Origin of the sequence: Dyadobacter sp. CY326, assembly GCF_021390515.1 — a bacterium.
Classification (GTDB): domain Bacteria; phylum Bacteroidota; class Bacteroidia; order Cytophagales; family Spirosomataceae; genus Dyadobacter.
This window is the reverse complement of sequence record NZ_JAJUXI010000002.1, coordinates 403700-461370: the sequence shown is the minus strand read 5'-3', so window position 1 is coordinate 461370 and position 57671 is coordinate 403700. Positions and strand designations below refer to the sequence as shown.

Annotated in this window: 50 protein-coding genes (2 of these 50 running past the window's edge); 22 read left to right on the top strand and 28 right to left on the bottom strand. The window is 45.1% G+C overall.

The window, feature by feature from the left end; all coding sequences use genetic code 11:
- The 7 genes from LZG73_RS02530 to LZG73_RS02500 form a co-directional block, all read left to right on the top strand.
- Positions 1 to 558, top strand: the 3' portion of a protein-coding gene (locus tag LZG73_RS02530) for a beta-ketoacyl-ACP synthase III (RefSeq protein WP_233845924.1). 585 nt of this gene lie to the left of the window's left edge; the window shows 558 of its 1143 coding nt (coding positions 586-1143); its start codon lies off the left edge, out of view; the stop codon is at positions 556 to 558.
- A gap of 18 nt (positions 559 to 576) precedes the next feature.
- Positions 577 to 975 (top strand): hypothetical protein, encoded by a 399-nt coding sequence (locus LZG73_RS02525; RefSeq protein ID WP_233845923.1) that lies wholly within the window; start codon positions 577 to 579, stop codon positions 973 to 975.
- A 4-nt stretch (positions 976 to 979) separates the two neighbouring features.
- Positions 980 to 2011, top strand: coding sequence for a BtrH N-terminal domain-containing protein (locus tag LZG73_RS25570; RefSeq protein WP_233845922.1), 1032 nt, complete (start codon positions 980 to 982; stop codon positions 2009 to 2011).
- A 10-nt stretch (positions 2012 to 2021) separates the two neighbouring features.
- Complete coding sequence (locus tag LZG73_RS02515; RefSeq protein WP_233845921.1) at positions 2022 to 2771, top strand: ABC transporter ATP-binding protein; 750 nt, start codon at positions 2022 to 2024, stop codon at positions 2769 to 2771.
- 1 nt (position 2772) lies between these two features.
- Positions 2773 to 4050, top strand: coding sequence for an ABC transporter permease (locus tag LZG73_RS02510; RefSeq protein ID WP_233845920.1), 1278 nt, complete (start codon positions 2773 to 2775; stop codon positions 4048 to 4050).
- Positions 4051 to 4145: 95 nt separating this feature from the next.
- The gene (locus LZG73_RS02505; protein WP_233845919.1) at positions 4146 to 4412 is read left to right on the top strand and encodes a phosphopantetheine-binding protein; all 267 of its coding nucleotides are present in this window, start codon (positions 4146 to 4148) and stop codon (positions 4410 to 4412) included.
- Positions 4413 to 4414: 2 nt separating this feature from the next.
- The gene (locus LZG73_RS02500) at positions 4415 to 5611 is read left to right on the top strand and encodes a beta-ketoacyl-[acyl-carrier-protein] synthase family protein (RefSeq protein WP_233845918.1); all 1197 of its coding nucleotides are present in this window, start codon (positions 4415 to 4417) and stop codon (positions 5609 to 5611) included.
- 12 nt (positions 5612 to 5623) lie between these two features.
- On the opposite strand, the gene scpA is transcribed toward LZG73_RS02500, so the two are convergent.
- Both scpA and LZG73_RS02490 read right to left on the bottom strand, forming a co-directional pair.
- On the bottom strand, positions 5624 to 7765 hold the full coding sequence (scpA, locus tag LZG73_RS02495) for a methylmalonyl-CoA mutase (protein ID WP_233845917.1): 2142 nt from the start codon (positions 7763 to 7765) through the stop codon (positions 5624 to 5626).
- Positions 7762 to 9156 (bottom strand): methylmalonyl-CoA mutase family protein, encoded by a 1395-nt coding sequence (locus LZG73_RS02490; protein WP_233845916.1) that lies wholly within the window; start codon positions 9154 to 9156, stop codon positions 7762 to 7764. The genes scpA and LZG73_RS02490 overlap by 4 nt, the downstream gene beginning before the upstream one ends.
- 267 nt (positions 9157 to 9423) lie before the next feature.
- On the opposite strand from LZG73_RS02490, the gene dnaA reads away from it, so the two are divergent.
- Together dnaA and LZG73_RS02480 are read left to right on the top strand one after the other, a co-directional pair.
- Positions 9424 to 10842 carry a chromosomal replication initiator protein DnaA gene (gene dnaA, locus LZG73_RS02485; protein WP_233845915.1) on the top strand — a complete coding sequence of 473 codons (1419 nt, stop codon included), beginning with the start codon at positions 9424 to 9426 and terminating at the stop codon, positions 10840 to 10842.
- A gap of 38 nt (positions 10843 to 10880) precedes the next feature.
- On the top strand, positions 10881 to 11867 hold the full coding sequence (locus LZG73_RS02480; protein ID WP_233845914.1) for a GNAT family N-acetyltransferase: 987 nt from the start codon (positions 10881 to 10883) through the stop codon (positions 11865 to 11867).
- Here LZG73_RS02480 and LZG73_RS02475 read toward each other — a convergent pair.
- Both LZG73_RS02475 and LZG73_RS02470 read right to left on the bottom strand, forming a co-directional pair.
- Positions 11842 to 12645 (bottom strand): DUF3108 domain-containing protein, encoded by an 804-nt coding sequence (locus tag LZG73_RS02475; protein WP_233845913.1) that lies wholly within the window; start codon positions 12643 to 12645, stop codon positions 11842 to 11844. The genes LZG73_RS02480 and LZG73_RS02475 overlap by 26 nt on opposite strands.
- A 14-nt stretch (positions 12646 to 12659) precedes the next feature.
- Positions 12660 to 13712: an aminopeptidase gene (locus tag LZG73_RS02470; RefSeq protein ID WP_233845912.1), complete on the bottom strand. Its 1053-nt coding sequence runs from the start codon at positions 13710 to 13712 to the stop codon at positions 12660 to 12662.
- A gap of 339 nt (positions 13713 to 14051) precedes the next feature.
- Here LZG73_RS02470 and recA point away from each other — a divergent pair, with 339 nt between their 5' ends.
- A complete protein-coding gene (recA, locus tag LZG73_RS02465) occupies positions 14052 to 15119 on the top strand; it encodes a recombinase RecA (RefSeq protein WP_233845911.1) in 1068 nt (355 codons plus the stop codon).
- Between the two features lie 59 nt (positions 15120 to 15178).
- Here recA and LZG73_RS02460 read toward each other — a convergent pair whose 3' ends face one another.
- The 6 genes from LZG73_RS02460 to LZG73_RS02435 all read right to left on the bottom strand — a co-directional run bounded on the left by LZG73_RS02460 (position 15179) and on the right by LZG73_RS02435 (position 22338).
- Positions 15179 to 16711, bottom strand: coding sequence for a sigma 54-interacting transcriptional regulator (locus LZG73_RS02460; RefSeq protein WP_233845910.1), 1533 nt, complete (start codon positions 16709 to 16711; stop codon positions 15179 to 15181).
- 14 nt (positions 16712 to 16725) lie between these two features.
- Positions 16726 to 18297 (bottom strand): ribonuclease Y, encoded by a 1572-nt coding sequence (rny, locus tag LZG73_RS02455; protein ID WP_233845909.1) that lies wholly within the window; start codon positions 18295 to 18297, stop codon positions 16726 to 16728.
- A 122-nt stretch (positions 18298 to 18419) separates the two neighbouring features.
- Complete coding sequence (locus tag LZG73_RS02450) at positions 18420 to 18731, bottom strand: cell division protein ZapA (protein WP_233845908.1); 312 nt, start codon at positions 18729 to 18731, stop codon at positions 18420 to 18422.
- Entirely contained in the window at positions 18728 to 19072 is a 345-nt protein-coding gene (locus LZG73_RS02445; protein WP_233845907.1) for a hypothetical protein, read from the bottom strand. Before LZG73_RS02445 ends, LZG73_RS02450 begins: the two co-directional genes overlap by 4 nt.
- 43 nt (positions 19073 to 19115) lie before the next feature.
- Positions 19116 to 21545: a phenylalanine--tRNA ligase subunit beta gene (pheT, locus tag LZG73_RS02440; RefSeq protein ID WP_233845906.1), complete on the bottom strand. Its 2430-nt coding sequence runs from the start codon at positions 21543 to 21545 to the stop codon at positions 19116 to 19118.
- A 136-nt stretch (positions 21546 to 21681) separates the two neighbouring features.
- On the bottom strand, positions 21682 to 22338 hold the full coding sequence (locus tag LZG73_RS02435) for a DUF1684 domain-containing protein (protein WP_233845905.1): 657 nt from the start codon (positions 22336 to 22338) through the stop codon (positions 21682 to 21684).
- A 183-nt stretch (positions 22339 to 22521) separates the two neighbouring features.
- Here LZG73_RS02435 and LZG73_RS02430 point away from each other — a divergent pair, with 183 nt between their 5' ends.
- Complete coding sequence (locus tag LZG73_RS02430; RefSeq protein WP_233845904.1) at positions 22522 to 22899, top strand: response regulator; 378 nt, start codon at positions 22522 to 22524, stop codon at positions 22897 to 22899.
- 5 nt (positions 22900 to 22904) lie between these two features.
- Positions 22905 to 23666, top strand: a complete 762-nt coding sequence (locus tag LZG73_RS02425) for an MBL fold metallo-hydrolase (RefSeq protein WP_233845903.1) — start codon at positions 22905 to 22907, stop codon at positions 23664 to 23666.
- A gap of 68 nt (positions 23667 to 23734) precedes the next feature.
- Here the strand turns inward: LZG73_RS02425 and LZG73_RS02420 are convergent, their stop codons facing one another.
- Positions 23735 to 24427, bottom strand: a complete 693-nt coding sequence (locus LZG73_RS02420; RefSeq protein WP_233845902.1) for a molybdopterin-dependent oxidoreductase — start codon at positions 24425 to 24427, stop codon at positions 23735 to 23737.
- Between the two features lie 43 nt (positions 24428 to 24470).
- Positions 24471 to 25706 (bottom strand): DUF819 domain-containing protein, encoded by a 1236-nt coding sequence (locus LZG73_RS02415; RefSeq protein ID WP_233845901.1) that lies wholly within the window; start codon positions 25704 to 25706, stop codon positions 24471 to 24473.
- A gap of 174 nt (positions 25707 to 25880) precedes the next feature.
- On the opposite strand from LZG73_RS02415, the gene LZG73_RS02410 reads away from it, so the two are divergent.
- Together LZG73_RS02410 and LZG73_RS02405 are read left to right on the top strand one after the other, a co-directional pair.
- The gene (locus LZG73_RS02410) at positions 25881 to 26372 is read left to right on the top strand and encodes a (2Fe-2S)-binding protein (protein WP_233846473.1); all 492 of its coding nucleotides are present in this window, start codon (positions 25881 to 25883) and stop codon (positions 26370 to 26372) included.
- Positions 26373 to 26407: 35 nt separating this feature from the next.
- Positions 26408 to 28570: a molybdopterin cofactor-binding domain-containing protein gene (locus tag LZG73_RS02405; RefSeq protein WP_233845900.1), complete on the top strand. Its 2163-nt coding sequence runs from the start codon at positions 26408 to 26410 to the stop codon at positions 28568 to 28570.
- A gap of 82 nt (positions 28571 to 28652) precedes the next feature.
- On the opposite strand, the gene LZG73_RS02400 is transcribed toward LZG73_RS02405, so the two are convergent.
- The 3 genes from LZG73_RS02400 to LZG73_RS02390 form a co-directional block, all read right to left on the bottom strand.
- Positions 28653 to 30209: a phosphatase PAP2 family protein gene (locus tag LZG73_RS02400; protein ID WP_233845899.1), complete on the bottom strand. Its 1557-nt coding sequence runs from the start codon at positions 30207 to 30209 to the stop codon at positions 28653 to 28655.
- 2 nt (positions 30210 to 30211) lie between these two features.
- Entirely contained in the window at positions 30212 to 31153 is a 942-nt protein-coding gene (locus tag LZG73_RS02395; protein WP_409014301.1) for a hypothetical protein, read from the bottom strand.
- A gap of 117 nt (positions 31154 to 31270) precedes the next feature.
- Positions 31271 to 31822, bottom strand: a complete 552-nt coding sequence (locus LZG73_RS02390) for a hypothetical protein (protein ID WP_233845898.1) — start codon at positions 31820 to 31822, stop codon at positions 31271 to 31273.
- Positions 31823 to 32008: 186 nt separating this feature from the next.
- On the opposite strand from LZG73_RS02390, the gene LZG73_RS02385 reads away from it, so the two are divergent.
- Positions 32009 to 32527: a DinB family protein gene (locus LZG73_RS02385; protein ID WP_233845897.1), complete on the top strand. Its 519-nt coding sequence runs from the start codon at positions 32009 to 32011 to the stop codon at positions 32525 to 32527.
- Here LZG73_RS02385 and LZG73_RS02380 read toward each other — a convergent pair.
- Together LZG73_RS02380 and LZG73_RS02375 are read right to left on the bottom strand one after the other, a co-directional pair.
- Positions 32524 to 34542 (bottom strand): thioredoxin domain-containing protein, encoded by a 2019-nt coding sequence (locus LZG73_RS02380; protein WP_233845896.1) that lies wholly within the window; start codon positions 34540 to 34542, stop codon positions 32524 to 32526. The genes LZG73_RS02385 and LZG73_RS02380 overlap by 4 nt on opposite strands.
- 17 nt (positions 34543 to 34559) lie before the next feature.
- Entirely contained in the window at positions 34560 to 36191 is a 1632-nt protein-coding gene (locus LZG73_RS02375; protein WP_233845895.1) for a T9SS type A sorting domain-containing protein, read from the bottom strand.
- Between the two features lie 146 nt (positions 36192 to 36337).
- Here LZG73_RS02375 and LZG73_RS02370 point away from each other — a divergent pair, with 146 nt between their 5' ends.
- Both LZG73_RS02370 and LZG73_RS02365 read left to right on the top strand, forming a co-directional pair.
- A complete protein-coding gene (locus tag LZG73_RS02370) occupies positions 36338 to 36796 on the top strand; it encodes a hypothetical protein (protein ID WP_233845894.1) in 459 nt (152 codons plus the stop codon).
- A gap of 75 nt (positions 36797 to 36871) precedes the next feature.
- Complete coding sequence (locus LZG73_RS02365; protein ID WP_233845893.1) at positions 36872 to 38185, top strand: MFS transporter; 1314 nt, start codon at positions 36872 to 36874, stop codon at positions 38183 to 38185.
- 109 nt (positions 38186 to 38294) lie between these two features.
- On the opposite strand, the gene infB is transcribed toward LZG73_RS02365, so the two are convergent.
- From infB to rimP, 3 genes are all read right to left on the bottom strand, one after another.
- Positions 38295 to 41474, bottom strand: a complete 3180-nt coding sequence (gene infB, locus LZG73_RS02360; protein ID WP_233845892.1) for a translation initiation factor IF-2 — start codon at positions 41472 to 41474, stop codon at positions 38295 to 38297.
- A gap of 73 nt (positions 41475 to 41547) precedes the next feature.
- Positions 41548 to 42789 carry a transcription termination factor NusA gene (gene nusA / locus LZG73_RS02355; protein WP_233845891.1) on the bottom strand — a complete coding sequence of 414 codons (1242 nt, stop codon included), beginning with the start codon at positions 42787 to 42789 and terminating at the stop codon, positions 41548 to 41550.
- Between the two features lie 86 nt (positions 42790 to 42875).
- Positions 42876 to 43358 carry a ribosome maturation factor RimP gene (gene rimP / locus LZG73_RS02350; RefSeq protein ID WP_233845890.1) on the bottom strand — a complete coding sequence of 161 codons (483 nt, stop codon included), beginning with the start codon at positions 43356 to 43358 and terminating at the stop codon, positions 42876 to 42878.
- Between the two features lie 284 nt (positions 43359 to 43642).
- Between rimP and LZG73_RS02345 the strand changes: the two genes are divergently transcribed.
- Complete coding sequence (locus LZG73_RS02345; protein WP_233845889.1) at positions 43643 to 44632, top strand: endonuclease/exonuclease/phosphatase family protein; 990 nt, start codon at positions 43643 to 43645, stop codon at positions 44630 to 44632.
- 11 nt (positions 44633 to 44643) lie between these two features.
- On the opposite strand, the gene LZG73_RS02340 is transcribed toward LZG73_RS02345, so the two are convergent.
- The gene (locus tag LZG73_RS02340) at positions 44644 to 44991 is read right to left on the bottom strand and encodes a DUF4907 domain-containing protein (RefSeq protein ID WP_233845888.1); all 348 of its coding nucleotides are present in this window, start codon (positions 44989 to 44991) and stop codon (positions 44644 to 44646) included.
- Positions 44991 to 46022, bottom strand: coding sequence for a kelch repeat-containing protein (locus tag LZG73_RS02335; protein WP_233845887.1), 1032 nt, complete (start codon positions 46020 to 46022; stop codon positions 44991 to 44993). The genes LZG73_RS02340 and LZG73_RS02335 overlap by 1 nt, the downstream gene beginning before the upstream one ends.
- Positions 46023 to 46522: 500 nt before the next feature.
- On the opposite strand from LZG73_RS02335, the gene LZG73_RS02330 reads away from it, so the two are divergent.
- Positions 46523 to 47917: a DUF4270 family protein gene (locus LZG73_RS02330; RefSeq protein WP_233845886.1), complete on the top strand. Its 1395-nt coding sequence runs from the start codon at positions 46523 to 46525 to the stop codon at positions 47915 to 47917.
- A 66-nt stretch (positions 47918 to 47983) separates the two neighbouring features.
- Positions 47984 to 48448 (top strand): DUF6597 domain-containing transcriptional factor, encoded by a 465-nt coding sequence (locus LZG73_RS02325; RefSeq protein ID WP_233845885.1) that lies wholly within the window; start codon positions 47984 to 47986, stop codon positions 48446 to 48448.
- Between the two features lie 112 nt (positions 48449 to 48560).
- Here the strand turns inward: LZG73_RS02325 and katG are convergent, their stop codons facing one another.
- Both katG and LZG73_RS02315 read right to left on the bottom strand, forming a co-directional pair.
- Positions 48561 to 50837, bottom strand: coding sequence for a catalase/peroxidase HPI (katG, locus tag LZG73_RS02320; protein ID WP_233845884.1), 2277 nt, complete (start codon positions 50835 to 50837; stop codon positions 48561 to 48563).
- A gap of 276 nt (positions 50838 to 51113) precedes the next feature.
- The gene (locus tag LZG73_RS02315) at positions 51114 to 53498 is read right to left on the bottom strand and encodes an ABC transporter permease (RefSeq protein WP_233845883.1); all 2385 of its coding nucleotides are present in this window, start codon (positions 53496 to 53498) and stop codon (positions 51114 to 51116) included.
- A gap of 234 nt (positions 53499 to 53732) precedes the next feature.
- On the opposite strand from LZG73_RS02315, the gene bla reads away from it, so the two are divergent.
- Positions 53733 to 54467: a subclass B1 metallo-beta-lactamase gene (gene bla, locus LZG73_RS02310; protein ID WP_233845882.1), complete on the top strand. Its 735-nt coding sequence runs from the start codon at positions 53733 to 53735 to the stop codon at positions 54465 to 54467.
- A gap of 52 nt (positions 54468 to 54519) precedes the next feature.
- Here bla and LZG73_RS02305 read toward each other — a convergent pair whose 3' ends face one another.
- From LZG73_RS02305 to LZG73_RS02290, 4 genes are all read right to left on the bottom strand, one after another.
- Complete coding sequence (locus tag LZG73_RS02305; RefSeq protein WP_233845881.1) at positions 54520 to 55071, bottom strand: hypothetical protein; 552 nt, start codon at positions 55069 to 55071, stop codon at positions 54520 to 54522.
- Between the two features lie 133 nt (positions 55072 to 55204).
- On the bottom strand, positions 55205 to 55627 hold the full coding sequence (locus LZG73_RS02300; protein ID WP_233845880.1) for a response regulator: 423 nt from the start codon (positions 55625 to 55627) through the stop codon (positions 55205 to 55207).
- A gap of 88 nt (positions 55628 to 55715) precedes the next feature.
- Entirely contained in the window at positions 55716 to 56027 is a 312-nt protein-coding gene (locus LZG73_RS02295; protein ID WP_233845879.1) for a hypothetical protein, read from the bottom strand.
- A gap of 58 nt (positions 56028 to 56085) precedes the next feature.
- Positions 56086 to 56697, bottom strand: coding sequence for a hypothetical protein (locus tag LZG73_RS02290; RefSeq protein ID WP_233845878.1), 612 nt, complete (start codon positions 56695 to 56697; stop codon positions 56086 to 56088).
- Positions 56698 to 56815: 118 nt separating this feature from the next.
- Between LZG73_RS02290 and LZG73_RS02285 the strand changes: the two genes are divergently transcribed.
- On the top strand, positions 56816 to 57671 hold the 5' portion of the coding sequence (locus LZG73_RS02285; RefSeq protein WP_233845877.1) for a HAMP domain-containing sensor histidine kinase. It continues 410 nt past the right edge of the window; the window shows 856 of its 1266 coding nt (coding positions 1-856); it begins with the start codon at positions 56816 to 56818; the stop codon falls past the right edge of the window.

Here is a 57671-nt window from a genome sequence, read left to right as displayed (position 1 = left end):
GCGGGGGCATTTTTGGTCGAATCAAAACCAAATCAGGAGGGGATTTCTCTGAAAATAGATTGGGTTGAAGGTTGTTCGTATGCCAATGAGCAGGAAGCTTGCATGTATATGGGCGCGGACAAGCTCGAAGATGGCACATTGAAGAGTTACAAAGATTACACCAATGAAGACATTCAGGAATATTCGGTTTTTAGTATCAAGCAGGATGTGAAGCTTTTAGGAGAAAAAATTGTTAAATTGGGTTTTGCCAAACTAAAAGATATTCTTGTCAAAAAAGGCATTTCCATGGAGGAAGTAACCTATTTCCTGCCGCATTTGTCAAGTTACTTTTTTGAAAATAAAATAGAAGACTTTTGTAATGAAAATGGCATGCCGATCTCCAAAGAGAAGTGGTATACCAACCTCGTTACGAAGGGGAATGTCGGTTCTGCATCCATTTATATGATGCTGGAAGAAGTTTTCCACAGTGGCGTGCTTAAAAAAGGGGAGAAGATACTTTTGGCTGTGCCCGAAAGCTCGCGTTTCTCATATATGTTCTGTTTGTTGACCGTTTGCTGATCCATAGCATTTGATCCAATGAAAAAAGAAGACTTACCACAAGATCCCGGCGCGCTGGACGAGTTTACAAGAGAAGTATGCTACGTCAAAAACGAGGACGGAAAATACGAAACAGCATTGAGCAGGGGTTGGGAAGTCAAAAAACAAGCTTTGGACAGCGCTTGGGATGATGTAAACGAGCGTATAAATGAAGCAAGAAACGCCGTAATGAAAGGAGAAAAAAGCCCGATCCATTATTTTATGGAATTACGGCTTATGGATTTGCCTGTTCTTTCAGGTTACACCGGTTTTTTTCCGTTTTTTATCAAAAGACATTTAAAACCAAGCGTTTTCAAAGGGTTAAGTGATCGCAAACTTGAAAAATATGCAAGTGCTTTTGACGTTACGCTGCAAGAATTAAAAAATTTTAAAGGTTGATCCTGTGAATATTGATAGCCATACGGATGAATTCCGGCATGTTCAGACGGCGCATTGTGAGAATGGGGTCACTACGGCTTTGTTACGTTACCACGGTCTGGACTTTATGACTGAGCCGCTCGCGTTTGGCATGGGCTCCGGACTTTTTTATATACAAATTCCTTTTCTAACGGTTAACAATGGTCCGGCAATCTCATTTCGGACAATGCCGGGGGCGATTTTCAAACGAACCTGCAAATCATTAGGCGTCGAGGTTACCCGCAAGAAATTTTCAAATGTTGCTGCTGCTGAGGCTTTTTTGGATCAAAAAGTAAATAAAGGCGTTCCAGTGGGTTGCCAGGTTGGTGTTTTTCACCTTACTTATTTTCCCAAAGAATATCGCTTCCATTTCAACGCGCATAACCTCATTGTTTTTGGCCGGGAAGGTGACGATTACCGCATCAGCGATCCTGTGATGGAGGATGTTACCACTTTGTCTAAGCCCGAGTTGAGTCGTGTGCGGTTTGCGCAAGGGCCGCTGGCTCCCAAAGGACACATTTATTTCCCTGAAAAAGTGAGGCCGATAAGCGATGATATGATCCGCCAAGGAATCGCGAAAGGCATCAGCCGCAATGTGCGCGATATGCTGAAAATTCCGGGAAATTTTGCTGGCGTGGATGGCATCAGGCACACAGCCGGTCATATCCGCAAATGGCGCGACAAGCTCGGACTGAAAAAAGCAAGCTTGTATTTAGGTCAAATTGTGCGCATGCAAGAGGAGATAGGAACAGGCGGAGGTGGATTTCGCTTTTTGTATGGCGCTTTTCTGGAAGAAGCATCCGCTTACATGCAGGACGACCGTCTTTCGGTGATATCGGAGGATTTTACAAAAGCTGGCGACATGTGGCGGGCCAGCGCGATCAAAATGGCTGGCGTTTACAAAGGTCGCCTGACTGAACAAAAAGATTTTGACGAAATCGCAGACATGCTGGTCGACATTCGTGCGGTGGAAAAGGAAGCATTCGAGAAACTTTCGCGGTTGAGGCTTGGCAAATGACCGCAACATCATGACCGGAGCCGCTTGCATTGAGATCCGAAATGTTTTCAAAAAATACAAATCTGCGCAGGAAAATAGTCTCTCGGACGTTTCGCTGACCATTGACACTGCTGATATTTTCGGGTTGCTTGGACCTAATGGAGCCGGCAAAACCACGCTTATTTCCATTCTCTGCGGCATCATTCCGCCATCTTCCGGAATTGTTAATTTCTATCATAACAGGGACATTGTCTCCGAACAGGAGCGTAAAAGCCGCATTGGCTTTGTTCCGCAGGAATATGCTTTTTACCAGGAATTGACACCCAGACAAAACCTCGATTACTTTGGGGCAATGTATAATCTTGGCAAAAGTGATCTGGAACAGCGCAGGGAGCATTTATTGGAAATCTTGGGACTTTCTAAATATGCTGATAAAAAGGTCGGCACATTCTCTGGCGGGATGAAACGACGCGTTAACCTGGCCATCGGCATTATTCACGAACCCGATATTTTGTTCCTGGACGAACCGACCGTTGGCGTCGATGTGCAGAGCAGAAATGCGATTATCCGCTATTTGAGACAGATTAATGAAAACGGAACGACCATTATATACACTTCTCACCACATGTCCGAGGCGGAAGAATTTTGCAAACACATCGCACTTATTGATCACGGCAGGGTGATCGCAAACGGAGCATTGGACGATCTGAAAGCCAAACATGAAGCTTCCAGCCTGCAATCTTTATTTATTAATCTGACGGGGGAGGATTACAGGGATTAATATGTTCAAGATTTTTTCATCACTGCGCAAAGAATATTTGCTCCTCATTAATGATAAGGTGGGGTTGGCTTTGATGTTTTTGATGCCGCTGCTCCTTGTCTTCATCATCACCATCATCCAGGACAGCGCTTACAAAATGGTGAATGAAAACCAGATTCCGCTGCTTGTGGTGAATCATGACGCTGGCAAAGAAGGCGAGAAGCTGGTTGCATTGCTTTCAAAATCGGGACTTTTCAAGATCGATTCGCAGAACGCCGTTCCGCAAAAATCGTTGAAATCAGAACTGCTTTCACGAGGCAAATTGATTGCTTTATACATTCCCGAAACATTCTCTGCCGGCCTGGAAAGCAATGCACGCGATGTCAGCAACATTTTAATGGACGATCTCGGGCTCGATCGCGACACGGCCGCGCGTGAAAAAGTGTCCATGCCCACATTGTCTTTCTATAATGATCCCGTTTTACAGGAAAATTACAGTTACTCCGTGATGGGAATCATTCAGTCTTACATGAGTGTGATTGAAAACTCGCTGATGATCGACAGAATGTACACAACAATGGATTTGGGCGGTGGATCGGAAAAGTTGAAAGAGAAAATGATTTCCAACCGCGTCCGCATTGATCAGATTGTGGCGAGCAACAACAACTCCACAGCAATTCCCAATTCGACCCAGCATAACGTCCCGGCATGGACCATTTTTGCAATGTTTTTTATGGTTGTTTCGTTGGGAAGCAACATTGTAAAAGAGCGTGTGAATGGCAGTTTTTTGCGTTTGAAAACCATGCCGACAACATTTATGCTGGTGATGTTCAGTAAAATGGCTGTTTATGTGATTGTCGCCGTAGTGCAAGTTGTGGTGACTTTTTCAATGGGCATCTGGATCCTGCCGGAATTAGGATTGCCAAAACTGACCATTCCTTCCAATCTCATTGCGTTCGCGGCGGTGGTGCTCATAAGCAGCATGGCGGCGGTAAGTTATGCGTTGATGATCGGCGCTTATGCCCGGACAGAGCAACAGGCGAACGGGTTCGGGGCGATTTCGATCATTATTTTTGGCGCGATCGGCGGGATTCTTGTTCCAACATTCGTTATGCCGAGTTTTATGCAGTTTGCGAGCAATTTTTCGCCGCTGCATTGGTGTCTGGAAGGTTTTTACGTGCTTTTTCTGAAAGGCGGGAGTTGGGAAGAGCTCAAAAATGTGTTTGCCTTTTTAGGGATATTTATCCTGATTTGCCAACTTGGCACTTATTTTAAGCTAAGGATGGAAAGAATTATTTAAGTTTGAATACGGAAATGAAATCATAATCCTGGCTTGTTTCTGACACCCCAATCACAAATTAATCCTGCCGGAATGAGAAGGCATCAACAGTAATTATGGACATAGCAAGTTTAAAACCCATTATAAAAGGTCAGATCGTACAATATTTGAATTTATTGGATATAAATCCACAGGACATTAAGGACGACGAACCGCTTTTTGGTGGCGATCTTGGGCTTGATTCCATTGATTCGCTTGAACTCGTTGTGCTTCTTGAACGTGAATATGGCATCAAGATTACGAACCCTGCCGAGGGACGGAAAATCCTGGTGGACGTAAATCATATGGCTGAATATATTTTGGCCCATACAAAGACAGTTTGATCATGAAAAGGGTGTTGGTGACGGGGATGGGCATAATTTCGGCCATTGGAGAGAATGTTTCAGCAAATCACAACAGCCTTCGCAATGGTAAAACAGGCATTTCACAAGCCGCACATTTCGAATCGCGCTATGCGTCGCAACTGCCTTTCGGTGAAAGTGCTCCGAGCAACGAGGCATTGAAAGAGCTGCTGGACTTGCAGCTTAGCAAAGGTTACACGCGCACCAGCTTGCTCGCCACAAAAGCATTTGACGAGGCCGTCGCGGATGCCAATCTTTCTTCCAAACAACTATCATCTTTCGACACAGCATTGATCTCCGCCAGCACAGTCGGCGGAATGTGCCTTACCGACCAGCTTTACGAGGATGCGAACCTGAAAACGCAGGGTTCAGAATATCTGGAAGCATACGGATGCGCCGCGCATACAATTCAATTGCTGGAAAAATACAACATACGAGGCTTTTCGGACACCATTAATACCGCTTGTTCTTCATCGGCCAATGCAATTATGCTGGGTGCAAGGCTTATCAAGTCGGGGAGGGCAAAGCGTGCAATTGTGGGCGGCGTGGACAGTTTAGCCAAATACACGGTTAACGGCTTCAATTCACTTAAAATCTTGTCCAACTCACCTTGCAAGCCTTTTGATGAAAACCGCGACGGACTGAATCTTGGCGAAGGAGCGGCATATCTGGTTTTGGAGGCAGAAGATGTGGTTGGCGATAAACACGTTTATGCGGAAGTTGCAGGTTATGGAAATGCCAACGACGCGCATCATCCATCCGCAATGTCCGACGAAGCAATTGGCGCCATTCGTTCCATGCATGAAGCGGTGGAATTGGCCGGAATTGCCTATGAACAAATTGGTTACATCAATGCGCACGGCACCGGAACGCCTAATAATGACGAAGTTGAGCTAACCGGAATGGCCGCTTTGTTTGAAAAAATCCCTCCTTTCAATTCGACAAAATCTTACACGGGACACACATTGGGCGCCGCAGGCGCAGTTGAAGCGATTTTCAGCATCCTTAGCATTGTCCATTCCGAGGTTTATGCAAGTCTGCACGTTGAAACGCCCATGTTCGCACATAATGCGCGTCCGGTAAACTCATTTATGCCTGACACGAAAGTTGCGTATGCACTTTCGAACTCCTTCGGTTTTGGTGGAAATTGCACTTCACTGGTTTTCGGAAGTGTTCATTGACAAAATCTGTAATCAAGACTGCATTAAATCCTGTAATATTTTTTGAGCTGCCACGGAAATAATCGTCCCAGGTCCGAAAATGCCTTTAACGCCTTTTTGGTATAAAAAGTCATAATCCTGCGCCGGAATCACGCCACCCGCAATGACCATAATGTCTTCACGACCAATGTCTTTCAACGCTGAAATGAGTTCGGGAATAAGCGTTTTGTGTCCGGCGGCAAGGCTTGAAGCGCCTATGACATGGACGTCATTTTCCGCAGCCTGCTTTGCAACTTCCTGCGGCGTTTGAAAGAGCGGGCCAATGTCAACGTCAAAACCGAGATCTGCAAAGCTCGTGGCAATCACTTTCGCCCCGCGGTCATGACCATCCTGACCCATTTTTGCAACAAGAATTCGCGCCCGACGGCCTTCCATTTCTGCAAATTGATTGGACAGTTCAAGCGCAGCCCGGAAATTTTCATCGTCCGAAGCCTCAGCCTGATAAACACCCGAAACCGAGCGGATGGTCGATTTGTAACGTCCGAATTCTTTTTCCATCGCATCCGAAATTTCACCTAATGTAGCCCTTTTGCGTGCCGCATTTATCGCCAGTGCCAATAAATTGTGGGACATTTCCTTGCCGCCCTTTTCTTTACAAGCCAATGTTAAAGCTGACAATGCTTGCGAAACTTCCGCCGGATTTCTTTCCGTTTTAATTTTTTGTAAAGAAGCAATTTGCGCATTACGGACAGTCTGGTTATCAATTTCAAGAATGTCAAAAGTGTCTTTTTCTTTTGTTTTAAATCGGTTAACACCAACAATCACATCTTTTCCTGAATCAATGCGCGCCTGTTTTTTTGCAGCAGCCTCTTCAATGCGCATTTTGGGAAGTCCGGTCTCAATGGCCTTGGTCATGCCGCCGAGGCTCTCCACTTCCTCAATGAGCGTCCACGCTTTTTCAACCAATTCCTTTGTCAAATATTCCACATAATAGGAGCCTCCCCAGGGATCAATGGCGCGACAGAGATCGGTTTCATATTGGATAAAAAGCTGCGTATTTCGGGCAATGCGTGCGGAAAAATCAGTCGGCAACGCCATGGCCTCGTCCAGAGAATTGGTGTGCAAAGATTGCGTATGACCCATCACCGCGGCCATTGCCTCTATCGTCGTGCGGGTTACATTGTTGTATGGATCTTGTTCAGTCAGGCTGTAACCGCTTGTTTGACAATGCGTTCGCAATGCGAGGGACTTTTCATTTTTGGGGTTAAATTGCTTGACAATTTTCGCCCATAAGAGTCGGCCAGCGCGCATTTTAGCGATTTCCATAAAATGATTCATGCCAATGCCCCAGAAAAAAGAAAGTCTGGGCGCGAAATCGTCGATGGCAATGCCTGCGGACAATCCCGTGCGAATGTATTCAAGTCCATCCGCGAGCGTGTAGGCAAGCTCAATGTGCGCGGGCGCACCGGCTTCGTGCATGTGATAACCGCTTATGCTGATGGAATTGAATTTCGGCATGAAGCGCGAAGTGTAAGCAAAAATATCACCCACGATCCGCATCGAAGGACCGGGCGGATAAATGTATGTGTTACGCACCATGAATTCCTTCAAAATGTCGTTCTGAATGGTGCCCGAAAGCAGGTTTGCCGAAATGCCCTGTTCCTCCGCCGCAACAACGAAAAAAGCCATAATCGGAATCACGGCTCCGTTCATGGTCATGGAAACGGACATTTGATCCAAAGGAATCTGGTCAAATAACATCTTCATGTCCTCGACGGTGTCAATGGCAACGCCGGCCTTCCCCACATCGCCCGTAACGCGCGGATGATCAGAGTCATAGCCACGGTGCGTCGCCAGGTCGAAGGCCACGGAAAGACCCTTTTGCCCAGCTTCAAGGTTTCTTTTGTAAAATGCATTTGAATCCGCGGCGGTTGAAAATCCCGCATATTGCCTGATTGTCCACGGGCGCTCCAAATACATGCTTGCATAAGGTCCACGCAAAAAAGGCGGGCTTCCTGCACCGAAATTCAGATGTTCAGCGCCCTCCAAATCACTTTCAATGTATGTCGATTTCAGCTTGATCCCTTCCGAGGTCTGCACCAGTTTGCCCGGTTTGTCTTCCGGTTGTTGGTGGACAATTTTTGTTATGGGAATATTTTTGAAATCGGGCTTCATAATTGTGTTTCAATGGTTAAGCCCTGAGATTTGTAGCAATCTGCCAAGTTTTTATCGGTCAAAAATACGGTTTCATCAATTTGAGAAAGCGGCTTGCTTTTATTATGCTCAATGTCTCCTTCTTTGAACTTGTTGACGCCAATCATCACTTTCGTTCCGCTCAATGCATTGATTTTATTCGTTAAGGAAGCCTTTAATGCTTTTTGAACATATCCATTATCAAAACATTTGACCAAACCTCCGTTGTCCTCCATTTCCAAGAACATTTCCCATGCTTTATCAGCCATTTGCAATGACATTGTTTCCAATAAATAGGACCCAGCCGCAGGATCGGCAACATAGCCTAATGCGCTTTCGTGATTTAAGACAGACGAGACATTGCGTGAGATCCGGCTTGAAAACTCATTGGAATTTTTAAACTGTTGATCATAAGGATTGACCGTCAATGCGTTGCACCCTCCGATCACCGCGCTCATTGCCTGCGAAGCCGAGCGAATCATGTTGGTGTAGGGCGCTGAGTCTGCGTTGTAAAATGAAGAAGTTTGTGCGTGAATCAATGGAACACAAAGTTGTGGGGGCAATTGGTAAGCATCTGATATTTTTCGAAGCAAAAAACGCAATGCCCTAAGCTTAGCAATTTCTGTTAAAAACTCGGTTCCTATGGAAACTGAAAACAAAATCCGATTAAATGCTGTCAGCGGGGAAATACCCGCATCGGTGAGCCGATCTATGCATTCAACAGCTGCGGCAATCATAAAAGCCAGCTCCTGAACCGGGTCTGCGCCATTGTTGTGATACAAATGCCCTTCGACCATGAAAGGCCTAAATTCCCGCATATTCTTTGCCAGATTCAGCACAGAAACAATGTGTGCGAACTCATCCACAATTGGTTTTCCAGTTCGCATCCACTGTGCGAGCGGATCGAGAAAAACTCCGCCCTTCAAATAATAACCTGCGTTTTTGGATATTTCCCTGAAAAGGTCTTCTGGGTTTTCTGCTGTTTTAAAAAAGACTGCCGTGTCACTCAGCTTGATTCCATGAAGTAATTTTGGAAATTCACAATGCCTCAGATCCGTGTTCCCAAGGGCCAAAACGATCGCATCGGCGCCATTTTCCAATGCATGTTTCATTGCTGCATTGGTCTTACGCGGCTCTGTAAACTCAATTTTTGGAACATTCAGCCAACCCGGTATTTTCTTTTGGCATGCCTGCATCCGAGCCATTCTTTCGGGATCAACTTCGCCTTGTGTCGCATAGGGATCAATGTGCAAATCATTTCCGATCGTCCAATCAGACAGCTCTTTAAGTCGTCCTTTCAATTCCTTTTCGGCCAGTTTCTCCCAATCGTCTTTACCAGAAGGGCTAAATTGTGAGAATAAACTGACAGACATTTTTTGGCGGGTTATCGTTAAAAAAAACGTATTTTGCTTGTTAACAAAGCTACAAATTTGAGTCCATTTTTCTCAGTAAGTGTGTAAAAGCAGCAGCCCGAGTGCTGATGCATTTTAAGAATTGTTTTTATTTTCAGGTTTGCAGATCGCCCGCAGGGATATTAAATTGAACCCTGTTTTTAATCTGCAGAGATCAGGTATTTTTATATCTTTGCCGTCCTTTAAAATTCTGACATCCCGAATTCCGTAAATTATACATTGGAAAGAGTGAGCACACATAGAGAAGTTGACCAGATCTGGGATGCCTGCCTGAGAGTTATTCAGCAGCACATTCCTGATCAAAGTTTTAAGACGTGGTTCGAACCCATACGGCCCTTAAAACTTTATGGTAAAGTGCTTACAATACAGGTTCCCAGCCAATTTTTCTATGAATGGCTGGAAGATAATTACGTAAATCTGCTCAGAAAAGCATTGGATTATGCGATCGGTCGCGACGGACTTTTGGAATATTCCATTATCGTAGACAAAGGCAATGACAAGCATCAGCCGCTCACGATGAATGTTTCTACTCCGAAATCGACCAATTATTCCAAGCCGGACAACTTTGTTACTGATCCGCGACTGGGATCTAACCACCGGGATAAAGACCACGATTCGATGAATCTGGACACCTATTTGAATCCCAATTATTCATTTGACAATTTTATTGAGGGCGATTGCAACCGTCTGGCGCGTTCCGCCGGGTTTGCCGTTGCGCAGCGTCCTGGCTTGACTTCGTTTAACCCGCTGATGATGTATGGCGGCGTAGGATTGGGCAAAACGCATTTGGTGCAAGCCATTGGAAATTACATTATGAACCACTACGAGAATAAGCTGGTGCTGTATGTTTCTTCCGAAAAGTTTACCAATCAATTTATCAATTCCATCAAAAACAACACGTTACAGGACTTTACCGACTTTTACATGAAAGTGGATGTGCTGGCGATTGATGACGTTCAGTTTTTGTCGGGAAAAGAGAAAACACAGGACACGTTCTTCCATATTTTCAATCATCTGCATCAGCTCGGCAAGCAAATCATTATGACGAGCGACCGGCCGCCGCGCGAGCTGCAAGGCTTGCAGGACAGGTTATTGTCCCGTTTTAAATGGGGTTTGACGGCCGATTTGCAGACGCCGGATTTTGAAACGCGTATTGCGATTATTCAGAAGAAGATCCAGTCTGAGGGAATCTCCATCGATTACGATGTCATTGAATACATTGCGCACAGCGTCAATTCCAATGTCAGGGAGCTCGAAGGCGTGATTGTTTCCCTCATGGCGCAGGCTTCGCTCACGAGAAGGGAAATTGACGTGGAACTGGCCAAAAACACATTGCGGAACATTGTAACCAATGAAGACAAGGAAGTTACGATCGACACAATTCAGGAAATCATCGCGGATTATTTTCAGGTGACCATTGCCGATTTAAAAAGCAAAAGCCGCAAGAAAGAAGTCGTTTATCCACGCCAGCTGGCCATGTTTCTGGCAAAAGAATACACCGACTTGCCATTAAAGTCCATTGGATATCATTTTGGAGGCCGCGACCACAGCACGGTAATCCACTCCATTCAAAGCATTAATCTCCTCATGGGCGAAACGCCGGACGTGGAAGAAACTTTGCAAAAGCTCCGCAGTTACTTTAAATAGCAATCAGCGTCTCAGGAAAGCACCATTATCCTGAGCCAATGAATCCCACCCTGATCCATCGTTCCGAAATTGACCCCACGCGCTGGAACGAGCACATCTGTGCATCTCTTCAATGTGTTATTTATGCGCAAACTTTCTATTTAGACATTGTTTGCGACGAATGGCACGCACTCGTTTGGCCTTCGAAAGATGAGTTTAAAATCGTTATGCCACTGCCGATAAGGCGAAAGTTTGGTTTTAACATTGTTTATCAGCCGCATTTTTGTCAATATCTGGGTCTGTTTTCGCTTAATGAGCTGACAGCATATGCGTTTGAAGCTTTTCTGCGAACTCTCGTTAAACGCTTTTCTTACATTTCCACTTATCATTTCAATCCTGAAAACTATTTTTCAATGACGAATCTTCCTGTTTCATTTCCGGAAACGAAATGGTGGACGGAGCAGACACATTGGCTTGAAATTGGAGATTATGCAAAGATTTTTTCTGGTTATACAAATGATCGGAAAACGAATGTAAGACGCGGCAGCAATGTCAAATGGAATGTTGATCAGGGAAAAGATTTGGTCGCACTAATTCAGCTTTTTGAGGACAATCACAGCGTTTCGATTGGAGGTGTGTCGGCGACAAGTTTGGAAAGATTGAGGACACTGTTCCAAAGTCTGTATGCGCGTGGCAATGCAAAAGTACTTTATGCAAGCTTGGAAAATGAGATCCATGCCGGAATCATGCTGGTGGAATTCCGGCAACGCATTATTTACTTGTTCAATGCAGCAGATAGGATCGGAAGAAAGGGCAATGCGAGAACCTGGATGCTGGATCAGCATTTTCAAAATCACGAAAATAGATCAGCAACATTCGACTTTGAAAGCCCACAAATCGAGTCAATTGCAAGTTTTTACAAAAGCTTTGGAAGCAAGCCGGTCAGTTATTTTGCGATCAGTGCAAACCAATTGCCGTTTCCCCTGAATCAAATGCAGCGTTTGCGAAAACGGCTTTATCTCAAAACCAGACAATGTCTTTTTTAAGGCCTTTGTAAGATTTCAAATCCATTTCTAACGACCCGATTTTCAGCTCGACTTCCGCCTTCAATGGAATTTTATTAGAATCATCAGAAACCCACAAGCGCATTGCACCTTCGTCTTTGAAAAACTTGTTCGAAGGGATCAACGGATTCAGCCTGAGCACTTTTGTTCTGCCGTATTTCGTTTTGATCACATCTCGTCCGACATAACGCACCCTCAGTTTATAAACCTCCCCGTCAAAAAAAGTGGGCACTTCAATAACTTCCCCTTCCGAGATCTTTTCAAAATTGATGGTCCTCAAAAAGAAATATCCGCTGATAATATCGTGAATGTTATTAGGGACATTGAAAGTTTTTGTTTCGTCCTTCACGCTCGAAACAGCCTGGTCCCTGTTATGATGAAAAACCACGCGTTCGTCTTTGCGATATTTGTTCTCCTGGATCTGACGCTCAAACATATGCGGTAAAATGGCCGTGGTGTCAATGTAAGAGCGCCATGTGTCGCGCACGCGCGAAATGAGGTCAAACGCGCCGACCGTTCGGCCAGATACGTTAACCCGATAACAAGGCCGACTGTTAATTAACGAAACCGATTTCCCGACTTCGACCTTCGCTTCGGCAGCATTAATGAAGCCATAATGCACCCTATATTCAACCCGCTCGCCCGTGCCGAAGCTTTTATTAGCGATAACTCTGTTTTCTGCAAGCTGCTCATATTGCCGAAAGGAGAACAAAAGCGTAAAAATCAATAAAGCTGCTATAACGATGTACGATTTCTTCATGCTAAAAAATGTAATTATAGAGAGGGATATTTTTCTTTTAGCCACGCCAGATATTTCTTAATATTTCCTCCAAATTTTTGCTCAAACTCAATTTTAAATGTGTCCTGCTTTGATCTGTAAGTCTGGTAACTGATGAAATATGCATTGTTTGGCATCTTGCCATCCGGCCAGCGGCTAGCCACCGGGCGGTTTTTGTTTGTTAACGTAGGCTTAGCCGAAAGCAATGTGTCTGCATTATTAAGTATATTCAGGATCAGCACATTTTTCAAAGAATCCCGGTGCAGACTGGCAGCCGGACTTTCACCAAATGTTTTGTAAAGACTATCGAGCTGCGAAATTCCCCTCAGCATGTGCTGCGAATAGGCGTCATTGTATTTTTTGGAATACTCGTATGTACGTAATTCGGGAGAGTCCAGACCATATTTGTATTTCAAAAACCGGATAGCGCCCTGATCTCCTATAAAACTCGCCAGGTTCTCATTCAGTTCAAGATTACTTTTCACAAAAAGTGTTCCATGTGTCAGCTCGTGCAGGATCAGGTTTGCGAGGCTGCCAACTCTTCTTTTGAGCATGCTGGACAGGATCGGATCTTTTAAGTAACCTAATGTAGACCATGCCGAAACGTCCCCTATATCCGTATCCAATCCCTGTTTGATCAATTCCTGCTCCTCGCGAACAGCCCGCGTGGAGTCGAAAAAGCCTTTATAAGGAAAGCTGCCGATGATCGGGAAATGCCATTTGTAGGGAGCGATTTTATAACGTTCTGATGCTGTTATGAGCCAAATAAGCGGTTTCCCGTGCTGATTATAAAAAGTTGTGTAGTTTTTGGAAGGAGTCAGACCCAGCGAATCGACGCCAAATTTTTTGATTTCCTCAATCAGCGTGATCCTTGCTTTCAGAGAATCCGGGAACGCAGGGTTTTTCATTACATCCGCAACATCCTCAACGTTCATTAATATCTTAACCTGACCCGAAGCCTGCATCCAGCCGTAACTCAGCAAGTCGCGGTAAATTACTCCCAACACAACACAAAGCACTAAAAGGGCAAGCAGGATTTTCTTAAACACAAATCGGATAATTATTAAGGCGCATTGATAATCTGTTTAACAGACATTCGGGTTACAAAATTACGGAAATTGCCGGGTATTTATTTGCCGTTCGTCCGGGCAAACGACCGGTTGGTAAATGGCAGGTTACGGAGAATAATCGCATACGGTAATTTGTAAAATCCTCTTGATATTATCTGCATTTACTAAGTCAAAAATTATATTTTTATAAGAATAACTCATAGGATTTTTGAGTGAAATTTGGTATTTTTACACACTAGAAAGAACCAATCTACAAGCGGATTTTGTCGAACAAAAGCCGCTTTTTTACCAACAAACTAAATTATTTTAACCTGTTTTATGGCACAACCAACCACAGATAAAGACAACAAACTGAAGGCTTTACAAACCACACTAGAAAAACTGGATAAAACCTATGGCAAAGGCACGGTTATGCGCCTGAGCGACAGTAAGGTTTTAGATATTCCGGTTATTTCTACTGGGTCGCTGGGGCTTGACCTTGCATTAGGAGTAGGCGGCGTGCCGCGTGGGCGTGTTGTGGAAATCTACGGACCAGAATCTTCTGGTAAGACCACATTATCAATGCATTGCATTGCCGAAGCGCAGAAAAAAGGCGGACTGGCTGCATTTATCGATGCGGAACACGCTTTTGACAGATCCTATGCTGAAAAATTAGGAATTGATACAAGTAATTTATTGATATCGCAGCCTGACAATGGTGAGCAAGCACTGGAAATCGCTGAACATTTGATCAGCAGCGGTGCGGTTGATATTATTGTTATCGACTCCGTTGCAGCACTTGTGCCGCGCGCCGAATTGGAAGGCGAAATGGGAGACAGCAAAATGGGCTTACAAGCTCGTTTGATGTCACAAGCATTGCGGAAACTGACTGGTGTAATTAACAAAACGGGCTGCTGCTGCATCTTTATCAACCAGTTGCGCGAGAAAATTGGCGTGATGTTTGGTAACCCGGAAACAACAACGGGTGGTAATGCATTGAAATATTATGCTTCCGTGCGTTTGGATATTCGCCGTGTTGGTCAGATTAAAGAAAGCGCTGATCAGATTTTAGGTAACCGCACGCGCGTGAAAGTTGTTAAGAACAAAGTTGCGCCGCCGTTTAAAGTGGTTGAGTTTGACATCATGTATGGCGAAGGAATTTCCAAAGTAGGAGAGATCATTGACCTTGCTGTTGATCTTGAAATTGTTAAAAAGGCAGGTTCATGGTTCAGCTATGATGGCAACCGTCTTGGACAAGGACGTGACGCTGTAAAAGCGCTTATTAAGGACAATCCAGAATTAATGGATGAGCTGGAAGCGAAAGTTCGTGCCAAAGTAAACAATGAGCCGGATGCGCTGATCGACACAAGCGAGCCGAATGTTGTAGACGAAGGCGCTCCGCTTTAATCTAAAAATGCTTATATAATGAAAATGCCCGGTATTTGCCGGGCATTTCTTGTTTTGTATCAAAATGGTTTTTGATCATCATCGTCGTCAAAATCATAGTCATCCTCTCCGGGTCCGGAAAACATGCTGCTTACCAAATCCTGGAACTTCATGCCTTGATCCAATGACATTTTTCCGATAAGGGAAAATTCTGCCATGCCGTGCAATGCGAATTCCATCATGAAAAGTTTTTCCTCCGAACTTGAATAAGCACTCAGCATATCCACAAAGTCATCCAGACCATCAATGGTTTTAAGGCGTGCCATGTATTCGCGATCCGTCATGTCGCCCGGCATTTCCATTTCATTGCCAGAACCAAACCATTCAATTACTTTGGCGTAAGGATTGATTTTGCTTTTCTTGGCTTTTTCGGGATCAGGGAAGAAATTAAGGAACTGCGTCCGGATTGCTTTACCGATTAAATTTTGAGCAACAATAACCGGTCCTTCAACTTCTCCTTCGTAAACCAATTCAACTTTCCCGCAAATAGCAGAAACAACACCATAAAGATCAGAAATCCGCACATATGTGCTTTCCTCACCATTAATGAGGGCTCGTCTCTCCGCAGTGCTCAAAAGGCTTTCATAAGCAGATATTGTCAATCGAGCTGAAACGCCACTTTTGCTGTCCACATATTCACTTTCACGTGCTTCAAAAGCAATTTGTTCGATCAATGTTTTCGCAAGCTCGTTTACCTTGATCAAGCCAACTTGTTCGGTCTTGACAACCGCTTCCTGCTCGGTGATTTTCTTGCCTGTTTCAATTGTTTTGGGATAATGGGTAACAATTTGGCTTTCAATCCGGTCTTTCAACGGCGTTACAATGCTGCCGCGATTGGTGTAATCCTCCGGGTTAGCAGTGAAAACAAACTGGATGTCAAGCGGCAAACGCAATTTGAAGCCGCGAATTTGAATGTCGCCTTCCTGCAAAATATTGAAAAGCGCAACCTGAATTCTAGCCTGCAAATCGGGAAGCTCGTTGATGACGAATATGCCTCGGTGCGAACGCGGAATAAGTCCAAAATGGATTACGCGTTCATCAGAATAAGGCAATTTCAAAGTTGCGGCTTTGATCGGATCTACGTCACCAATTAAGTCAGCAACAGAAACATCCGGCGTCGCCAGTTTCTCTGTGTAACGCTCATCCCGGTGCAACCATGCAATGGATGTTTGATCACCATATTCTGCAACCACATCTTTCGAGAAACGCGAAAGTGGCGCTAACGGATCGTCATGCAACTCTGAATCGGCAATGTATGGAATGTATTCATCCAACAGACCGGTCATCATTCTGGCGATACGCGTTTTAGCCTGACCACGCAATCCCAAAAAGTTAATGTTGTGCATGGAAAGAATCGCCCGCTCCACGTCAGGAATCACAGTTTCCTCGTAACCCCAGATGCCAGGGAAGATGTTTTCTTTGTTTTTTATTTTAATGATCAGGTTATCACGTAGTTCTTGTTTAATTGAACGCGATTGATATCCTGCTCTTTTCAGTTCACCGAGCGTCTGGATTTCCAGCAGCTCTGAACTCGTCAGAAGTGAGTAAGTCATGTAATTTGAGCTAATTAACGCGCATATGCTACGGAACGCATTTCACGGATTACGGTAATTTTTATTTGGCCTGGATACTGCATTTCCTTTTCAATTTTTTGCGAAATGTCAAAAGAAAGCATGCCAGCCTTTTCATCCGAAACATTATCTGCGTCAATGATCACGCGCAATTCGCGCCCAGCCTGTATCGCATAACATTTTTCGACGCCTTCAAAAGACAACGCCATATTTTCAAGATCACGAAGTCTTTGGATGTAAGACTCCATCATTTCTCTGCGTGCACCCGGGCGTGAACCCGAAATGGCGTCACAAACCTGAATGATCGGCGAAAGAATGCTTGTCATTTCAATCTCATCGTGGTGAGCGCCAATGGCATTGCACACTTCCGGATTTTCCTTGTATTTCTTGGCAAGCTCCATTCCCAAAATTGCGTGCGGAAGGTCTGATTCCTCAGGCCACACTTTCCCAATATCATGCAGCAGACCTGCTCTTTTGGCCAATTTTGTATTTAAGCCTAATTCAGAAGCCATCGTGGCGCAAAGTTTGGCCACTTCACGCGAATGCTGCAGCAGGTTTTGCCCATAAGAAGAGCGGAAACGCATGCGGCCGATCATTTTCACAAGCTCAGGATGCAGGCCGTGAATGCCCATGTCGATCACAGTCCTTTCACCGATCTCTACGATTTCATCGTCAATGTTCTTGCGTGTTTTGGCAACAACTTCTTCAATTCTGGCTGGGTGAATCCTGCCATCCTGAACCAAACGGTGCAGGGAAAGTCTTGCTATTTCTCTCCTAACCGGATCAAATCCGGAAATCACAATCGCTTCGGGCGTGTCGTCCACAATGATTTCAACGCCAGTTGCAGCTTCCAAAGCACGAATGTTACGTCCTTCGCGTCCAATTATTTTTCCTTTGATATCGTCGTTTTCAATGTTGAAGACCGAAACGCAGTTTTCAATCGCGTGTTCCGCAGCGGTGCGCTGAATGGTCTCGATAACAATCTTTTTGGCTTCTTTTGTGGCGGTAAGGCGGGCTTCTTCCATCGCACTTTTCACATACGATCCGGCTCTGGTGTCCGCTTCTGCTTTCAATGCATCGACCAACTGGTCGCGCGCCTGATCTGCTGTAAGATTTGCGATTTTTTCAAGCTGGGTAACTTGCTGCTGCAAGGATTTTTCAGCGTCCTCACGTCGTTTTGTGGCAATTTCGAGCTGCTGGTTCAGATTGGTCTTTAATGCTTCCAGCTCATTTTCGCGGCGTTTGTTGTTTTCAATGGTTTGATTCAAACTCTGCTCGCGTTGCTTTAATTTCTGCTCATTGGTTTGAAGAATGACACGTTTTTTGTTTGCATCTTCTTCAAATTCACTTTTAAGCCTCAAATATTTTTCCTTGGCTTCAAGGATACGGTCTTTTTTTATGTTTTCAGCGGCACTTTCAGCATTGCGGAGAATTTCGGCTGCGCGTTCCTGCGCATCTTTTTCTTTCTGGTCGAATGACTTCTGAAAGATGTACTTGCCGGCAAAAATCCCCACACCAATGGCGATTATGTCAGACAGGAGGACGATGAAAATTAATGAATTTGACATTTCAGTAATGGTTATATATAGTTGGTTTTACCTACTACACCAGCGTGAAAATGCCGAAAATGGAAGAATTAAAAGATTATAAAGGGGATCCGAATAAATAAAGGTTTGGTGGTGATAAGCAGTCAGCCTTCTATTGCGCTGGTAATTGTTTCGTCAAGCTTTTCAACTCTGTTTTTAAAAGCCGCTACCAGGTTATCCATTTGCTCCTGATTCCTTTGCAATGCAACAAGGCATTCAATGGCTGTGAGGGCAATTGCTTCGATGTCACCGTATACTTTCCCTTTTAATTTATGCTGCTGCACGCGTTGCAAGAACACCTCATACCCATCCCTGTAGAATTTCTCCTGATCCGCCGGAACGCTCAGTTTGAAACCCCTGTCCAGCAGTTTTATAAAGACAGAAACGTCCGGATTGGGTATGCTATTTTTTTTCATAAGGTATCTTCAAGCAATTCAATGCACTTATCGATCTCTTGTATATATCTTTCAACTGAGTCTTTCAGATCGGCTATTCCGCTTGTTGGTGTCAGTTTACTAGTGACAATTTTAGCGAAACTTTTAGACTTATTAAAGTCTTTTTCCAAAGTAGTGTATTTTTTCTTTATTTCTTTTGCTTCTTCCTTGAGTTTATTATTGGACGTGCGCAGCTCAGCATTTTCGCGTTGCAGCTCTGATATTGACCAGCTTAGTTTCTCTTTTGTGTTGATCAGAAACTCGAGTTTTTTCTCAAGGTCCGACAACTTGTGTTCAATAATGCGCTCGATGCTCCTTTCCATTTTTGGACCTTAAAATTCAGTCAAAGCAAAAAAATCACTTATTTCATTTTCTGATCACGGCTTCAAATTCTCGTTCATAAGCAGCCATCAGGCGCTGCATTGTTTTGTCAATCACCTTATCCGTCAGCGTTTGCTGGTCATCCTGCAAGATGAAGCTCACCGAATAAGATTTTTTGCCTTCCAGATTTGCTCCTTCGTAAACATCGAAGACATTAACCGAACGTAACAATTGCCGTTCTGTTTTATAGGCGATCTGGCGCAGCTCTTCAAAAGTGATCTTTTTGTTTACGACAACTGACAAATCCCTGCGCACTTCGGGGAATTTGGCCACTTCCCTATATTGCACAAATGCATCGTATTGTTTTAAAATGTAGTCCCAATCAAAATCAGCATAAAAAACGGGCGCTTTCACATCCAGTTTCTTGGTAATCGCCGTTTGCAGCTGGCCGAATGATACAACGGGTTTGCGGTTAAGCGTCAGCGTCGTTCCGATTTTGAAAATCGTCGAGTCGGCCTCTTGCCTTTCCACATCCTTTATTTTAACAGAAGCCAAAATCTGCATTACAAAGCCCGCAAGATCATGAAAAACAGCTTCTCTCGACTTCTCAAACCAACTTTCCTGCTGAATGTTGCCCGTTAAGAAAACCGAAAGGCGCTCTTTTTCAACATATTTTCCATTAACCTCATTGTATGTTTTACCAAACTCAAAAAGTTTGAGATCTTTCTGGCGGCGGTTGCTGTTGTAGGAGACAACTTCCAGACCTGAAAAAATCAATGTCTGCCGCATAACCGACAGATCTTCGCTCAGATAATTTAGGATTTTGACCGGACTGCCCGTAATGCTGTTTTCTAATGATGCGTGATAATCTGGCTTGGTCAGCGAATTGTTGATCATTTCATTAAAACCATTAGCGACCAGCAATTCGGCAACACGTAATGTCAGCTTCTCGGGATCATTTACAGGAAAATCGGAAATGAAGTCCGAGCTCAGGTGATCGGAAAGTTCCACTTGTCCGAAGCCATAAATCCGCAGAATTTCTTCAATCACGTCGGCCTCGCGTTGCACATCTACGCGATAAGGCGGCACAATGGCGGTGAACCCAGACTTGTCTTCGTTCTCGATTTTAATGTCGAGTCCGTTAAGAATGTTCTTAATCTGCGTTTTTTCAAGTGTTTTGCCGATTAGTCTGTCAATGTTGCGATAACGCATCGGCACCTGGAAGTCAGCGATTGGCTTAGCGTAAATGTCCGTAACGTCCGACGAAATGCTGCCGCCTGCGATTTCCTGAATAAGCAATGCTGCCCGTTTCAATGCATAGAGCGGCATATTTGGATCAGTGCCGCGCTCAAAACGGAAAGAAGAATCGGTTTTTAATGCGAAACGTTGAGCCGTCTTGCGCACCCAAATCGGGGAAAAGTAAGCCGATTCAAGAAAAATCGATGTGGTGTCATGGGTCACACCCGACGTTAAGCCGCCAAAAACGCCCGCAATGCACATTGGTTCGGGATTGCCGTTGGTTCCCTCGTTACAGATCATCAGATCCGAATCGGAAAGCTTTCTTTCAACGCCGTCTAGCGTTACGAATGGCGTGCCAGTCGCAACGGTTGTTACAATGACTTTATTTCCAATAATTTTATCAGCGTCAAATGCATGCAGGGGCTGGCCGAGCTCATGCAGCACATAATTCGTAATGTCTACAATGTTGTTAATCGACCGAATTCCAATGGTGGCGAGGCGCTGCTTGATCCATGCAGGAGATTCGCCCACTTTAATTCCTGAAATCGTCAATCCCGCATATCTAGGACAAGCTTCGGCATTCCGAACTTCAACTTGAACGGGCAAGTTTTGATTATCAATTTTAAATGCGTCAACTGCCGGCAGATTAATTGGGCGATTGAAGAATGCCTTTAAATCGCGGGCAACGCCATAATGTGATGCGGCATCCGCACGGTTAGGTGTAAGCCCGATTTCGATCAGATAATCTGATGTGATTCCAAAATATTCGCTGGCCGGTGTGCCGTTTGGCAGCGTGGTGTCGAGGACTAAAATGCCGTCGTGTGAAGTGCCAATGCCCAATTCGTCCTCAGCGCAGATCATTCCTTCCGAAAGTGCGCCTCTTATTTTGGATTTTTTCAAAACCAAAGGCTGCTCGCTGCCGGTTGGATAAAGCGTTGTGCCAACGGTTGCGACCAGCACTTTTTGGCCAGCAGCAACATTCGGCGCGCCGCAAACTATGGATAATGGATTTTCTGCACCAACTTCAACTGTTGTAAGCTTCAATCGGTCGGCTTCGGGATGTTTTTCACAAGTAAGGACCTCGCCAATGACCACGCCCTGCAATCCGCCTTTTATTGATTCAATCTCTTCAATGCTTTCAACCTCCAAACCGGTCCCGGTCAATATCTTGCCAATCTCTTCGGGAGATTCCGTAATTTCTACTAATTCTTTAAGCCACTTATAGGAGATCTTCATGCGAATGCTTTAAAAAATACGTCAAAAGGCTCCGTGAAGCCTGAATTACAAAATTAAGGATTTAAGTCGAACGACGCCGAGAAGCTTGGAATAGTAATTGCTTTTTTGCAAAAATTAAAAAGCTGGCTGAGGCCGATTAATGCACCGCAGATTCAAGCTGCTCACCGGCTAAAATGGCAACGGACAAAGTGTTTTCGGCAGGCGGAACCGGGCAGGCATAGGATTCCTGATACACGCAATAAGGATTGTAAGCCTTGTTGAAATCGAGCGTAATGACATTGTTTTTGATCTCCGAAACGGGATAATCGAGATAACGGCCACCGCCATAGGTCTGTTTTCCACTTGTTGCATCCTTAAATAGCACTGAAATCACGCTTTCATTTTTGAGTAAAAGCAGCTTTTCTTCCTGGTCACCGATTTTGAAATTGGCATAACCATATTTCTCATATTTTTCGGAAGTTCCATCCGTGTATTTGACAACAACCTCTTTGTCGTCGTTCGTGTAAGGCGAAATATTCGCCTTAATGCGGTAAGTTAAGTTGGGCTGAAAATAGTGCAGACCGTGAAATGCTTCCTTGTCGGCGATAGGAGAATCGTCTGCTGTTTTGAACTGTTCATCCTTGGCCTCGCGTTCAGCCAGAATCGTTGTTTTATATTTCTCTGGATTGTTTGCAATCTGGTCATCACCGGATGCATTCATGCCGGCCCCGGAAAAATTTTCTATCACAAAATAGGCCAGAATCGCAATAACCATCGCAATCGTGCTATATCGCATTACTTTATTTTTGAACATATCGGATCATGATTTTTTGTCGGACCACAAACTTACACCCGAAAGTGTGCTTTGAAAAAGTATGGGATGTTTATTTACTTTTTTATGATAATTTTGAAACTTCGCATCAAGCCAGGTTGCGACTTTGGATGAAATATACCTAAATTGACCTGGCAAATCATTAAACACAATACCTGACCCATCATGTCATACACAAAGCGCGTACTCATTGCCGAAGACAGCTCAGTTATTCAAAATCTGGCAAGGAAGATTCTGGAATTCCAACATTACGAGATCACTTCCGTTAAAAATGGAGAACAAGTTTTGCAACTTCTCGAAAAAGAAGATTTCGATATTATCCTGCTGGATATCAATATGCCTGTGATGGACGGAATGGAATGCGCAAGAAGCATCCGCAAATTGCCAAACGAAAAAACGGCCAAAACGCCGATCGTAGCGATTACGGGCAATGCTAAAAATTACTCGGAAGAAGATTTTAAACAAGCAGGATTTGATGATGCGCTGATGAAACCGTTGAATTTTGACCGTTTGGTTGAGGTGGTGGCGCATTTGACAGAATAAACCTGATGAGGATTACATTTTTAGGGACCGGCACATCGCAGGGAATACCGGTTATTGCCTGTGAATGTGCCGTTTGCCGATCTGACGACCCGCGTGACAAGCGTTTAAGGACTTCCGTTTGGATTGAAACCAAAGGAAAATCCTTTGTAATTGACACCGGTCCCGACTTCCGTCAGCAAATGTTGCGGGCCAATGTGAAGGACCTGGACGCAGCCATTTTTACCCACCAGCATAAGGACCACACCGCCGGGCTCGACGACATCCGCGCATTCAATCACCGCCAGCAGCGCGACATTCCGCTTTATGGAAGAAAATCGGTTTTGGATCAAATTCAGAACGAGTTCGCCTACGCATTTTCAGAGAACAGATATCCCGGAGTCCCTCATTTTGAGCTGCATAACATTGAAAACAAGCCATTTGACGTCCGTGGCGTGCAATTCATGCCCATTGAAGTGATGCACCACAAATTGGCCGTTTACGGTTATCGGGTGGGCGACTTCAGTTATATTACGGATGCCAATTACATTTCCGAAAAAGAGCAGCAAAAAATATCAGGTTCCAAAGTGCTGGTTTTGGACACATTGCAAAAAGAGCCGCATCTTTCACATTTCACCTTAGCGCAAGCACTGGAATTGATCGCGAAGCTGGCCGTTCCGCAGGCTTATCTTGTCCACATGAGCCACAAGCTTGGCAAACATGCCGACATTGAAAAAGAGCTGCCGCCCAATGTGCATTTGGCTTACGATGGATTGGTTTTGGAAATTTAGAAATTTGATGTTGCGATGTTTTTAGACTTGGCGGGACTTGCTAAGTCTAAAAGACTTAGCAAGTCTAGTCAACTATAACGATCATTTCGCCAAGGATAAGCCGTATTTGAATAGCCTCTCAATTCCCAGAAGCCCAACTTGTTGTATGATAAAAACTCAATTCTGCTGATCCATTTGCTTCCTTTCCAGGCATAAAGCTGCGGCGTAATCATGCGCACAGGCCCGCCGTGATCGCGCTCCAAAGGTTTGTTATCAGCAGTGTGGACCAGCAAAACATCTTCTTTCAATGCTTCTGTTAATGACAGATTGGTGGTGTATTTGTCATAACCGTGACAGAGAATGTGGGTTGCATTGGATTTGGGCATCACCAGCGCCGCCAAGTCAGCCAACTTCACGCCAACCCAAGGCACATCCATCCGCGACCAGGTTGTAACGCAATGGAAATCACTCACATCTGTCGTTTGGGGCAAAGCCATAAAATTCTCCCAGGTCAATGTAACGGGTGACTCAACTTCTCCGTCGATCACCAACTTCCATTTTTCATGAGAAATATCAGGCTTAAAGCCCAGATCCAGCACGGGCCATTTAACTGTTTTTACCTGGCCAACAGGCAATTGCGGCATCCCATGCCGGTTAATTTTGCCCGATCCCATTGGGCGTGAGTCTGAAACAGAGGGAGTTTTAGCCATTTGATCTTCGAAGCGCGCTTTAAGCTTCATTCTGGCTTCAACGATTTTATCAAGTTTACTTTCGCCTTCCATATTGATTTAATTTGCCGATCCCTGATCTGATTTTGAAAAAATGTCAGCCTTCGCTCACCCATTGCATCATTAAAGCTGTTAAATAACCGCCATAAGTGCCGATTGCATAGCCTAATATAGCGAGTAAAACGCCCACTGTTGCCAAAGAAGGGTGAAAAGCTGCTGCCACAACGGAAGCGGAAGCCGAACCGCCGACATTGGCCTGACTGCCCACGGCGAGAAAAAAGAACGGGATTTTCAGCCATTTACAAACAATGATCAGGATAACCGCATGTGTCAAAATCCAGATCAGACCAATGGCGAAAAGTCCTGGATTATCTGCAACCGCACCCAAATCCATTTGCATGCCGATTGTGGCCACCAAAACATATAAAAACACAGAACCCAATTTAGACGCACCCACATTTTCCAGCTTTCTGAGCGGTGTCACTGATAAGACGATTCCGATGAATGTGGCAATGGTTACGACCCAAAAGAATGTGGAAGTGAGACTGTATTTTTCCAAAAAAGGATAATTTTCAGATAAGTAAGGTGTAATCAGATCGGCTGAAAAGTGCGCTAATCCCGTGGCCCCGAAGCCAGCGCCCGCCAGGAAAATGTAATCCCGAACATGAGGCGCTTTTTCATTTGCCTGATGCTGTGCGTCGAGCTGCACTTTGATTTGCTCAATAGGCGAGCTGTCGGCACCTAAAAAATGATCGATTCGCGATGCAATTCCGGCTCCATAAATCAAAAATGCCATCCATAGCTCTGCAATGAGCACATCGATGGCAACCATCTGAGAAAACAGCGCGTCACTTGGTTTAAAAACTTCCCTTAATGCTGTTTGATTAGCGCCTCCGCCGATCCAGCTTCCGGCAATCGTGGACAATCCGCGCCAAACCGCATCAGCGCCCTCGCCCCGCACAGTTTCGGGACTGATCGTCCCGACGATCCACAAGGCAAATGGCCCGCCAATCATGATCCCAAGCGTTCCAACGAGCATAGCAATAAGCGCTTTGGGCCCCAGCCGACTCAGCGATCGCCAATCCATGCCAATGGTGAAGAAGACGAGACAAGCCGGTAGAAAATATTTTGAGACGACCGGATAAAGCTGTGACACGCTTCCATTAACAATGCCAAACGAGTTCAGCAGTCCGGGAATGAAGTAACAAAGAAGCAGCGGTGGGACGAAGGAATAGAAGCGTTTCCAGCCGCCCGTTTCCATTGATGCCGTGTAAAAGATCAGAGCCAGGATCAGCATCAGGATGCCGAGAACAACCGCGTCGTTTGTAATCATTGGTTACTTAAAAGTGAGGATCGGGTAAAAATAGCGCTGTTTTTCCAGTATGCATAACCCGCCGCTCCATTCATCAAGTTAAAAGGGTTTTTTGCAAAATATTAGTTTGAGAAAATGGCAAAATTCGTAATTTACATGGTGATTTTGATAATAAACATTGATAACCCTTTTGATATGGCACTATATAATTTATCACTGAATGGTAAAAAAGTAAAGGTCGATGTGGAGCCGGACATGCCTTTGTTATGGGTTGTAAGGGATTTTGCAGGATTGAAAGGGACTAAATTTGGCTGCGGAATGGCCTTATGCGGTGCTTGCACGGTGCATCTGAACGGCGAGCCGACGCGTTCGTGCCAGTTGCCGGTTTCAGCCGTTGGTAAAAACGATAAGATAACGACGATTGAAGGCGTTGGCGATGGCAAATTAAGCATTATCCAAAAGGCGTGGATAGAAGAGCAGGTTCCGCAATGTGGTTATTGCCAGTCGGGACAAATTATGAGCGCAACTGCATTGCTCAAAAGCAATCCGAACCCCAGCGATGCCGATATTGATGCAGCTATGAGCGGAAATTTGTGCCGCTGCGGGACTTATGACCGCATTCGAAAAGCCATTCACCGCGCTGCAGACGAAATGAAAGTCTCTTCAACGGGCATTGGAAAGCGCTGATAAAAGTTTCGATCAAACCTTAGCTTCAAACAACATTGGAAAATATACAAAATTCACGTCGTGACTTTCTGAAAGTTTCCGGCATAACCACATTTGGGCTCGCATTGGGCATTTCCGGATTCACCCGGGATGCTTCCCTGAAAAAGATAACGCCCGCAGTTCTGCGGCTGGAAATCAATCCGTTTATTATCATTGACACAGCTGGCAACATTACATTGGTAAATCCAAGACCGGATATGGGTCAGGGTTCCACGCAAGCCGTGCCTTCCCTTTTAGCAGAAGAGCTGGAAGTGAGCCTGGAAAAAGTGCTGATCGTCCAAAGTGACGGAATGGGCAAATATGGCAGCCAGACTTCCGGAGGAAGCAGTTCCGTAAGAGCATTGTGGTTCCCAATTCGCAAGGCCGGCGCCGCTGCCCGCGAAATGCTGACCGCAACGGCGGCTAAAAGATGGAATGTGCCTATTTCGGAATGTCACGCAGAAGATGCCAAAATCCAGCATAAGGCAAGCGGCAAGAGCCTCACTTATGGGGAGCTGGCGGATGAGGCGTCCAAGCTGGAAATTCCAAAAGATCCAAAACTGAAAGAACCCAAGGACTTTAAGCTCATTGGAAAATACAACAAACGGCTCGACGTGCCAGAGCGTGTCAATGGGACAGCCATTTATGGGATTGATGTGGATGTGCCGGGGATGGTTTACGCCAGCGTTCTGCACTCGCCCATGCTTCACGGCAAAGTTGCTTCAATTGACGACGCGGAAGCAAAAAAGATCAAAGGCGTTTTGCAAGTGATCAAAACGGAAAGGCCGATGCCGCACCGGACTTCGGAAGCAGTGGCGGTGGTTGCGACCAGTTATTGGGCAGCATTAAAAGGCAAAAAAGCGCTCGTGGTTAAATGGGACAATGCCGATCTTGAAAAAACGGTCAGCACGAGCAATTACTTCGCGGCCACTTATGATGCGGCTAAAAAGGAAGGCATCAACGCGGAGGAAAAGGGTGACTTCGCTGTAAAATATGCGGCTGCGAAGGAAAAGATCGAATCCAATTACGAAACGCCATTTCTGGCACACGCACCGATTGAACCGGAAAATGCAGTTGCGCATGTTAAAGAAGACGGGACTGTCGAAATTTGGGCTCCCGTGCAAGGGCCTGACTGGGCGCTGCGTGACATTTGCGGCTATATGAAGGTCAAGCCGGAGCAGGTAAAAATCAATGTTACTTTGCTGGGTGGCGCATTTGGGCGCAAGGCTTATCATGATTTTGTTTTAGAGGCCTGCCACATTTCAAAAGTCGTTAAAAAGCCCGTAAAGGTTGTGTGGACGCGTGAAGATGACATTTCACAAGGCCCTTACCGGCCGGGAATGCTCAGCCATATGCAGGGTTTTGTGGAAGACGGCAAAATTACGGGTTTCCACCATCACGCCATCGGAGAATCCATTGCGGGCCAGGTTTTCGGCCAATTGAAAGATACGGAAGCAGACTCATGGTTAAGCAGCGAGCTCGCCACCGAAAACAATAAATATCAATTTAGCGGGGCTTCAAAAGTAAGCTGGACGCGGGTGAAAACAGACATTCCGGTGGTTTGGTGGCGTTCTGTTTATGCATCCAACTTCGGCTGGGGGCAGGAATGCTTCATGGATGAGCTGGCGCATCTTGCCAAAAAAGATCCGCTTAAAGCCAGAATGGAAATTTTGTCTGATGATCGGTTCAAAAAAGTGCTGGAAACGCTGGCTGAGAAAGCAAATTGGGAAGAAAAACTGCCGGAAGGCTCGGGAAAGGGACTAGCGATTTTCAGCTCATTTAGCAGTATTTCAGCATGTTGCATTGCGGTTTCTAAAAAAGATTCGGGTGTGAAGATTGACAGAGTCATGTCTGTAATCGATTGCGGACATTATGTGAATCCGGACAATGTGAAGGCGCAAACCGAAGGCAACATTGTGATGGGACTAACGGCTGCAATTAAGGATGGCATTACATTCACCAACGGCGTCAGTGACCAAAGCAATTTTCACCAATATAACATCATGCGGCTCAACGAAATGCCGGCCATCGAAATCCACATCATTGACAGCGGCGCAGCGCCGGGTGGAGTAGGGGAGCCGGGCCTTCCGCCGATTGCTCCTGCATTGGGCAATGCAGTTTTCGCAGCAACGGGCAAGCGTCTTCGCAAGTTGCCTTTTGATATTGCGAATCTTGCATAACAATTCAATTTTAAAAAAATAAAAATGGCTGCCTGAAAAATTCATCAAGCAGCCATTTTTTGCATTCTTAGTCTTCGAATAATTAGTTGGCTCCGTCAGACTTTGCTCTGGCCACGGCAAATTCGCCGATTTTGTGGCCGGATGCAAGGCCAGCCTCGCAGTCAAAACGATAATGGATCAATCCATAAATACGTGAAACGGATGCTTCACGAGCCATGGCGTCAATTTTCTCTTTTTCCGATGGGAAAATATAAGCTAATAACTCGGCTGCTGCGCCAGAGAATGTCGAGTGTCCCGAGGTGTATGAAGGGAAATTCGGAAGCCCCACTGACGTTTTGATCTTTTTATTCATCTGGTTTGGGCGTGGATAGTAATAGTAATATTTCGTATCCCAGCACGAAATTCCGGCATCCTGCAAAGTTGTTCCCAAAAGCGCAAGCGTACGAGCCGTTCTCACTTCACTGAATGCATTTTTATGACAAAGGTCAGCAGCGCGCCTGTGCCAGTGGCCGGGAGGCGTGTAACTGCCCACGCCATCAGACCAAAAGCTGGCAATGCGAGCCTGTTCACGTGTTTGGTTCTTAGCGATCTCTAACAATTCGTTAATGTTTTCAAGATATTCGGGGCTGCCAATGGCTGGCGGGGGGTCGGCGCGTAATGTCGCAACTGTTGCTTTATCGAAGTTCCAAGGTGTAACCAAACCGTAAGTGGGCAGCATAGGCGGACGGGCAGGAACTTCCTGGCTCACCCAGACCTCCGTTGTTCCAATTGATTTAGCGTTCGCAATCATTTCAGCCGTTTTGGCCTGGTTGTTAGCCGTCGACATTCCGTCGGTTTTCGCGCGCGCCATTATTTTTGCACCAACCGCTTTCCCAAGTTCTGCACCAGCAAGAATGTCACTTTCCACATTCATTCCAGCCCAAAGGCGGCTGTTTTTATGTTCAGCAAGTTTTTGTTCCAAGAAAGGAACTTCACCCGGAAACATTGCTTTCAAAACCAGGAAGGAAGCCTCGGCCACAACCGCATCTTCGGAAGGATAGGACGGAAGGTCAGTCACTGGGAGAATCGCTTGTATGGAAGCGTCCGTTTTGGAAGGCGCTTTGCGGTTGAACTTGAACTTGTAGTTCCAGGCACTCACCAATGCATCATATTGCGCAACGCTTAAATATGCCAGCGCACGAGCCGTGTAAGGCGGATTTGCAAAAGGAAATTTAGGATCTGCCAAAGGATTAGCAGCGTCGGGAATCGGATATTTGCCTTCCTGATTAGAGGCAGGCGGTGTGTTGTAACGCGCTGCCAGCTCCCGGCCGATTTCATTCCAGCGGAAAGCTGCGCCTGCACCCCAATAATTTACCAGTTCGCGCTGCTGCGGCGTGATCTTCGCCACGGTTTCTTTCAACTTGACAATCTCCGCTTTGTATTCTTCCGAAGTCACTGCTTTTGGCTCAGCAACTGCTACTTCATTTGATGAAAGCAGCACATAAGGTTTCCATTTTCCGGCATCGGCGTCAAGGCTTGAAGGGTTGTTAATGGAAGCGGTTGGCTCATCCACGGTTTTGCTGCAAGAAGCAGCCAGCAGTGTGAGCAAGCATGTATATGCAATCAAAAGACTGCGTTTTGTAATGTTTTTCAAGTTCATGGTTATTGATGCATATTTTGATTTTTGTCTGACTTAATGTATCTGAACTGATACAACACGCCGACAGAAAAAGAAGTACTTTGTCCAACATTGGTTCCGTCCAGCACGTAAGAGGCACGTGCGTTGACACCGATATTTTTAGGCTGAAATTTCGCATAAACCCCGGCCAGTGTGGTTTTCATATTGTTTGTTGGAAAAGGCATGTCGTTGCGGCGAATGTTGTCGCCTCCGTCACAAGCACCATATTCTGCAAAAACCTCAGCCTGAATGGCGGATTTGGAATAACCCAACCTCGCCGAAGCATCATATGCATTGGGAACGACCACTTTGTTGGAGCTGTGAAGATGTCCGTCCGACAAATAAGCATCGCGGTCGATGTTAATGTTGCTCCTGAAAATATAGCTTCCCGAAGCAGTCAGATAAACGCCGCTGCTGTGGCGATATCTTGCCAGCAAGCGCGCTGTCGCGGTTTTACATTGAATTCCGATTGACATTGGAAGAAAATCCGGAATGTAATCTCCGATTGGAATAGAAGCCCCGCCAATTGCATGCAAGGAGAAGCCCGATTTGTTTATGAAGCGATATTTCAGCCACAACGAAGCGTCCTGAAATCCTTTTTGCCATCTCAAATTACCCGCACTCGCCTGTGTCCATACGTAAGGAACGCCCACGATCACATTTAGATTTTTGGTCACACCGACCGCCAGCATTGCCATAGCGTTTTGCGTGGTGTGGGTTCCAATATTGAAGTTTTCCCTTTTCAGCGAATTTTCCCAGTATTTGTCCCACGAACTATGCCCGTAAGAAAGTGCAAGGCAAGCTGTGTTTTTAGACATGTAGATCGCGTCATTCGGCATTTGGGCAAAAGCAGACTGCCCGGCGCACGCGATCAGTAACAAAAGCATAGCGAAAGCCAGCTTTATTTTTTGTAAAGATTTAAACATTTGATTCTTAGAAGGATAACGCCTTGGCGGCCAGGTTATTGATATGGCTGCCAAATGCAGTTTGCAATAATATTTCTTCAAGTGCGTGCTTGCGTATGAGGTGTGGCAAGCAACGTTTCAGCAGCGTTCCGGTGGGGGATTTGGAAGCTGCATGAAGATGGCTGAATAGATATTTTTGTAGCGAACGCTTGTCAAGCGAGCTGGTTTTTCTATAAATGAACCTGGTGAAAAGCTGATGCTTTCCGAGCTGGGAATGTAAGTTTTGAGCAAATTGTCAAGCAGTTTAACTGCCTTACCATAAGGACTTTCTGGATGATCAGCGTTTGGAGAATTGAGCATTTCCATTGCATTTGCCAGTTCCACAAAGTGGTCTCTTGCAGCCTGATTCGATTTCAATGTCACATAAAGCGTGTCATTTTCATGCAGAACTTCCGTTGGATTGTAAAAATTATCACTTTGACGGATAAGGCCTTGCGGGGTCTCAGTGATGTTAAGATCGCCTCCATAAGGCAATGAGGGAAGCGGCATTTTTATCACTTTCAGCTCCGCATCCGCAGCAGTTACAGCTGAATCCTGATAATCTTTGTCAAAGAAAAGCACAGCAAAAGTCAGCCCAAATGTGTTGTAGAGGAGCAGAGCTAACAAACTTATCGGTAGCAGTCTTTTCAAATTAAGAGGATTTATATTCAAATGTAATAAAGTTGGACGTAATTAAGCAAGCATTGCTTAAAATACTGTCGTTCACTGCGCATTAAAATGCAACCGGTGGTTTTTATTTAATTTTAGGTCAATTCATTCCGTAAAATCAATGATAGGTTACTAATATTGCCCATCGAAACGCAATTAGCCATTCTTATGAAAAAATCTGCAATTAACCCAATGCCCCAGTTTTTTGACCGATACATTAATCTGGTCGAAGACATTGACATCTTCGAAGCTTTTGAAAAATATTCACCCGATAATGTTTACGCAGAAACGCAGAAGCTCGTTGCGTTGCAGAATCGGGCTTATGCAGAAGGGAAATGGAGTGTTAAAGATATTTTGCAGCATGTAATTGATAACGAGCGCATTATGTCCTATCGCGCGCTGCGTTTTTCCCGAAATGACAAAACGACACTTCCCGGATATGATGAGGAATTATTGGCTGCTAACACCGTCGCGACGGAGCGCAGTGTGGAAGATCTGATGCAGGAATTCAATGTGGTTCGACAGTCAACCATTTCGCTTTTCAAGCATATGAATGAGACAATGTTGCTTCGTTCGGGCATTGCTTATCAGACAAATATCTCAGCGCTTGCATTGGCTTTTGTGATCATCGGACATCCGATCCATCATATGAATGTCATTTCAGAGCGATACTTTCCGCTGCTTTAAATGCCCATTGCGAGCTGGTCTAGCGCGTGTTCAACTTCCGTGACGGGCAGCTGGCAGGTTTTGTTATAGCAAACGTAAATTGCGGTTTGTCCATTGATATCGGTTCTGCCGAGTATCAATGGAAACTCCGAGCGGTCAATGGCACCCATGACAATTTTATTGGGCACAAAAAAGCGGTCAAGGTCCTTGCGCATCTCATCAGCTTCGACGCCTACTATCACAATTTCAGCAGTTGGCGTTGCGCGCATGCAATAAAGTGCCGCCCAGTTGGTCACCCATTGCACGTCCGTCAGCATCATTTTGCTCATTTTTGAGAGCATCACATCCGACATTTTAGTGTATTCATCCTGGTCCAGCATGAGGCCTAAAATATAAAGATTATGCGCCATGATTGAATTGGAAGATGGCATTACATTGTCGAAAAGCTCTTTTTTACGGGCGATCAATGCTTCCCCAGAAGCGTCTGTAAAGTGAAAAAAGCCTTCTTTTTCGTCATAGAAATTCTGGATTGTATAGTCGGCCAGATTTTTGGCCAAAGTGATCCATGCCTCATCAAATGTGATTTGATATAACGCCAGATATGCTTCGATAACCGCAGCGTAATCTTCCAAAAAGCCGATAACGCTAGCTTGTCCGTTTTTATAACTATGCATTAATTTATTCTCAACACTCATCCGATCGCGAATGAATGTTCCGGCTGCGACCGCCAGTTCACGAATGTATTCTTTCCCAAGCGCACGATAACAGTCTGCTAAGCCTTTAACTACCAGTCCATTCCATGAAGCAAGCGTCTTATCATCCAGACCGGGACGGATTTTTTCAGCGCGTTTCTCTGCCAACTTTTGAAGCGCATTAATGTATTTCGTTTGAAGATCGGGCACATTAAGATTCAAGCTTTTCGCAGTTTGCTCCACGGTTTGCGTCAGATGCAGGTGATTGTGGCCTTCTTCCCAATTTCCGTGTTCTGAAATGTTGTAAAGCTTTCCAAACCATTCAAAATCTTCCCCTAAAATTTGGCTGAGCTCTGCCTTTGTCCAGATATAAAATTTCCCTTCAACGCCTTCGCTGTCCGCATCCAATGCCGCATAAAAACCGCCTTCCGGATTTTGCATTTCTTTTCTGAGCCAATCAATCGTTTGGATCATGCGATCAGCATAAAGTGGGTTTTTTGTTAGCGAGTAAGCTTCTGCGTAAATGCTCAGCAACTGGCCGTTGTCATAAAGCATTTTTTCAAAATGTGGGATAAACCACTCATCATCAACAGAATATCGAGCCCATCCGCCCCCGACATGGTCATAAATCCCTCCCAATGCAATGCGGTTGAGTGACAGTTCGAGCTGGGCTAATGCTTCCGGATTTTGGGTTGAATCGTAATAATGTAGCAGGAATTTATAAATAGAAGGCATCGGAAACTTCGGCGCCCGATCCATTCCGCCTTTTTCTGTATCGAAGTTTTGTTGGAGCTTTTCAAACATGAGATGCAACTCCTCGACCGAATAGTTGCCATTGCCATCGGTCAAGCCATATTTTTCAGTGTCAGACACAATCATGTTTTGCAAAAATCCTTCGGCAGAGCCCACCAGCTCGTCATAATGTTTGCTAAAAGCATTATCAATGCTTTTCAAAAGCTGCACCCAGTTCTGCGGAGGCAAATAGGTCACGCCATAAAAAGGTCGTGTGTCGGGCAAGAGGAACACATTCAGCGGCCAGCCTCCGCGCACGCCCATGGCCTGAACCGAATCCATATAAACCGCGTCCACATCCGGCCGCTCCTCCCGATCAACCTTAATGCAAACAAAATGTTCATTCATAACAGCCGCGATGGGCTCTTTTTCAAAACATTCGCGCTCCATCACGTGGCACCAGTGACAAGCAGAATAGCCAATGCTGACCAGAATGGGCTTGTTTTCAGCTTTGGCCTTGCTCAAAGCTTCCTCGGCCCACGGAAACCAATCAACCGGATTGTGAGCATGCTGCAATAAATATGGGCTGGTTTGCTGGCTGAGGCGATTCATATCAGAAATGGGAAATGCTATTGATTAATGACCACTTTTTTAGTGATCGTCCGTTTGTCGGTGGCGAAGCGGGCAAAATACATGCCAGCAGCAAGCCGGGGAAGTGCGATGGTTTCCTGCGTTTGCCCAGCATTGGATTTTAGCTGCTTTTGAAGGACAGTCTGACCCTTTGTATTAATTAATGCGAAATCCACATCAGTTGCTCCATTGACACCATTCAGCATCACTTTCATTTCAAAATCCACTGGATTGGAATAAACAAAAACGTCCGAAAGATGCGGCTCGGTGGAATTGACGATATCATTCAGGTCAAATTTGCATAAGAAAACCTCTTTTCCCTTCAATTTTATACTTTTTGACCACTTTTGATGCGAAACAAAAACGTAGGTTTCTGCATTATCAGCGGCGTAGGGATTTTGAGCTGCAATCAAAATGTTGCTTCCTTTCACAACGCCGCGCCAGATCGGATTTTGAAGCTCCATATTGTCACGCGCAGATTGCGGGATTACGAGTGAATAATCTCCTTCAAACATGTCCTTAAACCCGGAAAGTCTGTAAAGTCCGTAAATAAAGCGCTCATATGCTGTGTAATTTTCCTGACGAGTGCCCGGAAAGAATGGGTTTTCCCAAAGCCAAAGTCCTTTTGCACCGGAGAAAAAAGGAAAAATTGCCGTGGCCTCGGCCACAAAAGGCGCAATGAAAGGCGTATTTGAATCATAACTGTCGTGGACGCGCATCCACACAAAAGGAATGATTGGCTTATCGCTCCAAGCGCGGTTTGCCTCAATATTGAAGAGCAGATAAGACAGATAATCCTTCCCAATCGGGTGGTCGTAACCATAATAGTAATATGGAGAAGGCGTCAGATAGTCCATCGCATTGTAAAAGCTGCCTCCGATTTTGCCATCATTTCCTTGCACCAGATAATGTGTTCTTGCTGAATTGGTGATCCAATCCTGCCAGCTGTTTGACGTAACGTTAAGCCAGCTGTTGCGCACCGGAACATCGCTGTAACTGGATATCGGAACTGTGATGCCCTTCATTCTGAGACGGTTGATGGCCTCCGTATACCACCATCTCATATCTCTTTTATAAGTTGCCACAAAATCTGCGTCGGAAAGATTGCGATAGATTTGCGGAATTTTAGCATTGCCTTTCAGCGCCAGGATATCCCTGTCTTCACGTTGCATACGCTCAATGTCGAGACAAATAATGTCGTAACCCTTGGCTGTTTGGGAATAATTATCCCAATAACTGCGGTAAGCAGCTGTATCATTTCCCCACGGACTGCGCAGGGCGTTGTCGGCCCAGGGCTGGTCTCCGCTCGAAGTGGCGACGCCATACCAGATCAACGCTCTTTTGGCCACATTCAACGATCCGGGTTCAGGGCCACTGAATGAGGCAATATGACTGAATCCGTGTTTCAACGGTTGTGATTGCGTGTCGCCAAAGCGGGTTGCATTGTAAATAATCTTGAATGGCAGGGTGAATTCTGGAAACTTGCTCCATTCGATCGTGTTATTCGCGGTTACCGGGTTGAGAATATAATCTGGCTGGCAATCCTGCGCCGATGCGGTTGTGCAGAAGGCCGTAAGATAGATGATGACGCTGAAAAGGCCTCGAATCGGCATATTGGTAAAATGGATCATAAGAATTGACCGGACAAATTCGTTACTTTTGCATTGCTTGACCATGCATTTTTCGCTGGAACCGATTTCTAAGGAATGAAACCAGCTCAACTTATCAATGGCAAAGTAAGAAACAAAATTCCCTTGAACATAACATATAGACACATATGAGACGAATACTGCTTTTTGCCCCCCTTTTGTTCGCCATTTTTTTGATGAGCTGTGATAAAGAAAACAAAGAAACGCCAACGCCTGGGCCATCCGAAAAGGATAAGATTTTGATCAGCTATCCATGGAGAATGTCAACGGTTACGGACTTGACGGGCAAAGCGATCCCTTTCAACTTGCTTAACGCACAGACGCAGGCGATTAAGGAAGTGATGGACATCCAGTTTTTGCAAAACAATGTGACAAAGGCAATTGATCAGGGTTCCAAACAGGTTATTAATGGCGGAACCTGGTATTTAATCAATGATAATAAGACGCTTGACATTAAAATTTCTGGTTTTTCCGGTGAGTTCGGTGTGGAAGAGCTTACAAACAGCAAGCTTCGGTTAAAAAGCAAAATGACTGTTGATAAAGTCGAGCAGGAAACGATTATGGTTTTTGAGCCAGTGATCAAATAGGTATAATGTGCATATAATTGCGAAAGCGGCGGATTAAATCCGTCGCTTTTTTTATTTTGTGGCAAATTCCATTAAATGAAAAAGAACGATCCTTCCATAATCAATGCCTGGTGTATGTATGATTGGGCCAATTCGGTTCACGCCCTGGTTATTGTATCAAGTATATTTCCAGTTTATTTTAGCGCAACGGCACACAGTGCTTCCGGGAGTGCTGACACAGATTTTTTAGGTTACCAAATTAAAAGTTCGGTGCTGTTTTCATACACCGTTTCTGCCTCATTTCTAATCACCGCCTTGCTGGTTCCGCTGTGCACAGCCATTGCTGACTTCACCGGGAACAAGAAGCGCTTTATGCAGTTTTTCTGTTATTTGGGCGCAATCAGCTGCATGTTGCTCTATTTTTTCACAAAAGACACCCTTGTTCCTTCCGTTTTTCTATTCGGATTAAGCTTAGTGGGGTGGAGTGGAAGCATTGTTTTTTACGACTCCTATCTTCCAGACATTGCCACAGAAGACAAATTTGACACTTACAGCGCGCGTGGATTTTCCTTGGGTTACCTGGGAAGTGTCTTGTTATTGCTTTTCAATCTGAGCATGATCCTGGCTCCCGGATTTTACGGAATTACGGACAAAGCGCTTCCGGCGAGAATCTCATTTTTTACAGTCGGCGTGTGGTGGATATTGTTTGCGCAAATCCCGTTTCGCTATTTGCCGGTCAATAAGGTTTACAAAGAGAAAACAGGAAACTGGATCTTCAATGGTTTTGTGGAGTTGAAAAGGGTTTTTATGAAACTCAGGCAGCAGCCATTTTTGGCAAAGTTCCTAAGCGCGTTTTTCATTTACACGATGGGATTGCGGACTGTCATGTATGTGGCCACAATTTTCGGAGCGACCGAGCTCAGGCTGCCTTCTCAGAGTTTGATTGTAACGGTGCTTTTGATTCAAATTGTAGGCATCATTGGTTCGTTCACGTTTGCCTGGTTATCGGGTAAGATTGGGAATATATTCGCATTAATGGTGGGTGTTGCTATTTGGGTGGGGATCTGCACGGGCGCTTATTACACTACGGAGGCCATGGAATTCTATTTTGTTGCCTGCGCCGTCGGGATGGTAATGGGCGGCATTCAATCGCTTTCCCGGTCAACTTATTCGAAGCTTATTCCCGAAAATATCCCGGATACAGCTTCTTATTTTAGTTTTTATGACGTTACTGAAAAATTAGCCATCGTGGTGGGAACATTCATTTACGGAACTGTTGAAAACCTGACGGGAAGCATGCGTAACAGCATTTTAGCGCTGCTGGTGATTTTTGTCCTAGGATTGATTCTGCTTTACCGCATTCCGTCTAAAAAGGCTTACCATTATCAGATGCAAGATTCGAAGTCCTGAGTTAGTCGGCTTTCAAAACATCCTTGTTTTATTCATTTGCCAAAATATTTTGCACAAAAAAAACCTGCACCAATCGCTTGATGCAGGTTTTTTACTAAATATTATAATCTTAAAGTGTTCTCTTCACCTCACGAAGCTCGAAGCTTTCGATGATGTCACCCACTTCAATGTCATTGAAATTCTTAATGCTCAAACCGCATTCATAACCGTTTCTAACTTCCTGAACGTCGTCTTTGTAACGTTTTAGTGAGTCGATTTCACCGGTTAACAATACAATTCCTTCACGAACGACACGGATTTTGTTGTTCCGTTTTACATAACCATCTGTAACATAACATCCTGCAATTGTTCCAATCCGGCTGATCTTGAAGACTTCGCGAATTTCGATATTTCCTGTAATGATCTCCTCAATTGAAGGTGCAAGCATCCCGGTCATTGCGTCCTTGATCTCGTCGATCGCCTGGTAAATTACCGAGTAATGGCGGATTTCAATTTGATCCTGCTCGGCCATTTTCTTCGCATTTGAAGAAGGACGAACCTGGAATCCAATCACAATCGCATCAGAAGCAATGGCAAGGTTTACATCCGATTCAGAGATCTGACCCACTGCTTTGTGGATTATGTTCACCTGAACTTCTGATGTAGAAAGTTGCAATAACGAATCAGAAAGGGCTTCAACCGATCCATCCACGTCACCTTTTACAATCAGGTTCAACTCTCGGAAACTTCCAATCGCCTTACGACGGCCAATTTCTTCGAGCGTAATGTGCTTGCGCGTCCGGATAGACTGCTCGCGCTGGATCTGCTCACGTTTGGTTGCGATATCACGGGCATCACGTTCGTTTTCAAAAACATTAAAACGATCACCCGCCTGTGGCGCTCCATTGATACCCAGTAACTGAACCGGCATGGAAGGTCCGGCTGTTTTGAGTTTTTTACCCAAATAATCGGTCATTGCTTTCACCTTTCCGTAATGAGATCCTGCTAGCACAACATCCCCCACTTTCAAGGTTCCAGTCTGCACCAGAATCGTGGTTACATATCCGCGACCTTTGTCAAGAGAAGCTTCTACAACTGCTCCCGCTGCACGACGATTTGGATTTGCCTTCAATTCCAATAATTCTGCCTCGAGCAATACTTTTTCAAGCAGCAGATCGATCCCCATTCCCGACTTGGACGAGATTTCCTGAGTTTGGTATTTACCACCCCATTCTTCGACCAAGAGGTTCATATTAGCAAGTTCTTCACGAATTTTTTCCGTGTTAGCACCTGCCTTATCCACTTTACTGAATGCAAATACGATCGGCGCACCAGCCACTTGTGCGTGGTTAATCGCTTCACGCGTTTGCGGCATCACGCTATCATCCGCTGCAATTACAATGATAACAACGTCTGTAACATTGGCACCACGTGCACGCATCGCTGTAAATGCTTCGTGACCAGGTGTATCCAGGAATGTTACTTGTTTCCCTGTTTTAGTTTTAACACTATATGCTCCAATATGCTGGGTAATACCACCCGCTTCACCACTCGCCACGTTTTCCTGACGGATATAATCCAGAAGGGAAGTTTTACCGTGGTCAACGTGACCCATGATTGTTACAATCGGCGCTCTTTCGATCAGAGATCCTTCCTCATCAACCTCCTCCTGTACATCATTCTGAACTTCTTCTTCTGCTGAAATGAAGGCAACTTCGAAGCCAAATTCATCGGCAATGAATGTGATCGCTTCCGCATCCAATCGTTGGTTGATTGAAACGAACATGCCCATGCTCATGCAGACCGAAATTACTTCCTGAACAGTTACGTCCATCAATGAAGCCAGATCGTTTGCGGAAACGAATTCTGTTACGCGCAATACTTTTGTTTCTTCTGAACCGAGTCCGTTCGGATCGTTTTGATCTCCGCGATCCCGGCGACGTGTTCCTTTTCCGCCACGTCCCACATTTCGAGTGTTTCCACCACCCATGCGAGCCATTGTGGCTTTAATGTTATCAGAAACTTCTTTGTCAGAAACTTCCTCGCGCTTAACACCCCTGCGGTTGTTATTGCTGCTATTTGTGCTTGGTCTGTTAGGTCCTCCTGCGCGGTTCGCAGTGTTGCCCGGCGCAGTGCCGGTTGTGCCCGGAGCAGCAGGCGTTCCAGGTGTGTTCGGACGATTGCCTGTCCTGCTTGCAGCAGGCGGCACATTGGCCTCTTTCGGTCTTGGTGCATTCGGATCGGTTGGCGTTGCAGCTGGACGATTTTCACCAGCAACGACTACGCCGTCACGAATTCTCTTCCGTTTTCTGCGGCGCTTTTTATCAGCTGCCGTATCACTTGACGACGCGACAGGATCTTTTTTCTTGGCTTTATCAGAAGGAAGCTCAATTTTTCCAATGACACGAAGTCCGCGTAATTGTTCTCCTTTTGCTTCAATAAGTTCAGATTCACCAGATTCTTCTGCAACAGGAGCGGCCGTTCCAGTTTCCTGTTTCGGAGCAGGTGATGCAGTTTCAGCTTGCGCTTGCACAACGGGCGAAGTGGCGGATGTGGCATCCGCTGTCGCAACACTTGCTGGCGTTGGCACAGCTGGTGGAGCAACTAATGTTTCCGTGTCAAGCTTTTGCTCAGCAACCGGCTCAACAAAAAGTTTAGGCTCTTCTGCGGCTTTCACTTCTTTTGGCTGTTCAACCTTTGGCTGTTCAGCAATGACAGGTTGTTCAACTTTGGCCGCAACAGGCTCAGGTTCTGACTGAACCGGCGCCTTGGTTTCAGAAACTGGTTCTGGTGTTTGCTGTGGCTTAGCTTCAACAGGTGGAGCTGAGACTTCTTTATTTTCAGCAACAACTTCTTTTGCCACTTCTGGTTGCGGCTTTTCAGGCGCAGCAGCAGGAGTCGGCGCAGTTCTTCTTGCGTCTAAATCTATTTTACCAACCACCTTAATCCCGGGCAGTCGGTTCTCAAAAGCAGGCTCAGGATTGGACGGAGCTTCTTCTACAACAGGTTTTTCTTCGGATTTCGAAGGGTTATTTCTGAAGTAAAGGATTCCATCAACATCACTTTTAACTTTCTCTTCCTTAATTTCTACCGGCGCTTCGCTTTGAACTGGTTTAAAGGAAAGGGATGATCTCAGGTCATCAGATTTGAAATCTTTTGCAAGAAAATCAATCTGATCAGAATTAATCTTTGTATTCGGGTTACTCTCCACCTTATACCCTTTGGCAGACAGATGATCCACGATCGTAGTAATTCCTACGTTCAGGATCCGTGCCACTTGGCTAAGGCGCATCATTTTATCTTCTGCCATATTAGCAATTTGTAGAAAAAAGTTTTGCATTGGCAGATCTAACCCCTGGATTAAACCTGCCGGTTATTGTAAATTATTCAAACTCTTTGCGAAGAATGTCAAGAACTTCTTCAACCGTTGCTTCTTCAAGATCGGTTCTTCTTACAAGTTCTTCCTTATTGAGTGCGAGCACGCTTTTGGCTGTATCCAAACCAATTTTGTGCAACTCACTGATAATCCATTCGTCAATTTCATCAGAGAATTCAGTCAAATCGACATCCTCGTCGTTTTGCTCCTCAATGTCTCTGAAAACATCTATTTCCATTCCAACCAGCTTACCGGCCAGTTTAATGTTCTGACCGCCTTTACCAATTGCAAGTGAAACCTGATCTGGTTTAAGGAAAACAGAAACACGCTTGGCATCGCGGTCAATTTGCATTGAACTCACTTTTGCCGGACTAAGCGCCCTGCTGATCAAAAGTTCGAGGTTATCCGTGTAATTGATAACATCGATATTCTCATTTCCAAGTTCACGAACGATCGAATGGATGCGAGATCCTTTCATACCCACACATGCTCCAACGGGATCAATGCGGTCATCGTAAGATTCAACGGCAACTTTTGCACGTTCCCCTGGTTCACGAACAACGCGTCTTACTGAAATAATTCCATCGTATATCTCCGGAATTTCAACTTCAAACAATCTTTCAAGAAAAAGTGGTGAAGTTCTGGAAAGCGTAATCTTTGGAGAACCGTTGTTCATTTCCACTTTATGGATCACTGACTTAACAGATTCACCCTTGCGGAAACGGTCTTTCGAGATCTGCTCGGTGCGCGGCAATGAAAGCTCGTTACCTTCTGAATCTACAATGATAACTTCGTGCCTCAATGTCTGATAAACCTCGCCGGTGATCATTTCGCCAACCTGATCCTTGTATTTCTCGAACATGATTTCTTTTTCCATGTCCTTGATCTTCTGGATCAATGTCTGACGTGCGGTCTGAACAAGTCTGCGCCCGAATTCTACGAGCTTAACTTCTTCTGCAACCTCTTCACCAACTTCAAAGTCACTCTGGATTTTGCGGGCTTCTGCCAGCGGAATCTTGTTATAATCCCAAATGTCCTCAGAGTTGTCGTCGACGATCTCTCGCGTGCGCCACATCTCAAGGTCACCACTTTCAGGGTTAATGATTACATCAAAATTATCGTCGGTGCCGTATTTCTTGCGAATCATTGTACGAAACACTTCCTCCAAAACACTGATCATCGTAGGACGATCGATGTTTTTCGAGCTTGCGAACTCCGCGAATGACTCAATTAATATTCCGCTATCCATTGCTTATGTTATAGATATTTGCTGATACTAAGTTATACATATTATATAATTGATTACAAATCAGAAATATGAATCTGACCGTAACTTTATTTAAACGAAATTTCTATTAAAGCTTTCGATATATCTTCAAACGAAACGTCGCGGATCAATTCCGATTCGTCAACTGGTGTTTTCGTTTTCTTTTTAGGTGCAGGCAATTTTAACTTAACAATTTCTTCACTTGCTTCAAGCAGCGTCCCAGAAATCACCTCTCCCGTTTTCAAAGTAACTTTTAAATTTCTGCCCAGGTTTTTAAGATATTGCCTATGCAAAAGCAAAGGTTGGTCTAAGCCAGGTGAAGAAACTTCAAGTGTGTAGGCATCAGCGAAAATTTCTTGCTCTTCAAGCTGCTTCGCTAACCTCCTGCTGATAGATGTACATTGCTGGATCGTAATTCCTTCGTCACTGTCAACAAGAATTGATATTTTTTGACTTAGCTTGGAAGGCTTAATGATTATGTCTACAAGGAAACAGTTGCTATCCTGTAAAAAGGGTTCGAGCAAAGTTTCCAATTGTTCTTTTATCGTCATGTACGGCTTACTGCAAATAAAAAAGGGGATTTAAGACCCCCTCAATCAATCGATCAAAATAGAATTATTTGCAAAGGTAAAAATATTTTATCATTTGTACAAGTTATGGCAATGTCTTCTAATGTGATATCCTTCTTCTATTTTTGTTAAAAAATGCGTTATTTGGCCATATGAAAGGGTTAAAAAAGTTATTGTGGTTCCTCTATAAGTGTTTTGCTTTTTATACCCTGCTGATTTACATACTCATCCTTTGGATTCCACTCAAAGGTTGGATTGCGGGGTTTATGATGATGTCTCTGCCAGTCGTTGTTATCGTTCATCTGATAAGCATTCCTATCTGGCTTATTATCGATAAGAAAAAAGCATTGCTGCCCCTTGTAATGGTGGCGCTTGCCGGCGTTTTCGTTTCTAGGACCTACGGATTTGGTCATGAACCTGCTGAATTAGAATCGGGCAGCTCATTTTCGGTGCTCAATTACAATGTGCACAGTTTCCAGCGGGACGAGCCGTGGTGGAAAAATGATGGTCGTGAGCGCATTGCGGACATGAAAAGCTGGTTTAAAAAGTCTGATCCCGACATTATGTGCCTCTCCGAATATTACAGCGCACACGAGGAGCCATTCGATTTCAATGGCAACTTTCGTGAACAAGGATTCAAATATCAGAAGTTTTATAGTCGACCAAAAAAAGAGAAGCACGGAAACTCCTGGGGCGTTGCGGTCTTATCCAAATATCCGATCATAGCATCACAAGACACGATCTTTGCAGCACAAAATGGCCTTATCCGCGCCGATGTCAACATTAAAGGCGATACAGTCCGGGTTATAGCCGTGCATTTGTATTCCATGACATTGAAGCTAGGTAATCTTGTAAGTCAGAAACAAATGGATGGTGTTAAGAGGGAAAGTAAAATCACCTTTGAACGCATGCGCAATGGGTTCGTGCGCCGCTCGCGCGAGATGAATGTGCTCGCATCTTGGATCAATGCGTCGCCTTATCCTGTCATTGTATGCGGGGATTTCAACGAGATTCCCTACGGATACGTTTACAGTAAAATGCGAGAACTTTTAACCAATGGCTTTGAGGAGAAAGGTGAGGGTTTCGGGTTTACATTCAATCACTTGCCTTACTTTATCCGCATTGATCATCAGTTTTTCAGTGAGGAAAAGCTGGAAATTCAGGATTTCAAAACCTTTAACGAAGTGAAATATTCGGACCATTATCCTTTAATGGGCACTTATCAGTTCCGCAAGAAACGCAAAGGAGAGGACTAAGCTAAGCTAATCTAATATTTTATTCCCAGACTGTCCAGCTCGTGGCTTGACACTGAGGGAGGGAAAATGCCGCTTTCTAATTTTTGCTCGACAAGCCGTGCAGTTTTGAGCGCTGACTGCTTGTCTTTGAAACCGTTGTTTCCTGCAATGCCAGGAACATTGTGCTGCACAATAAGTGGCTTGCCATTTTCCAGGATTCGATATCCCCAGCCTGAACCAGCCTCAAATGATTCAACCTTGAAACGGCGAAGGCCTTTGCCGCCTGCACCCGTGTCTCTTTTGGAAAGAAAAACAAAGGTTGCAGAAGCAAAGGCCAGTATGCCGATTGTGGTAATAATCTTTTTGTTACGACTCACCATTACAGATTGTCATCATCATTCTCCGCAACAGTAGGATCAAATGCCCAGAAGTCATCCAAGTTTGTGCCTGAGCTTCCAGTTCCATAATAGCCTACATTGCCAATTGAAAACCCAGCAGCATAAGTTCTAGAACTTGGGAAGTTAGCAACTGCTGTCCAGGTGTTGCTTGATGGTGTGTATTCCCATGTATCCGATTTGCCAAGACCGCCAACCACATAGGCCTTTTCGTTAATTACTAGGGCAGTCGCGAAGGATCTTCCTGAAAAATTGTCGTCTGTATTACTTTCCATTCTTGTCCATGCGCCACTTCCGCCGTTTCCAGCTGGGTCAAAGCTGTAAAGATCTTTCGGTTCCGATGCAGTTCCAGCGTTCGTCTGACCGAATCCAACATATGCTTTTCCACCCACTGTAAATGACAGTGCACCTCTGCGTTTTCCGCCTGTGAACGTCGCAATTTCAGTCCATTTATCCGTTGTTGGATTGTATTCGTAAAAATCCTGATAAAAACCGCTTCCGTTGTATCCAAGACCAACATATGCTCTGTTGTCCGCTACAAAAGATGTTGCATATTGACGGGTGCCGCCTGCGAAATCAGCCTTTTTAGTCCACTTATTGGTTGCAGGATCGTATTGATAAAAATCCTTTTTATATCCGCCGTCTACTGTAGTCACACCATCAAAGCCAGTTCCTACGTATGCTTTTCCGCCAACCACGAATGCGGTAGCGTCATTTCTTCCGCTTCCTTCAAAGGGGGCAACTTGTGACCAGATCTTCGTAGTCGCGTCGTATGACCAGAAATCCTTCACTCTTTGAACAGTTTCGCTGGTAAGACCTGTTCCGATATATCCTTTATTTCCAATTACAAAACTTACTGCGCGGGACCTGGCCGAACCTCCGAAATTTGGAATGCCTGTTCTGTACCAGTTTCCTAATTTGTCTGCTTCGGGATCATCGTCTTTGCAACTAAACTGAGTAAGCGAGACTGAAGCAACTAAAAGGGCTAACGTAGTCTTTTTTAAGGTATTAAACATGTAAAAAATATGGTTTGACTAATTGATACAAAAGAAAATTGGTAAATAATTTCTGATCTTACATTCCCATTTTAACCGCAATCAGAGCATTGAAACCAGATAGCGCAATTTGAAAATTTTTGCAAACATAACATCTTGATACTGCTAAGTAAAATTATATGTTAATTTTTGTCTAAATCTTTGGCCTTCGCTTCTGCTTTTCAACGCTGGCCATGTCCGTATTGTTGTTGCGGCCCGGGCCGATCTTTGTTGAAATACATGCCTCCCTTTTTACGTTAGTTTAATGTGTTTGCCACTTTTTCTCAATGGCTGGCGTAAGTAAGATCACAGGTCGGCTGGTTGCTGCGCCGCGTTGTTGCAAGCCATTTCCAACCCTTACGTCTTACTCAACCGTTTTGTTGCAAATATAGATGGCTGTTAAATTTGGCCCATTTGCGCGAATCGTGTTGTATTTAAGATTACATGTGATAATTTTGCACTTTTTACTGTTCTTGCATTAAATGAAATTCAACTGGTATTTTCTTAAAAAATCTGCAACGGTTTTTAGATTACTTATAATATTTGGCATTACTGCTTCCCTGGCGGGTTGCGATCCTTCCGGAGATCAAATTGAAGCGATTGTTCAGCCTAATGTAGACGACTTTTCGGTGCAGTTTACGGATACAGCTTCCGTTGCACTTTCCACTGTGGCAACGGATTCAGTCATGACCGGTGGGGCTGCGCGACTATTGGTAGGAAGATACATTGATCCGATTTTTGGTAAATTCCAGTCAGCGGCTTACTTTGAGCCTACGATCAGCAGCGCAATCGTGATCCCGGAACTGGCGGTTTACGACTCGCTGACACTTTCCTTGCGTTACGATGGCTATACGCACGGTGACACAACTGTGGCAATGAATATTGCTGTTCACCAATCGCTCGCAGATTTGTTAGATAAGAGTTCATATTACAACACTTATGCCGTTCCATATGCAGCCACTCCGCTCGGGAGAGTGAAGTTTGTGCCTACACCGCGTGAAAGCGGCACATTGAAAATTAAGCTTTCGGACAATCTTGGCAAGCAGATATTTGATAAAGGAAAAACCAATTTGCTTTCCAGCAACACAGAATGGATTGATTTGGTGAAAGGTTTCGCACTGATTCCTGGCGCAAACGACAATGGGCCGGTGGTAGGATTTAAATTGTCCGATGCCAACACATCAGTTCAGCTGCATTATCACACGACTGAAAACGATGGAGTTAAGAAGGACTCAACGGTGATCCAAACCAATATAGCCTATAATAGAATTCTGGCTGATTATAAAGGCACGCAACTGGCTAAACTGCCGACCACGAGCAGAGTATCGCTTCCATCAGCTCAGACACAAAATTTGTCGTTTATACAGGCTGGCTTGGGCGTAATGACCAGAATTGAATTTCCTACGCTGCGAGATCTGAAAGCTAACCCATACACTGTCGTTAACAGAGCATATTTGCGAATCACGCCATTGAAATACTCTGTCACCAAGTTCAATCCGGCACCACCCGTTTTGTATCCGTATCTGGTGGACAATAACAATGAGTTTTTCTCGAACGCCAACGGCTTTCCGCTTCAAGTAACTGACTTGGATGGTAACTTAACACAAGCCGAGTATATCATCGATTTGGTAAACAATACTGCTTATTATTTGCTTGATGTAACCGGCTATGTCACAACAGTGTTAAACCTCAACTCCGACAACTCTCCCGCGATACTTTTAAGAACTTCGCCGTTTAATAAAGAAAGCACATCTCTACCCGCGGCATCGACGGAATTTACTTTCAGTGCAACGCGCTTGGTTATCGGAGATCAGCAGAGCAATGATTCCGGCGTGAAGCTTAGTCTCTATGTTACAGCCGCTAAAAATAAGCAGTAAGAGAGCGGACGAGCCTATAAACTTAGGCTAACGGCCCGGTGCTTGCTGGAAACAGCAACTAAAACAATGCAGCCCAGACCGTTGGAAACCCACATTAATGTCACGGACAAGGCTTATGATGCGATCAAGTATTTTTACTGCGTCAAAGCCCCGGCAGATTTTGAGGCGAAGATCCAGCATCTGTCTCCGAACCTCGAAATGATGCTGATCTTCAATTTTGGGGCTCCTATTCGTGTTTCGTTTGCAGATCTGGGTTTCAACGGCTTGCAAATTGGTCGCGTGTCTGCAATAGGCCCGATCAGGAAGATGCTGAATTACGAAGTGCTGCCCGGGACGGACATGATCATCGCCGTTTTTAACCCCAATGGATTTTACCGGTTAATGCAGCTTCCTATGGACGAAATAGGCGAGGAAAGCATTATTAATCCTGATCCTTTGCTCAACATCACCGGATTTAATGCGCTGTGGCAGTCGCTTTATGATCTGCCGAGCCTTGACGAGCGGATATTGTCGGGAAATCGTTTTGTGTGAGTCGTCCGGGGACATTCTTCAATCCTGCTCCATAATGATTTTGAAGAAAGCTTACATAACAAAAGGGCCGCCCCAGATCTCTGAGACGGCCCTTTTTAATTAAAATGTGCAATTAAACTAGATCAAACCGATCAAGATTCATCACTTTATTCCATGCTGCAACAAAGTCAGTTACAAACTTTTGCTGTGCATCGGCGCTGGCGTAAACTTCTGCTAACGCTCTTAATTCTGCATTTGAACCGAAAACAAGGTCAGCACGCGTGGCAGTCCATTTAGGCTGACCAGTGCCTCGGTCGCTTCCTAGGAACAATTCCCGATCTTCGGACATTGCTTTCCATGCTGTGTTCATATCCAGCAAGTTCACAAAGAATTCGTTGTTAAGTTTGCCTGGATACAATGTAAACACACCGTGTTTTGAACCATCAAAATTGGCATTCAAGACACGCAAACCACCCACAAGCACGGTAAGCTCAGGACCGGTCAATGTCAGCAATTGTGCTTTGTCGATTAATAGTGCCTCCGTAGAAACGGAAGGTTTCACATTGCGATAATTGCGGAAACCGTCAGCAATCGGTTCAAGATAAGCAACAGATTCAATGTCAGTCTCTTCCTGAGAAGCGTCCATGCGACCCGGAGTAAAAGGAACCGAGATAAAATGTCCTGCATCTTTCGCAGCTTTTTCAACGCCTGCGCCACCGGCCAGAACTATCAAATCCGCCAGAGAAACTTTTTTGCCCGTTAACTGAGCACCGTTGAATTCCTGTTGAATGCTTTCCAATGTGTTCAACACCTTATGCAGCTGAACCGGATTATTAACTTGCCAATTTTTCTGCGGAGCCAACCGAATGCGTGCACCGTTCGCGCCGCCACGTTTGTCCGAGCCGCGGAAAGTGCTTGCGGAAGCCCAGGCCGTAGAAACAAGTTCGGAAACGCTTAGTCCCGATTCCAAAACCTTCGCTTTCAAGGTTGCAATGTCACTTTCGTCGATCAATGCGTGATCAACTGCTGGAATTGGATCTTGCCAAATCAAAATCTCTTCCGGCACATCTGGACCCAGATAGCGCGCGCGCGGACCCATATCACGGTGCGTTAACTTAAACCAGGCGCGTGCAAAAGCATCTGCAAATGCATCCGGATTTTCCAGAAAATGTCTTGATATTTTTTCATAAGCCGGGTCAAATCGCAATGCCAAATCCGTGGTCAGCATTGTTGGCGCATGCTTTTTCGAATCGTCATATGCGTCAGGAATAATGCTCCCTGCATTTGTGGCAACCCATTGGTGGGCGCCGCCCGGACTTTTTGTTAATTCCCATTCAAACCCAAGCAAGTTTTCGAAGAAGTTGTTACTCCATTGTGTTGGCGTGGTTGTCCACGTCACTTCAAGACCGCTTGTAATCGTGTCAGCGCCGTTGCCGGAACCGAAACTGTTGTTCCACCCAAAGCCTTGCAATTCCAAATCAGCAGCTTCCGGCTCTTTGCCCACGTGCTCAGAAGGAGCAGCGCCGTGCGTTTTTCCAAAACTATGTCCGCCCGCAATGAGCGCGACGGTTTCTTCATCATTCATTGCCATGCGGCCAAATGTGTCGCGGATGTCCCGTGCCGCAGCAATTGGATCCGGATTGCCGTCTGGTCCTTCTGGATTTACATAAATAAGGCCCATATGCGCCGCTGCAAGTGGTTTTTCCAAATTACGCGACTGGTGCATGTTGCCATCAGCATTTTCATCAGACACCAAAACACCATTGTCTGCCACGCCCGCCGAGCCGTCTGCATAGCGGTGATCATTGCCTAACCAGGTCGTTTCCGAACCCCAGTAAACGTCTTCATCCGGTTCCCACACATCCGCACGTCCGCCTGCAAAGCCAAAGGTTTTAAAGCCCATTGATTCCAATGCAACATTACCCGTAAGAATTAGTAAATCAGCCCAAGAAATGTTACGGCCATATTTTTGTTTGATCGGCCAGAGCAATCTGCGCGCCTTATCAAGGCTCACATTATCAGGCCAGCTGTTCAATGGAGCAAAACGCTGCTGTCCCGAACCGCCACCGCCGCGACCATCAAATACGCGGTAAGTGCCTGCGCTATGCCACGCCATGCGAATAAATAGAGGACCGTAATGGCCAAAATCGGCCGGCCACCAGTCTTGTGAATCTGTCATCAGCGCGTGAAGGTCTTGCTTCACAGCTTCCAGGTCAAGGCTTTTGAATGCTTCTGCATAATTGAAATCGTCACCGAGCGGGTTGGATTTCGATGAATGCTGGCGCAGAATGCTAAGCTTCAACTGGTTAGGCCACCAGTCGCGGTTTCTGGTGCCGTCGCCGGCAACACTCTGTTTCAAAGTTCCGTTAAACACCGGGCACTTGCTGATGTCATTTGATCCGTCGTCCATATGTTTGAGGTTATGTAATTGTTCAAAACTTATCTGCAAAAAGTATCATTGCAGACTGGCGAAGTTATATTATTGAAACGTATAATCACAATCGATTAATTCTATATTTCAATAGTCAAAATCTATTCACCAACGAATTGAACACGATTCGCTTTATAGCACGCTACCAATTTGGACAATGCAGCCTTAATGCATTGGAATAGTTTGAATCGACATGGGCAACTTTATAATACAAAACTGCCATTATCAATCTTAGCTCGATTGTCCCAAACAACGCTATTCTGATCTTAATGATGTTACCGGGTTGGCCAATGCCGCTTTAAGAGATTGATAAATGACAGTTAACCAGCAAATTACAAGGGTTAATGTGCAGGAAGCGATGAAGACCCACGGTTGGATGCCTGTTTTGTAAGGGAAGCTTTCGAGCCAGCGATGCATGGAATACCAGGCAATGGGGATTGCGATGGGAAAGGAGAAAAGGACGAGGCGGGTGAAATCTTTGGAAAGCAGTAACACAACGCTCGAAACGGAACCGCCGAGCACTTTTCGCACGCCGATTTCTTTCACACGCTGCTCGGTTGTGAAAGTTGCGAGCCCGAATAAGCCAAGGCATGCAATGAGAATGGTCAATGTAGAAAAAGCCGTAAAAATTTGTCCACGCAGCTCATCAGCGTGATAAGCTGATTCAAAATCCTGATCGAGGAAGCGATATTCAAAAAGGCGGTCGGGATAGATTTCCGACCATTTCTGGCCAATGAATGCAAGGGTTTGAGCCGTGTTTTTTGTTTTGATCTTAACATGCAAGACCGGATTGCTCTGGCGATACATCATTATCAACGGCTCGATTGGATTGTAAAGCGATTGCTGGTGAAAATCCCTGATAACGCCCACAACCTGAGCAGTTGGCGGTGGACTTTCTCCGTTTTGAGGAACAGTCCCCAGCATGATTTTCTTACCGATCGGTTCCTTCCAGTTCATGCGCTTGGCAACGGCTTCATTGATTAAAACACCATTTGACGTGTCGGCCGGAAAGTCCAGAGAAAAGTCACGGCCCTGCATGAGCTTCATGCCCATTGTTTTGACATAATCATGGTCCACCGCAGTCGGGCGAAAAGCCATTTCTTTCATTCCCGTGCTGGATTCAACCGTGAAAATGACGCGGCCGCCAATGTTGCTGACGGGCGAGGATGCGGACGCAACGCTTTGAATGTTTGGATTATCAATCAGCATTTTACGCAGCGCATTGTATTTGTCCTTGGGCTGATCGCCCTGATAGGCAATGGTCAAAACCTGATCGCGGTCGTATCCCATGTCCTTGTCACGCATGTAGTTGAGCTGCTGGTAAACGATCCACGTGCAAATGAGCATGACCAGCGAAATTGAGAATTGTGCAACGACCAATGCTTTTCTGAAAAAACTGTTTCCCTTTGCTTTGAATGAGCCTTTTAAAACTTCTGCCGGCTCAAAGGCAGACAAATAGAAAGCCGGATAACTGCCGCTCACAAGGCCCGTAAACACCACAATCGAAAGTCCGATGAGGAGAAACTGCGGACTAAGCAACTGCATGTAACCGATTTCTTTGCCCGAAACGGTGTTAAAAAATGATAAAAGCGCCGCAACCAAGAACAAACTGCTCGCCAAGGAAATCAATGTAATCAGCACAGATTCTGTCAAAAATTGTGCAATTAATGCACCTTTCAACGATCCCATGACTTTCCGTAAACCAACTTCTTTGGCTCGCTTTGCAGATTGGGCGGTTGACAAGTTCATGTAATTAATGCTGGCAATCAGCAACATAAAAAATGCAACTGCGCTGAATGTGTACACATAACCAATGTCCCCGTTGGATTCGCCTTCCATTTTGGAATAAAGGTGAATGCTTGTCAACGGCTGCAATTTGTAATTAATGTGAATGCCCATGCGCTTGAAAATGCTGGCCATATATTTGTCATAAAGCTGCGGAAAACCGGCTTCCAGCTTCTTAATGTCTGCATTCTCTTTGAGCAGCAGATAACTGCTGATGTAAAAACCACCCCAGCCGTCTGCCTGGCGCTGGTTTCGGTCGAGCGATGTCAGCGCATTGAATGTAAAATGCGAGTTCTTGGGAACGTCTTCGATGACGCCGGTTACTTTGTAGGAAGTCGTGTCGTCAGTGCGGAGGATCTGGCCTAATGCGCTGCTTGGACCGAAAAATCTTGTAGCAACTTTCTCGGTGAGCACGATGCTGTTGGGTTCGTCCAATGCAATTTTCGGATCTCCCGCAATGAATTTATAGGTGAAAATATCAAAAACAGTTGAGTCGGCGGAGTAAATGTCTTCCTCGTAAAAACGCTTTTCCCCTTGCCGAAACATCACTCTTCCATTGCCAAAAAACCGCACGTAACTCTCCACAAACGGATAATCCTGTTTGAGCGTCTTTGCGAGCGGAGGCTGCGTGCTCACCCATTTATTAATCTTATCTGGCTCGCGAATGTCCGACACAATGCGGTAAATCCGATCAGCTTTTGTGTGGTAATGATCATAACTCAGTTCGTCGGTCACGTAAAGCAGCAACAGCATGCCGCATGTTACACCGATGGTGAGCCCGAGAATGTTGATCAGGCTGTAAAATTTATCCTTAACCAGATTGCGAAGGGCGAGTTTAATGTAATTTTTTAGCATGGACAGGGAGTTGTAAATTGCGTTGCAGACGCTGTCGCAACATTCATGCCAATGTTATAAGATATTGATTATGAATAATTTATGTTTTTATTTTGTTCGAAATCGGACGATTTTCGTGCGGCTGCGGACAAGTGATCAGCGCAATAACGGTTAAGGGCAATTGACCAAAAACACATAAATTGTCGACTCTTTCTCTCAAAACCTTTTTCACAACAATTTTATCAAAACGCAACAATGCGATCACTCCTGTTCATTTGCTTTGCTTTATTCATTTTCGGCTGCAAATCGGCCAAAATCGCCGACAAAAGTTTTACATCCAGTGGCCTGATCCTGAAAAAGGTGAAGGAAAATGTTTACCAGCACACGACTTATTTACAAACGGAGACTTACGGGAAAGTCGACTGCAACGGAATGATCGTTTTTGACAAAAATGAAGCCATTATATTCGACACGCCGGCGGATGATTCCTCTTCGGCGGCTTTATTGAATTGGGTCCGGGATAGTCTGCAATGCAAGGTTATCGCTATTGTGCCCACGCATTTTCATGCAGATTGTCTGGGCGGTTTGAAAGAGTTTCACAACCGTGGAATCCCTTCCTATGCCGAAAACAGGACGATTAATGCAGCCAAATTAAAGAATTACCAAATCCCACAGAACGGTTTTGATAACAAGCTCAACCTGAAAGTGGGCGATAAGCCGGTGATTGTGGAGTTCTTTGGCGAAGGCCATACGAGAGACAATGTCGTAGGCTATTTTCCAGCGGATAAGGTGCTGTTTGGCGGTTGCCTGATCAAGGCAGTGGATGCGTCGAAAGGCAATTTGGAAGATGCCAATGTGAATGATTGGTCTGCAACAGTGACCAAATTAAAGCAGAAATATCCCGACACGCAGTTTGTGATTCCCGGTCATGGAAAGTCAGGAAACCTGGCATTGCTCGATTACACAATCAAGCTTTTTGAACCAAAATAAAACATTCCCCCCGGTTTTAACCGGGGGAGTTATCTCAAATTGACGCAATAATTTACTGAACTTTCAAATTAAAATCCAGCGCCACATCGTCGCTTCCCGGCGTAGGGGTGCCGTTTTTTGCGCCGGGTTGGTGGCGAAGCTGCACTTTTAACTTTCCTATGCCCGCCGCACCGGCCTTGGCAGTTCCAGTAAGGCCAATGGGATAATTGTTCACATCCTTATCGCCATATGTGTATGTGAGCAGGGTGGCTGGCGAGGGCGTGTAAATGAGCAAATGCTCATCCGATTCCTCCGCGACTTCATCTGTGATGTCTTCAACAGGCGTTTTGCTTTCATCCAGAAGCTGCACGGTCAATGTGTATGCTGTGTTTGCTTTGAGCGCAACGGTGTCAAATCTTGTTGCTGCATTGCCGCCATCTCCATCAGCGTCCTTGAAACTAAATGAAGTAACCGTCCCCGTGCCCGCTTCTTTGAATGTCAGCGTAACGGATGTGATCAGTTCATTTTCATCATCGGGTTCCAGGTCTTCGCCGGAGTCTTTACATTGAACAAAAAGAGCGGTCATGCCCAATAATAGACCCAATGCCAAATGTTTCCTTTTCATAGGTTTCTGAATGTAGTTTAAAATAGCTTATGCAACTTGGTTGCAAATGTAAAGAGTGTGCAACTAAGTTGCAACAAAAAAAGCTGCCTTTTCGGGCAGCTTTTGTATCAATTGTAAAATGATTTTGAAAACGCTAAAAATTGTTAGGCGCTGCGCACCGACCCCAATAGTCCATAATGATCTGGACGGTTTTGTGCAATTCACTGAAACTGCTCTGTTTAATAAAAAATCCTTGTGCTGACATGCTATATGCATTAATCACCATTTCCTGGTTGATGGCCGTTGAAAAGAACAGATAGGGAATGCATTTCAAATTAAGTTCTGCATCCGTATGCAATTTTTGTCTCAGTTCAAATCCGTCCAGCCGCGGCATATTTATGTCAGACAAAATCAGGAAAGGGAGCTTGGGCGTTGTGTGAAGATAATCTAATGCTGCTTCGCCGTCGGAGAAATACAGTCTTTCATTGGTGTAAGGAAGCGACTTAAAAACTTCTTCGAGGAGAAATTGATCATCTAGATCGTCTTCAATAATTACTACTGCGCCGTTTTTGTTCATATTGCCTGCGTTTAGCTATGTGTCGATGTGCTATAACCGGGCTAATTGTATAAATGTAGCACTTTTAAAGGCTTTTTGGTCAAAACTTTTAATCCGTTCTGCCGAGCTCTGTTTTCATTTTATACCATTTCTGGATATCGCCATCTTCCGCGTCGGTGTGGTTGCTAGCCAGATGTTTAAGGAAAGCAAACTTCGCCTCATCCGATTCCAGAAATAAATCGTCCGCATTTCCTTCTGCTTTTACTAAATATTGATATCCGTCGTTGGTAACTTCTTTGGAGGTGTAAAATTTGCCCGAGCCCTCGAAGTTGCTCACTGAATTGTATAAATCATATACATCCTCTTCGGCGTCCAGCGTCACGGCGGACAGCCAGGTTTCATAGTTTGTTGTTTTTCCCATTTTGATAGTTATTCCTAATGTTGCCATCCAAACAGTAAAAACCATACCAACGACTCTGTCAAGCTTCCAGAAGTCCATTCGTGAATGCTTTCCACTGCCCCGCTGAAACTCCCTTTTTGCCTGCAAAACCAATGATCGCATTGCGCACTTTGTCCCAAAGCTTCGTCGAATCCTGGTTGGCTTCGAGGTTGCGGTCATAAACTCCCGCCGTAACTTTTAAGTGATCACGACTGATCGTAAACGTGCTTGTCGATTGTTGCGAGTAAAAATGAGCCGTTTCGTTGGTCTCAGAGCCCGGCGCTGCCGTAGGCCTTACCCGCACTGCAACGCTTTCAATATGACCATTCTTCTCTGATTCAATGCGTTCAATGACCACCCAGTCGAAACCGTCAGCTTCTTCGGTGCCAGGTCCGGGAATGTCGATCTTAATGAGCAAGCCTTCCTGCGCCTGACCACCAACAGGCGCACCAGACGGGTCCGTGAGTGTAAAGTGCGCAAGCGCCTCACCGGCCACGTGTTGCCATTCGTTTACATTTAAAAGCCGCTGTTTTCCTTTGTCGAAAAGGGCAACAGCATCATCAATAGAGGCAAAATCTTTGACGCTTTCAATATCCAGAGAATCTCCCTGATGATTTTCGGGAACCGCATCCGTGTGGTTTTTCTTTTCCATATGCTCAAAAGTTGTACGTTCAGACGGCAATGCAGCGTATAAAAATTATGCCGATAATCTGCTGGAACAGAAATAGTAACCGTTCCGTCGCTGAACAACTCAAATTTGTATGACACCAATGAAATCTGATTCCCAAAACGAAACGGATAAAATTACGCAGTATCTCGACGCGCGACTGGAAACAATATTGGTAAACTGGCGAATCCGGTGCGAGTCGGACGAAATAATGAACAGTAAAAGTGTGTTTACGCGTGAAGAATTCAATGATCAGGTTCCCGTTTTGATGGCAATTTTGCTGCAAAGGCTAAGGGGGCAGGAAGTGTCTCTTGATCCTGTCACGGTTGCCGGTGAACACGGATTGCACCGCTGGCAAGCTGGTTATGCGCTTCCCGAATTAACCGTTGAGATTGAACATTTGTTTGCAACCATTCTCGAAGAGATTGATAAATTCTACAACAGCGCGGCTGGCTCGGATGCAAGTGCATTCCTTATTGTCCAGCAGCAGGTTTTCAAGCTTTATTCCGAGGTAATCAGGGGCAGCATTTTCTATTATCACCAGTTGCTTCAAAATAATGCCGCCGAACGTGTGCAAAGCCTGGAATTCGCTTTGGATCAGCTCCAACAACTGGGTAAACAACGTGGTGAACATCTGCGCGAAAGCTCCCACGACCTGCGTGCATCATTCAGCGTTTTAATGGTCGCTTCGCAGATGCTCGAAATGCCCCGTGACGATAACGAGCGCACGGAGCTGATGGAAATGCTCAACAGAAATTTGTTTTCCTTGCGGGAGATGCTTTTGCAGCTGACGGACTATGCCAAAGTTGAGGCCGCGCAAGATGAACTGGATATTCAGGAGTTTGACGTAGCCGGGCTGATCAAAGACACGCTGTCAAGTGCGCAGCCAATGGCACGTCGCAATGCGCTGATGCTGGAAGGAAATGGCCCCGACGAATTCATCATAACAAGTGACCGTA

Excerpts from the sequence above, each read along its gene's own strand:
- LZG73_RS02445 (WP_233845907.1), bottom strand. The coding sequence starts at position 19,072 with ATGGAAAGGAGCATCGAGCGCATTATTGAACACAAGTTGTCGGACCTT.
- LZG73_RS02430 (WP_233845904.1), top strand. The coding sequence starts at position 22,522 with ATGTCATACACAAAGCGCGTACTCATTGCCGAAGACAGCTCAGTTATT.
- LZG73_RS02335 (WP_233845887.1), bottom strand. The coding sequence starts at position 46,022 with ATGTTTAATACCTTAAAAAAGACTACGTTAGCCCTTTTAGTTGCTTCA.
- LZG73_RS02365 (WP_233845893.1), top strand. The coding sequence starts at position 36,872 with ATGAAAAAGAACGATCCTTCCATAATCAATGCCTGGTGTATGTATGAT.
- LZG73_RS02515 (WP_233845921.1), top strand. The coding sequence starts at position 2,022 with ATGACCGGAGCCGCTTGCATTGAGATCCGAAATGTTTTCAAAAAATAC.
- infB (WP_233845892.1), bottom strand. The coding sequence starts at position 41,474 with ATGGCAGAAGATAAAATGATGCGCCTTAGCCAAGTGGCACGGATCCTG.
- recA (WP_233845911.1), top strand. The coding sequence starts at position 14,052 with ATGGCACAACCAACCACAGATAAAGACAACAAACTGAAGGCTTTACAA.
- rny (WP_233845909.1), bottom strand. The coding sequence starts at position 18,297 with ATGTCAAATTCATTAATTTTCATCGTCCTCCTGTCTGACATAATCGCC.
- LZG73_RS02480 (WP_233845914.1), top strand. The coding sequence starts at position 10,881 with ATGAATCCCACCCTGATCCATCGTTCCGAAATTGACCCCACGCGCTGG.
- LZG73_RS02325 (WP_233845885.1), top strand. The coding sequence starts at position 47,984 with ATGCAGCCCAGACCGTTGGAAACCCACATTAATGTCACGGACAAGGCT.
- LZG73_RS02315 (WP_233845883.1), bottom strand. The coding sequence starts at position 53,498 with ATGCTAAAAAATTACATTAAACTCGCCCTTCGCAATCTGGTTAAGGAT.
- LZG73_RS02410 (WP_233846473.1), top strand. The coding sequence starts at position 25,881 with ATGGCACTATATAATTTATCACTGAATGGTAAAAAAGTAAAGGTCGAT.
- LZG73_RS02400 (WP_233845899.1), bottom strand. The coding sequence starts at position 30,209 with ATGAACTTGAAAAACATTACAAAACGCAGTCTTTTGATTGCATATACA.
- LZG73_RS02460 (WP_233845910.1), bottom strand. The coding sequence starts at position 16,711 with ATGACTTACTCACTTCTGACGAGTTCAGAGCTGCTGGAAATCCAGACG.
- LZG73_RS02450 (WP_233845908.1), bottom strand. The coding sequence starts at position 18,731 with ATGAAAAAAAATAGCATACCCAATCCGGACGTTTCTGTCTTTATAAAA.
- LZG73_RS02380 (WP_233845896.1), bottom strand. The coding sequence starts at position 34,542 with ATGAATCGCCTCAGCCAGCAAACCAGCCCATATTTATTGCAGCATGCT.
- LZG73_RS02330 (WP_233845886.1), top strand. The coding sequence starts at position 46,523 with ATGAAATTCAACTGGTATTTTCTTAAAAAATCTGCAACGGTTTTTAGA.
- LZG73_RS02500 (WP_233845918.1), top strand. The coding sequence starts at position 4,415 with ATGAAAAGGGTGTTGGTGACGGGGATGGGCATAATTTCGGCCATTGGA.
- bla (WP_233845882.1), top strand. The coding sequence starts at position 53,733 with ATGCGATCACTCCTGTTCATTTGCTTTGCTTTATTCATTTTCGGCTGC.
- LZG73_RS02370 (WP_233845894.1), top strand. The coding sequence starts at position 36,338 with ATGAGACGAATACTGCTTTTTGCCCCCCTTTTGTTCGCCATTTTTTTG.
- LZG73_RS02420 (WP_233845902.1), bottom strand. The coding sequence starts at position 24,427 with ATGGAAGGCGAAAGTAAACTTGATAAAATCGTTGAAGCCAGAATGAAG.
- LZG73_RS02415 (WP_233845901.1), bottom strand. The coding sequence starts at position 25,706 with ATGATTACAAACGACGCGGTTGTTCTCGGCATCCTGATGCTGATCCTG.
- scpA (WP_233845917.1), bottom strand. The coding sequence starts at position 7,765 with ATGAAGCCCGATTTCAAAAATATTCCCATAACAAAAATTGTCCACCAA.
- LZG73_RS02300 (WP_233845880.1), bottom strand. The coding sequence starts at position 55,627 with ATGAACAAAAACGGCGCAGTAGTAATTATTGAAGACGATCTAGATGAT.
- katG (WP_233845884.1), bottom strand. The coding sequence starts at position 50,837 with ATGGACGACGGATCAAATGACATCAGCAAGTGCCCGGTGTTTAACGGA.
- LZG73_RS02385 (WP_233845897.1), top strand. The coding sequence starts at position 32,009 with ATGAAAAAATCTGCAATTAACCCAATGCCCCAGTTTTTTGACCGATAC.
- LZG73_RS02295 (WP_233845879.1), bottom strand. The coding sequence starts at position 56,027 with ATGGGAAAAACAACAAACTATGAAACCTGGCTGTCCGCCGTGACGCTG.
- rimP (WP_233845890.1), bottom strand. The coding sequence starts at position 43,358 with ATGACGATAAAAGAACAATTGGAAACTTTGCTCGAACCCTTTTTACAG.
- nusA (WP_233845891.1), bottom strand. The coding sequence starts at position 42,789 with ATGGATAGCGGAATATTAATTGAGTCATTCGCGGAGTTCGCAAGCTCG.
- LZG73_RS02375 (WP_233845895.1), bottom strand. The coding sequence starts at position 36,191 with ATGATCCATTTTACCAATATGCCGATTCGAGGCCTTTTCAGCGTCATC.
- LZG73_RS02525 (WP_233845923.1), top strand. The coding sequence starts at position 577 with ATGAAAAAAGAAGACTTACCACAAGATCCCGGCGCGCTGGACGAGTTT.
- LZG73_RS02435 (WP_233845905.1), bottom strand. The coding sequence starts at position 22,338 with ATGTTCAAAAATAAAGTAATGCGATATAGCACGATTGCGATGGTTATT.
- LZG73_RS02475 (WP_233845913.1), bottom strand. The coding sequence starts at position 12,645 with ATGAAGAAATCGTACATCGTTATAGCAGCTTTATTGATTTTTACGCTT.
- LZG73_RS02510 (WP_233845920.1), top strand. The coding sequence starts at position 2,773 with ATGTTCAAGATTTTTTCATCACTGCGCAAAGAATATTTGCTCCTCATT.
- LZG73_RS02340 (WP_233845888.1), bottom strand. The coding sequence starts at position 44,991 with ATGGTGAGTCGTAACAAAAAGATTATTACCACAATCGGCATACTGGCC.
- LZG73_RS02490 (WP_233845916.1), bottom strand. The coding sequence starts at position 9,156 with ATGTCTGTCAGTTTATTCTCACAATTTAGCCCTTCTGGTAAAGACGAT.
- LZG73_RS02425 (WP_233845903.1), top strand. The coding sequence starts at position 22,905 with ATGAGGATTACATTTTTAGGGACCGGCACATCGCAGGGAATACCGGTT.
- pheT (WP_233845906.1), bottom strand. The coding sequence starts at position 21,545 with ATGAAGATCTCCTATAAGTGGCTTAAAGAATTAGTAGAAATTACGGAA.
- LZG73_RS02305 (WP_233845881.1), bottom strand. The coding sequence starts at position 55,071 with ATGAAAAGGAAACATTTGGCATTGGGTCTATTATTGGGCATGACCGCT.
- LZG73_RS02395 (WP_409014301.1), bottom strand. The coding sequence starts at position 31,153 with ATGTTTAAATCTTTACAAAAAATAAAGCTGGCTTTCGCTATGCTTTTG.
- LZG73_RS02290 (WP_233845878.1), bottom strand. The coding sequence starts at position 56,697 with ATGGAAAAGAAAAACCACACGGATGCGGTTCCCGAAAATCATCAGGGA.
- LZG73_RS02505 (WP_233845919.1), top strand. The coding sequence starts at position 4,146 with ATGGACATAGCAAGTTTAAAACCCATTATAAAAGGTCAGATCGTACAA.
- LZG73_RS02345 (WP_233845889.1), top strand. The coding sequence starts at position 43,643 with ATGATGATGTCTCTGCCAGTCGTTGTTATCGTTCATCTGATAAGCATT.